Origin of the sequence: Stenotrophomonas sp. Marseille-Q4652 (genome assembly GCF_916618915.1) — a bacterium.
Classification (GTDB): Bacteria; Pseudomonadota; Gammaproteobacteria; order Xanthomonadales; family Xanthomonadaceae; genus Stenotrophomonas.
Map to the genome: position 1 here is coordinate 2,152,034 of NZ_CAKAKE010000001.1, position 57,671 is coordinate 2,209,704.

The window sequence follows — 57,671 nt, forward strand, 5'->3', positions numbered from 1 at the left end:
AACGATCGCCACCAGCGCGGTGGTCACCACCGCGCGAATTCGGCTGCCGGCACCGTTCATTGCAGCGATCAATGGACTGTCACCTGCATCAAGCCTCTCTCTGATGGCTTGCATGAGCACCAATCCATTCAGGGTCGCAACACCCGATACCGCGATGAATCCGACGGCGGCAGATACCGAGAACGGCATACCACGCACCAGCAACGCGAGAATTCCGCCAACCAGGGCCAGTGGGACGCAGGTGAACACCAGGCCCGCCTCCTTTGCGCTGCCCAATGCCATGAACAGCAGGCTGCCGATCAATAGGAAGACAATCGGAACAACTGTCATGAGTCGCTTTTCAGCCCGCTGCAAGTTCTCGAACTGACCTCCCCACGTCATGTGGGCGCCCGGCGGAAGCTGTACGTCCTTCACCGCCGCCTGGGCCTCTCCAACAAACCCGCCCAAGTCACGACCGCGAACATTTGCCTGCACCACCACACGACGGCTTCCATTGTTTCGACTGATCTGGTTCGGCCCCTCGCTGATCTCAATGCGTGCGACAGAGGAGAGCGGCACGATGCCCCCAGTTGGAGTTGCAATCGGCAGTGACGCGAGCTGATCGGGGTCATTGCGTGCATCGTCGCCGAGGCGCACAACAACATCGAACCGGCGGTCGCCCTCGAAGATCTTGCCTGCCGCAGCGCCGCCAATACCGGTTGAAAGCGCGTCGCTCACGTCCGCTGCCGTGAGGCCATACTGCGCAGCTGCAAGATGATCGATTGCCACATTGAGCGTGGGCAGGCCGGAAATCTGTTCAACACGGACATCCGCTGAGCCCTGGACATTCCTCAGCTTCAGCGCGACCTGATCGGCAACAGCTTGCAGTTGCTCGAAGTTGTCGCCGTAGATCATGACGGCCAGGTCCGTACGCACGCCTGAGATCAGCTCATTGAAGCGCAGCTCGATGGGCTGGCTGAATTCAAAGCTGTTGCCTATCTGCGAGGCGGCGATCTTCTCAAACCTTGCAATCAGATCCTCCTTGCTCAGGGAAGAGTCTGGCCACTCCTTTCTCGGTTTAAGTACGATCACACTGTCGGAGATGTTGGTCGGCATGGGGTCGATAGCTGCTTCTGCAGTACCGGTCCGCGAGAAGACCGTCACAACCTCTGGTTCAGCAGCAATGGCCTTCTCCAGCGCCAATTGCATAGCCAACGATTGCTCAAGCGACGTAGATGGCACACGCAACGCTTGCATAGCGAGATTTCCCTCATCAAGCGTTGGCATGAACTCTCGACCCAGCATCGTAAAGCCGACCACGCCCATCGCGAGCATCAAAATGGCGCCAGCGAACACTGCCTTGGGCCTACGAATCGCCGCTTGGATCGCCGGTTCAATACGGCCGCGCAGGACGCGGATGATGGCAGTCTCATGTTCTTCGTCCTGGTCGCCCTCGTGTCCTTCCTTCTTCGCGTGGAGCTTGGGCTCCCTGACCAACAGGGCAGCCATCGCCGGTACAAAGGTGAACGAGAAGATAAACGCGCCAACGAGGGCGAGCATGAAGGTGGCGGCCATCGGTTGGAACGTCTTGCCCTCCACACCTTCCAGCGTAAGGATCGGTGCGAACACCAACAGGATGATCACCTGGCCGAAGGCTGCAGGGCGCGCCATTTTCCTCGCCGAGTCGGCGGCCACACGCAGTCGCTCCATGGCATTGAGGGGTCGGCCGAGTTCCGCACGCCGCTTGCCAAGCATCAGCAGGGTGGACTCGATCACAATTACCGCGCCATCCACAAGGATGCCGAAGTCCAGCGCACCCAAACTCATGAGGTTGCCGCTGATGCCGAACTTGTTCATGCCGATAACAGCGAAGAGGAACGACAGCGGAATGACCAATGCGGTGATGGCTGCCGCCCGCAGGTTGCCCAGCAGCAGGAACAGCACAACGACGACCAGCAGGGCGCCTTCGGTCAAGTTCTTGGCGACAGTCTTGACGGTGGAGTTAACCAGCACACTACGGTCCAGCACTGGCTCTGCGAAGATATCGGCGGGCAGAGATTCGTTGACCTGTGCCAGGCGCTCAGCTGCAGCTTGAGCGACGGTGCGGCTGTTGCCGCCGGCGATCATCAGTGCCGTGCCCAGTACCGCCTCATGACCATTTCGGCTAGCTGCACCAAGCCGTGGGGCGCGCCCCATACCGACCTCGGCAACATCGGCCACCCGGATGACCACACCGTCCTTGGTGGCCACCGGCGACTGAGCCAAGTCGTCGGTCGTCAGGGCAAGGCCGTCTGCCCTAACGACCAGGCCTTCGCCCGCACGCTGGACGAAACCCGCGCCAGCCTGGACGTTGGAGCGTTCCAGTGCTTGGACCAGATCGGCCAGACCCAGGTTGTATGCCGCCAGTCGAGCGCTGTCGGGGTAGATGCCGTATTCCTTGACGTACCCACCCACCGTATCAACACCGGCCAGGCCGGGGCTGGAGCGCATCTGTGGTGCGATGATCCAGTCCTGGACAGTACGCAGGTACGTTGCGCGCTCCTGGGCGGTTCCAAGACGATCGCCCTCTGGTGTCAGGTAGACCTCACCCTCTTGCCAGCCAGCCTGGCCGGGCTTGGCCAGCTTCTTGGGGTCGAATGGCTTGAAGTCCACCGTCCACATGAGAACCTCGCCCAGCCCGGTTGTAACCGGGGAGAGCATGGGGGACACGCCCTCGGGCAGATCTCCGGCAGCCTCCCGCATCCGCTCTGCCACCTGCTGGCGGGCAAAATAGATGTCGGTCTGATCAGTGAAGATCGCCGTGACCTGAGAGAAGCCATTGCGCGACAGGGAACGAGTTGTATTCAGACCCGGGATGCCGGCCAAGGCCGTCTCCAGAGGATAGGTAACCTGGCGTTCAATCTGCTCCGGTGTGAGGGCAGGTGCAATTGTATTGATCTGAACCTGGCGGTTGGTGATATCTGGTACAGCATCGACTGGCAGCTTGCTCAGTTGGAACAAGCCAAAGCAGGCGATCAATGCAGCCAGAAACACCACGAGCCAGCGGAACTTGACCGCTGCTTCAATGATGATCTTGAACATGGTGTATGAGTTCCCTTAGTGGCCGTGCTCGGCTTCGCCCTTGGCCAGTTCGGCCTTGAGCAGGAAGGCATTGGCTCCTACGAGGCGCTCACTACCTGTCAGACCGTTAAGGATTTCGATTCGATTACCTGCACGACGGCCAGCGAGTACCGGCGTTGCCTTAAAGCCTCCCTCGACAGCAACGAACACAACACTTCTGCCATCAACGCTTTGGACCGCATCCGCCGGGACGCTCATGCCTTCAGCTGCGCCATCGGCGATGATTACCGCCGAAACGGGCGAGCCGGCCGGTGGCAACTTCTCCGAAATTGGTTTGGCGCGAATGGTCGCGGTGCCTCCCTGCTGCATCACATTCGCAGCGGCGGCAATCACCTCAGCTTCGAAGCTTCCGCCCGGGCCAGTCACTTCCAGCTTCATTCCGGGCACCGCGAGAGTGGCCAGTGCTGGCGGTGCAGTGAATACGAGTTCATTCATGTCCGGATTGGAAACCTCCGCAACAAGCGTTCCAGCTGAGACGACACCACCGGGCGTCACTTGGACGTTGCCAACCACGCCAGCGACAGGACTGGAGATTGTCACCCGGCCGGAACTGTCCGGAGATCCACTGGCCGCTACCTGTGCACGTGCAGCACTAGCGGCGGCATCAGCGGCCAAAGAGCGCGCGCGCGAGGCCTCCAGCTCCTGGCGAGCCACTACGCCCTGCTCGACAAGAGACTTGTCGCGGCCGTAGGCCAGGCGAATGGCTTCGGCCTCCGCCGCAGCGGCAGTGGCGGCGGCTTTGAAGGTCGCAGCTTCTCCACTGACAATGATCACCAGGGGCTGGTTGCTCTTGACGGCTGTACCCGGCGCAACAAGCACGCGCTCAACGCGGCCGGTGACCGTTGAGGCGATGGCAGCACGCCCCCCGATGGCCGGCTCGACGCGACCTGCAAGGCGGGTCGATGCGCCACCGCCGCGGCCGACAGCCACCACGCCGATGCCAGATGCCTTGATCTGGTCAGGCGTCAGCTTGACTACACCTTCCTCGGACTCCTCTTCGCCATGTTCGCCATCACCATCACCTTCACTGTGCGCCTCGGCGGAGCCCGGCTTTGCGTCAGCTGCGTGATCGTCGTGACCATCATCCTTTCCAGCCGGCTTTTCTGCCTCCGTACCGGTGGATTTGGCATCCTCCTGCGCCCCGCCACTGCATGAGGTCAGCGCGCCGGTCATCATCAAGGTAGCCAGCAGCGTCGCTCCGATGAGCGTCTTGTTTCCGTACTTGTTCATTTTGCCTCCACAAACGGTGCGCGCCCTTCAAGGCGGGCGAGGTCGATTTCTGCTGCCACCCGGCTAAGACGGGCATCCACAGCACTGCCACGCGCAGCGATCAGGGTTGATCGCGTGCTGCGCAGCTCCAATTGCGATATACGACCTGCCTCAAATCCGATGCGGGCCAGCCGATAGGCTTCATCTGCGGCCTGTACGCTTTCATCCGCTGCTCGTACGCGGCTGTTGGATGCCTTGAGACTCGCTACCGCTCCCAAACGGGCCGCCTCACTGTCACGCCTCTGAGCCTCCAGAACCGCTTCGGCAGCACGTTGTTCCGCATAGGCCGCCTGGATCGCACCGCGGTTACGGTCGAATAGGGGAATCGAAAGGCTGATGCCCACGTTGTAGGCCTGGTCGCCTGCTTGGCGGAAGCGCGTCTGAGCCACGGATGCACTCAGTTGTGGCAAGGCACGCTTGCGCTCGACATCGATAAGGCGGCCGGAGGCTTCCGCTTCAGCTTGGGCAATGCGAACGGCAAGCGGGGCGACCTCAATAGCGACTGGGTGAGAGGGCACTCGGTCAAGCAGGCTTTCGCCGATGTCGGTCAGCGGGCTGTCCACTAAGGACACCCCGGCTAGGCGAGCAAGCGCCGCATCCCGGTAGGCCTCGGCCTCATCTAGGCTGGCCTTTGCATTGGCGACCTCGCTCCGTGCCTGCACACCGCGCAGGTTGGGCTCACGTCCCCCGCTGACCATCGCAGCTACCGCCTTGGCGTCCTGTTCAATCAAGGCCAATGCCTCGCTGGCCAACTCATATCGGCGCAGCGCAGCCTCTGCTTCGGCGTATGTCGCAGCCAGGCGACCCGCTGCGTCACTGCGCATCAGATCACCCCGCAAGCCTGCAGCCCCAGCCTCCGCACGCGCGGCGCGCACTCGGGCCCCTCGTTGACCCCAAATCTCCAGCGGCTGGGAGAGGGTGACAATGCTGTCAGCGTTTGAGAAACCTTTGTAGGGACCAGTGCCGTAGGCGTTCTCCGCTTCGATGGAGACCGTCGGATTGGGCAGTGCCCGAGCCTGTTGTACCCGCGCCTCGGCTGCCTCAGCCAGCGCGACGCCTTGGACCGTCGCAGGCATCTGGTTCAAACGAGAAAGCAACGATTCGTAAGATGGTGCAGTTTGAGCAGCTACATGCCCGGTTGGCACCAACGCCAGCAGAACAGCGACAGCCAACCCGGTCGCTGAAAGCGACCGACCCGTCAAAATCGACATAAAAACTCCCGTAAATTATCTGAGCGAACTACCCGCAAATGCGGGGCAGAGCCAGATCAGATACGGGGGGGGCGCATGGGTCCGTCGAGTCGGAGGGCGTAGACGTCCCCGTGCTCGGTACTGTGCAGCGAAATCCGGCCATCGGCGAACAGATCGTCGTGACCGGCAGCTGGGAGGCTTGCCGTTGAATGGTGGCAATGCCCATGGCCACAGGCATCGGCACTGGACGAATCCTTGCTCTTGCTCGACTCGGAGTCTGAATCACTTTGCAAGGCGTGCACATCGCCCACGCTGACCGTCGCTTCTTGCGCGCACGCCAATGCCTCGGCCACAGGCACGACCACGAACACCGCCAAAAGCAGCAGCATCAGGTATATACGAATAGCAGGCAGAGAGCGACGCATTGGGAAAGGCTAGCAACCTCTTTTGGACGGATACAATTACATAAAAACACTACGGTGGCTGTGCTTGAACGCACCCGAGCCCCGTTCAGGTCGGGACCCGGGGAATCAACCCACAAGGATAACGGCCCATGTGAGGGCGACATTGCAAAGAGCCACGAACACCGCAGCCGACCCCATGTCCTTCGCACGACCAGCCAGCTCATGGATTTCTGGGCCATACCGTTCGATCACTGCCTCGATAGCGGAGTTCAGCAGCTCGAATGCCAAAACGAACAGTACGCTCCCCATGAGAAGCACTCGCTCTACCCCTGAGTTGCCGAAAAAGATAGCTGTAGGTAATGCCACCGCGGCCATAACAACTTCCAACCGAAACGACGATTCATGCAGCCAAGCTGATCTCAGTCCCTGGAGAGACCAGCGAAGCGCCTCAAAGACGCGCGCAATGCTCCGCGGACGATGACCGTACATATCTGCCACTTCGATGATTCCTTCTTTTGGGCCCAAGAGACGCTCACGGGTCTTCCAACAGCGATACTCGCCGTGGTCGGCTATAGGCTGTGACCGGCGTTGCTGGTACAGCCTGAGAACAGATTTAGGCTCTCGTCTAGCACCGTCGTCCTAACCTGCATCAGGCCAAGCACAGAATGGAAGAGGTTGTCGTGGCTGGCCGGCTGCTTTGATCGGTCCCGGACACATTGAAGGTCCAGGTTGTTGCTGCTCTTCATACCATCAGACATCCACATCACCATCGGCACCTTGATCTGAGTATCAGGGGCGATAGCGTAGGGGAGCCCGTGAAGATAGACGTTCGCCTCCCCTAATGACTCGCCGTGGTCGGAGACATAGATCAGCCCGGTATCGTGACTCTTGTCCTGTTCAAGCATGCGAATTGTCTTTGCAAGGAAGTCATCTGTCGCAAGGACCGCGTTGTCATACGCATTGACGATTTCACCGCGTGTGCACTTGCCCAAGTCTGCGTTTCGGCAGTCGGGAGTAAATTTCGTCAGATCTTCCGGGTATCGCTTGAAGTAGCTGGGTCCGTGGTTCCCCAACTGATGTAGAACGACGACGACATCACCAGGGTTGTCCTCGATCGAGTCATGCAGACCTTGCAGCATAATCTCGTCACGGCATGCTTGGTCGTCGCACAGAACATCCTTGGCGGGCACGCGATAGGATTCAAATGCCAGATCAGAGCAGACGCCCTTGCATCCAGTCTGGTTGTCACGCCATAGGGTCCTGACCCCGGCACGCTCCAGAACATGCAGAAGCGACTCCGAACCTTTGATCTTGTCTCGGTCGTAGTCTCGCCGCCCGTACGCAGAGAACATACAGGGCACCGACACTTCGGTGTTTGACCCGCAGGCGGTCACGTCTGAGAAATTGACGACGTCCAACGCTGCCAACTGAGGCGTTGTCTGTCTGCCATATCCATTCAAACCCCAGTTCTGCGCACGAACCGTCTCACCTACAACGATGACCAAGAAGTGGGGCTTCGCGCCTGGCGGATGAGGCGTCATCATGGCATCGGGGCCAACCACTTGGATCGGACCGCGCTCCGCACGGGTGTCCTCTCGCACAACCTTCGCAATGGAAGCGATGTAGTTTCCAGGGTTTGCAAGGTATCTGACTTGCTTGTGAGGGTTCTACCCCGGGGTTCACCCCCGTTTTCACGGACACTTACAAGAAGGCCGATTCAGGCCATGAGGAGTGTTCATGTCAAAGCGTCGTAAGTTCAGTGCCGAGTTCAAGCGTGGTGCAGTGGAGCAAGCCAGTCGGCCAGGTGTCAGCTGCGCCCAGGTAGCCCGTGAGCTGGGCATCCGTGACAGCCTGCTGACTCGCTGGAAGCGGGAGGCACAGGCGGTGGGAAAAGCCGCCTTTGTTGGCACCGGTAGCCCGCGTGACGAGGAAGTTGCCCGGCTCAAGCGCGAGTTGGCCCGGATCACCAAGGAGCGGGATTTTTTGCGAGAAGCGGCGACGTTCTTTGCCAAGGCATCATCCTGAGGTATCAGGTGATCGAACGTTGCCGCGATGAGTTTCCGATTCGCCTGATGTGCCGCTGCCTGCGGGTATCGACCAGTAGCTACTACGACTGGAGCAAGCGACTGCCCAGTGCTCGACAGCACGACAACGAGCGCTTGCTGAGCCGTATCCATGCGCTGCACCAGAACAGCCGGGGCACGCTGGGGGCCGGCCGCATGCAGGAGGATCTGGTCGAGGAAGGGTTGTTAGCCAGTCGAAATCGGGTTGCCCGATTGATGGCGGCAGCGGGCCTGCAGGGCTGGCCACGCCCGAAACGGCGTGGCCAGCGCGCTCAACCGGCACTGACGCCGCCGGGCGTGCGTAACCTGTTGGAGCGTGATTTCAGCGCCTTGGAGCCGGAAACCAAGTGGGTGACCGACATCACCGAGATCAAGACCCAGCAGGCCAAGCTGTATCTGTGCGTCGTGCTGGACCTGTTTGATCAGCGCATTGTGGGTTGGTCCATGCACCACCGGCAGGACCGGCAGATGGTGATCAGGGCCGTGCAGATGGCGGTTTGGCAGCGTCAGGAGCAGCATCCGCTGATCCTGCATTCCGATCGCGGCAGCCAATTTCGTAGCGGTGATTACCAGGATTACCTGGCCGCCAATGGCCTGCTCTGCTCGATGAGTGCGGTGGGGCATTGTGGCGAGCGCGTAGCCTGCCCTCGGGGCACAATGCCGCCTGCGAGGGGTTCTTTGGTCTGCTCAAACGCGAGCGGATCTATCGCACAACGTATCCAACACTCGATGCCGCCCGGTCCGATGTGTTCGAATACATCGAGCGCCGCCACAACCCCAGGATGCGACGGCGACGGGTCAAACAGGACCAGAAGTTTTCAGCCCTTTCCAAACAGTCCGTGATTTCGGGGTAGAACCCCATTGAAGCCCCGGAGCTCTAGCCTGACATCATGACCCGTCTCGAAAGAACGACGTCACCCGCCATCAGTAGCGGGGCGGTTTAGAGTCTAGGGGGCGACGTTACCTACACGCAGGCTGTCCAGATAGTCAGCTCACGCCTGCACCTCCGCCTTACGCAGCTCGCCAGGACGAGTAAAGACCAGCGGAGCCAGTCGCAAGGCGCGCAGCGTGGTGAACTGGCCGTATAGCGTTCGATGGCATGCAAACGCCACTTTCAGCAAGGCATATCTGCACCAATTGCAAGCGTGCACACGTCCAGAGTGATCCAGTAGCAGCCAGCCTCCAATGGCATGCCAGATGGCATACCAGCCGGGCCATGAATGAATGAAATCTCTTGTAATTCAATGGATTACTTCAAGTATCTGGCGAACTAGCAGTTATGCGCGCTTAGCGAGAAACGGGGAAACCTTGGGCTGTTCTTCGCGCAGGCGATCCAGATAGTCCGACCAAGCCTGCATCATCTTTCGACGCTCGGGCAGATGGGTGGCACGGTTGTAGGCCCGACCGAGGGGATCCTTTACGGCATGCGCCAGCTGATGCTCGATGTAATCAGGGCGATAGCCAAGCACCTCATCCAGTATGGTTCGTGCCATCGCACGAAATCCATGCCCAACCATGGTGTCCGAATCAAAGCCCAGGTTGCGCAAGGCCGCATTGAGCGTGTTCTCACTCATTGGCTTATGGGCAGTACGGACACTAGGGAAGACGAACTCACTGCGCTTGGTGTAGGGGTAGAGGCCCTGCAAGACATCCACCGCCTGCCTGGAAAGCGGGACGATGTGCGAAGTCTTTGTCTTACTGGTCACATACCGCCACTCGGCAGCCGCAAGATCGATGTCAGCCCATTTGGCCTGCCGCAGCTCTCCTGGGCGCACGAACAGCATTGGAGCCAGCTTGAGGGCAGCCTGCGTCACAAAGGCCCCCTGGTAGCCCCAGAGAGCGCGCAAGAGCTCACCGATTGCAGCAGGCTCGGTCACACTGGCGAAGTGCTTGGTCTTTGGTTGCTCCAACGCACCTGTGAGGTCCTGTGCGGGATTTCGATCAGCTCGCCCCGTGGCAATGGCATAGCGGAAGATCCTGCCGGCATGCGCCCTTGCCCTGTGTGCCGTCTCAACGACCCCTCGCTGTTCAAGCTTCCTAAGCGCCGCCAAAAGGATGGGCGCACTAACGTCACCGATAGGCAAGTCAGCCAGACCTGCCAGGTCCTTCTCGATCAACCTTCGCTCCCGCAAGACAGATCCAGGAGACAGCCCTTCCTTCGTCCGCTTGGCCAATAGCTCAAGGCCAATGGCACTGAAAGTGTTGGCAGACCGCTCCCCCTGCACTGCTCTCTCGATCCTGGCCATCTGTGCGGGGTTTGCACCGCTGCGCAACTGAGTACGTAGACGATCCCGCTCGGCTCGGGCAGCCTGCAGGGGCATCGAAGGGTACTCACCTAGAGTGACGATGCTTGCCTTGCCCAGGTGGCGGTAGCGGTAACGCCAGACCTTAGCGCCTGATGGACGAACTTCGATGCACAAGCCATTGGCGTCAGCCACCCTGAAGGGACTTTCCCTGGGCTTGAGTGCGCGCAACTTGGTGTCAGTCAGCATGTGAGTCAAGATCCTGTGAGTCACCCAGGGCCACACAGCCCGATGACACACACACTGACTCACTTTTTTAGTGGATGCAACCGGATGACGACAGACACAGGCGGACATCCTACCGTCGTGAAAGCCAAGATATACGTGGATAAATAGACTCTTTCGGACACTCGCGGATGTCTATGTGGTGGGCCCACCAGGATTCGAACCTGGAACCAAGGGATTATGAGTCCCCTGCTCTAACCGTTGAGCTATAGGCCCGCAGCAGCTGGCTAGTGTAGTGGAGTCGTCGCGGGATCGGCCAACGCCGGCGAGGGATCTGCTTGGCGGGAGGGTGCCGATGCCTGGAAACGACGATCCCCGCCTGGGCGGGGATCGTGTTGAAGCGGTGATGCGCTGGATCAATCGATGTCGAGGAAGCTGCGCAGCTGCTCCGAACGGCTCGGATGACGCAGCTTGCGAAGCGCCTTGGCCTCGATCTGGCGGATGCGCTCGCGGGTGACATCGAACTGCTTGCCCACTTCCTCGAGGGTGTGGTCGGTATTCATGTCGATGCCGAAGCGCATGCGCAGTACCTTGGCTTCCCTCGGGGTGAGGCCGGCCAGGACGTCGCGCACCGTTTCCATCAGGTTGATGTTGGTGGTGTTGTCGATCGGGGACTCCACATTGGTGTCCTCGATGAAGTCGCCCAGATGCGAATCCTCGTCGTCGCCGATCGGGGTTTCCATCGAGATCGGCTCCTTGGCGATCTTCATCACCTTGCGGATCTTGTCCTCGGGCATGTCCATTTCCTTGGCCAGCTCCTCCGGCGTGGCCTCGCGGCCGTACTGCTGGAGCATCTGGCGGGAAATGCGGTTGAGCTTGTTGATCGTCTCGATCATGTGCACCGGGATGCGGATGGTCCGCGCCTGGTCGGCGATCGAGCGGGTGATCGCCTGGCGGATCCACCAGGTGGCATAGGTCGAGAATTTGTAGCCGCGGCGGTACTCGAACTTGTCGACCGCCTTCATCAGGCCAATGTTGCCCTCCTGGATCAGGTCCAGGAACTGCAGGCCGCGGTTGGTGTACTTCTTGGCGATGGAGATCACCAGACGCAGGTTGGCCTCGACCATCTCCTTCTTGGCCTTGCGTGCCTTGGCTTCGCCATAGGCCATCGCGCGGCTGAGTTCCTTGAGGTCCTCGAGACTGAGCATCGTCGTCTTCTCGACGTCGATGGTGGCCTGCTGCTCGCTGATGATCTGGTCCTTGACCTCGCGCAGCGCGGAAGACCACTTCTGCTTGCGCTTCAGTGCGTCCTCGACCCACTCCAGGTTGGTCTGGTTGCCTTCCCAGGAACGGATGAAGTCCTTGCGCGGCATGCGCGCGGTCACGGTCGCCAGGTGCAGCACGCGGCGCTCGTGGTTCTTGATCGAGGTCATGACGTCGCGCAGCTGCTTGACCAGCAGGTCGGTCAGCGGCAGCGGCAGCTTCAGGGTCACCAGCGTGGCCGACAGCTCCTCGCGGAGCTTGGCCATGGCCTTGGCGTCGCCCTTGGCATGGGCCTTCTTGAACTTGGCGAAGTCGCTGGCCAGCTGCTCCATGCGGCGGGCCACTTCCTCCGGGTCCGGACCGGTCGGGCCGGCGTCGTCTTCGGTGGCGACATCGTCATCGGCGTCGTCGTCATCCACGGCCTCGGCGTCGGCATCGGCCTCGACGGGGGCTTCCGCCACCACCGGCTCCGGCTCCTCGACCAGGTCGTTGAAGCCGACCACGATCTCGGCCAGGCGCTTCTTGCCTTCCTTGTGCAGTTCGTAGTCGGCCAGCAGGGTCTCGATCGCGAGCGGGAACTGGCCCAGGGCGGCCTGGACCTGGCCCAGGCCTTCCTCGATGCGCTTGGCGATGGCGATTTCGCCTTCGCGGGTCAACAGCTCGACCGTGCCCATCTCGCGCATGTACATGCGCACCGGGTCAGTGGTGCGACCACCCTCGGTGTCCAGTGCAGTCAGTGCGGCAGCGGCTTCCTCGGCGGCGGTGTCATCGACCTCGCGGTTGCCGGTGTTGCCGTCGTTGAGCAGAAGAGTCTCTGCGTCGGGGGCCACCTCATGGACATCGATGCCCATGCCCGTGATCAGGCCGATGATGTCCTCGATCTGCTCCGGGTCGACCATGTCGTCGGGCAGGTGATCGTTGACTTCGGCGTAGGTCAGGTAGCCCTGTTCCAGGCCCTTGCTGATAAGTTGCTTGATATCGGATTGCTGGGCAGGACGTTCGTTGGCCATGTAATGCTCGCGCCACCGGCAGGAATAGAACCTAGCATTATACCAGCCACGGGCCGGCTTCCGCCGGATGGTGGTTCCGGCGGGCTAGGGTCGGAGGATGAAGGTCACGGGGCCGTCATTCACCAGACTCACGACCATATGGGCACCGAATCGTCCGGTTTCCACCCTTCCGGCGTGTTTTTCCCGGCAGATCGCCACCAGTTGATTGAACCCGCGTTCAGCCTCCCCGGGCGGCGCGGCCGTGGTGAAGCTCGGGCGCATGCCCGAGGCGGTATCGGCGGCCAGGGTGAACTGGCTGACCAATAGCAGCCCGCCGCCGGTATCGCGCAGGGAGCGGTTCATCCTGCCGGCCTCGTCGGAGAACACCCGGTAGCCCAGCAGCCGCTCGGCCATGCGCTGGATCCGCGTCTCGGTGTCCCCCGGCTCCACGCCGACCAGGGCCAGCAGCCCGGGGCCAATGCTGCCGACCACCTCCCCCTCGACCACGACCGAAGCCCGGGTGACGCGCTGGATCAGGGAAAGCATCGGAAACTCCTTGGAAACGGGCGCGGAACATAGCATCCGTCCCCGGCCGGCAATCGGGGAACGACCGGCAGCGGCTAGACTGTTGCGATGAATCCGGCCTCCACTGCCCGCCTCTACCACCGCCTCGCGTCGCTGTTCACCCGCCTGCCCTGGCCGGTGCTGCGGACGCTGGCCGATGCGCTGGCCTGGGTGTGGATCGCATTCAACGCGCGCGAGAGCCGGGTCATCCGGCGCAACCTCGAGCTGGCCCTGCCCGAGCTGGACGAGCCGCAGCGCCGCCAGTTGCACCGGCTGACCATGCGTACCACTGCCCGCCAGGCGCTGGAAACCCTGCGCCTGTGGTCGCGCCCGGCCGCCGAGAACCTGCGCAGCCACTTGCGCGAGCGCCACGGCGAGGCGCTGTATGACGCTGCCCTGGCCTCGGGCCGGGGGCTGATCGTGGTCGCCCCGCACTACGGCAACTGGGAGCTGCTCAACCAGTGGCTGGCCTCGCGCGGTCCGATCGCCATCGTCTACGCCCCGCCGGACTCGCCGGTCGGCGATGCCTTCCTCCAGCGCGTGCGCGGGGTGGACAACATCCGCCAGGTCCGTGCCGAGGGCCCGGCGGTGCGCCAGTTGTTCAGGACGCTCAAGGAAGGCGGCGCGGTCGGCATCCTGCCCGACCAGCAGCCCAAGGGCGGCGACGGCGTGTTCGTGCCGTTCTTCGGCGTGCAGGCGCTGACCATGACCCTGGTCAACCGGCTGGCCGAGCGCACCGGCGCGACGGTGCTCTACGCCTGGTGCGAGCGCACCGGCCCGGACCTGCAGTTCGCCCTGCACGTGGAGCCGGCGCCGCCGCAGATCGCCGATCCCGACCCGGTGGTGGCCGTGACCGCGATGAACGCCGACATCGAGCGCATCGCCTGCCGTTCGCTGGGCCAGTACCAGTGGACCTACAAGCGCTACACCCTGCGCCCGCCGGGCAGCGGCGAACCCAATCCCTATGCGACCGCGCGGCATCCGCACTGAGCCACGCAGTCCCGCAGCACCGGCCACCGGCTTGAATCGGCCGGCCGCACCCCCACTTGGTGACCCGATGACGTCCTCCACCGCCTCCCTGCCCCCGCACGCGCCGCCCTTCGGTCACCCCGGTGCCATCCGCTGCGAGCGTGCGGTGGCCGAACTGCGTGCCGGGCGCCCGGTGCTGGTCGACGACGGCCAGGGCCGGCGAATCGCCACCATCGCGCTGGACAGCAGCAGCCCGCAGGGCTTCGCCGCGTTCGCCGAGGCGGCCGGACAGTCGCACTACCTGTACCTGACCCCGACCCGCAGCCAGATCCTCGGCGTGGTCGCACGCACCGGTGCACGCATTCCGCTGGCCGGCCGCGGCTTTGCCGAACTGGCCGAACTGGGATACCGGCGCGAGCCGACCGCCCTGCCCGCCGGCTGGCAGCCGGGTGACGAGCTCGACGCCGCGGCGGTGGAACTGGCGCGCCTGGGCCTGCTGCTGCCGGCGATGATCGCCGCGCCACTGGCAGCCAACGACACCGCCTTCGATGGCTGCGTGCCGGTAAGCCTGCAGGACCTGCAGCAGGGCGCGGGCCAGGCCGCCCGCGACTACGAACTGGTGACCCGCTCGCCGGTGCCGCTGCGGGGCCTGGGCATGACCGAGTTCGCGGTGTTCCGCGGCGGCATCGCCCAGCGCGACCAGACCGCGATCATCGTCGGCGAACCCGACTTCTCCGGCGTGGTGCCGGTGCGCGTTCACTCCTCCTGCCTGACCGGCGACCTGTTCGGCTCGCTCAAGTGCGACTGCGGTGACCAGCTGCGGCTGGGCCTGCTCAAGCTCAAGGAGCTGGGCGGCGGCATCCTGCTGTACCTGGACCAGGAAGGCCGTGGCACTGGCATCGCCGCCAAGATGCGCGCCTACGGCTACCAGCATGACGGCCTGGACACCATCGACGCCGATGCCCAGCTCGGCTTCGGTGCGGACGAGCGCCGCTACGGCAGTGCCGTGGCAATGCTGCGCGGTCTTGGCGTGCAGCGCGTGCAGTTGCTGACCAACAACCCGACCAAGGCCCAGCGCCTGCGCAGCGCCGGCATCGAGGTCACCGAGTGCGTGCCGGTGACGGGCGAGATCACCCCCGAGAACGAGGGCTACCTGCGCACCAAGGCCGAACGTGCCGGCCACCACCTCGACGTCGATGCGCTGATCCTAGCTTCGCAGTAAGCCAGGCCTCCGGCCCGGGGGCGGGCGATGTTAGGCTCGCGCGCATCCGCCGGAGACACCTGCTTGCACCCGCCCAGCACCGACACCGAAGCTCCTTCGACCCCGTTTCCCTTCGCCGATGAGCCCGCCTGGCAGCAGTTGCCGGGCCGTGGTGCGTGGCTGGCCGCCACCGGCGGCGCACTGACCATGGGCATCGTGCTGGGCATGGCCGGCTTTGCCTTCTCGCTGCTGCTCGACCGCACGCAACTGCTGCCGGCAGTGCTGGCCGCCGGCGGCACCGGCGCGGTGTTCGGCGCCTGGTTCGGCTTCCGCCGCCACCGCCGCACCTTCTGGCACCTGGACGAACACGGCCTGGGCCTGCGCCGCGGCCACTGGTGGCACAGCGAAACCCGGGTGCCGCTGTCGCGCGTGCAGCACCTGGACCTGCGCCGCGGTCCGCTGGAACGTGTCGCCGGGCTCGGCACGCTGGTGGTCCACACCGCCGGCAGCCGGCACAGCGCGGTGTCCATCGCCGGGCTGGACCAGCACGATGCCGAGCACCTGCGCGACCGGCTCTCGCGCCAGCTCGACGAAGACGACGCGCTGTGAGCACCCGCGCGATTCCCGCAGCCGTCGACCACCGGCTGCACCCGTGGTCGTGGCTTTTCGTGCTGCTGCAGCAACTGCGGCAGTTCCTGTTGCCGCTGGTGGCGTTGCTGGTGTTCGGCAACCGTGGCGACCGCGATGAGCTCGTCGGCCACCTGGTCACGCTGGGCGTGGTCGTGGCGCTGGTGGGCACCGCGGTGCTGCAGTACCTGACCTACCGCTACCGAATCGGCAACGACGGGCTGAGCATCCGCAGCGGGATCCTGGCCCGCAACCGGCGCGAGATCCCGTTCGCCCGCATCCACAACGTCACCGTGCACCAGAACGTGCTGCACCGGCTGTTCGGCGTGGCCGAGCTGCGCCTGGAATCGGCCGGCGGCGACAAGCCCGAGGCACAGATGCGCGTGCTGCGGCTGGACCAGGCGCTGGCGCTGGAGCAGCTGATCCGCCATCGCGGCCACGCCCCGCAGGCGATGCCAGACGCGATACCGCAGCCCGCGCCCGCACCGGACGTGCTGCTCGCACTGCCGGCCGGCGAGCTGGTGCGCCTGGGCCTGGTTTCCAACCGCGCGCTGGTGGTGCTGGCAGCCGCGTTCGGTGCCGGCTACCAGATGTTCCCGCGGCAGGTGGTGGAAGGATTCATCGAGCAGCAGGGCCGGCAGGTGTTCGGCTATGCCAGCAGCCTGCAGCTGGGCAGCTGGACCACCGCGGCCACCGTCTCCGTCGGGCTGGTGTTCGCACTGGCGGTGATGCGCCTGCTGTCCATTGGGCTTGCGCTGCTGCAGTACCACGACTTCCGCCTGAGCGAAGGCGATGGGCGGCTCACCGTCGAGCGCGGCCTGCTGACCCGCGTGCGCGCCAGCGCGGCACCGCGCCGCATCCAGGCCTGGACTCTGCGGGAAGGCCTGCTGCACCGCCTGTTCGGACGCCGCAGCCTGCGCATCGACATCGCTTCGGGCTCGCCCCAGGACGAGCACGGCCGCGCACTCAAGGAGCTGGTGCCGATCGGCCGGCCGGAAACCTGCGATGCCCTGATCAACCACGTGCTGCCGGCGGTGCAGTGGCCGCCGATGCAGTGGCAGCCGGTGGTCACCTCCAGCTGGTGGCGGCTGTGCCTGCCGGCGCTGCTGCTGGTGCTGCTGGCCAGCGGCCTGGCAAGCCTGCGCTTCGGCGCGTGGGGGCTGCTGCCGCTGCTGTGGCTGCCGTGGTCGGCCTTCAAGGCGCACCGCCAGGTGCTGCGCATGGGCTGGTCCGTCGACGGGCACTGCGTCGCGCTGCGCGGCGGGTGGTGGAACCGCTGGTGGCGGATGGCCGAGCTGGACAAGCTGCAGGCGCTGCAACTGCGGCGTTCGCCGCTGGACCGCTGGCTGGGGACGGCGACACTGACCCTGGATACCGCAGGCGCCGGAGCCGGCCCGGCGCTACAGCTGCAGTTCCTGCCCGAGGCCGAAGCGCGTGCGGTAGTGGCCCGGCTCTCCCGGGCACTGGCCCGGCGAAAGCTGCGCTGGTAACGCGGCTCAGGTCCGCGCCGGTCCCCAGTAGCCGATGCGCTTGCGCAGCTTGATCTTGCGCCACCAGTTGCGCGGCTTGGGCTTGCGGTTGCGCCCGCCCCTGGCGACGAAATCATCGATCGCCTGGAGGATGCGCTCGGCCGACTGGCCATCGCGGTAGGGGTGCAGCTGGTCGGCGAACTCACGCACGGCGGCCATCAGTTCCGGCGGCCGGGACAGCGCGCGGCGGATCGCGGGCTCGAAGTCCTTCGGATCATCAATGTCGATCAGCTGCGGGCCGGGACGGCGGTTCTTGAACGTCACCACCGGCTTGTAGGTGAGCAGGAACTCGTTGAGCGCCGACGAGGTATCCGAGCACATCATGTCCACCTGCGGGAACAGGTCCAGGATGTTGTCGTTCTCGGCGAAGGTCAGGTACTCGTTCTGCAGTGCCTTGTATTTGGCCACCAGCTCCGGGTCCATCTTCGGATGGAAGGTGACGATCCAGCGCCACTCGCCTGTGCGCGACAGCCGCTTGATCTCGTCATGCAGGATCGGGGCGGCGCTCCACGACGGCGAGAACGTGGAGTGGTACAGGATCACCGGCGGGTCGCGCACCGGCTCGGGCTCGTCGCGCAGCTGGCTCATGAACGGGTCGATCTTCGGGAAGCCGGTCTCGACCACCGAGAAATGCCCCTGCTCCCCGGCCAGCTTGCCGAACGCGGCGGTGTCGCGCGGGCCGGTGGTGCAGTACAGGTCGAAGAAGCCACGGATGTAGATGTGGCGCGGCTTGCCCGCATCGAAGCCGTGGAAGGTCTCGACCTTCACGCCGGGGAAGAAGTGCGGCACCGCGTTGGATGAGGTGATCACCGCATACGGGTTCCAGGCGCGCACCTGCTCGACGGTCAGCAGCTTCTCGTCGGGCGCCAGGTCCTCGGCACCGGGGCCGTCGAAGAACCATGCCGTCTCGTCACCCCGGGCGCGGATCGCCGCCTGGATCGGACGCAGGATCGCCAGCGCGTAGCGTTCCGAACCGTACAGCAGGTAGTGGCGTGGCACGTGGTGGCTCCTGGTATCGCGTGGGGCGGCAATTATCGCATCGCCAGTGTGGCAGGTGGCTGCTAGGCTGGCCGCCGGTTCCCGCCGTTTCCCGTGCATGTCCAGCCCGACCCCGACCGTTCCTGCCGACCGTCCCCGCCTGTCGGCCTGCATCATTGCCTTCAACGAGGCCGACCGCATCGGCGACTGCCTGGCCTCGCTGTCGTTCTGCGACGAGATCGTGGTGGTGGATTCGTTCTCCACCGATGGCACCGTGGAAGTTGCCCAGGCCGCCGGCGCACGCGTGCTGCAGCGCGCGTTCACCGGTTTCCGCAGCCAGAAGGCGTACTGCGTGGAGCAGGCCAGTCATGACTGGGTGCTGTGCCTGGATGCCGACGAGCGGGTCAATGCGACCCTGCGTGCGGCCATCGAACAGGAGCGCGATGCCGGTTTCCCGAGCGGTGTCGGCTACCGCTTCGCGCGATGCTCGGAATACTTCGGCCGCTTCCTGCGCCACGGCACTGCCTACCCGGACCGGGTGCTGCGATTGTTCGACCGCCGCCACGGCGGCTGGCGCGGCGAGCGCGAGATCCACGAGGCGGTCAGCGTCGACGGCACGGTGGCGCTGCTGCGCGGCGACCTGCTGCACCACCCCTACCGCAGCTTCCTGCAGTTGCTGGACAAGAAGCAGAAGTATGCGCGGATGATGGCCGAACACGAGTTCGCGCGCGGCAAGCGCGCCACCCTCGGCAAGCTGGTGCTGGCACCGGCGTGGCGCTTCGTGCGCAGCTACGTGGTCAGGCGTGGCTTCCTTGATGGCTGGCCGGGCCTGATCGAGGCCTTCGTCAGTGCCAACTACGTCCGGCAGAAGACCATCATGCTGTGGCTGCTGCACAACGGCCAGCCACTGGTCGACCCGCCGCGGAATCAGCCGCGCGGCTGAGCCGCCACCGTCCGCGCCCGCAGCACGGCAAGGCCCATCAGCACGCCGACGATGCTGACGTAGAAGCTGGCGGTGATCTGGTGGGCGAACATCGACTGGGTCAGGCCGCACAGCGCGTAACCGACCACGACCATGATCCCGGCCGCCGCCGGCCCGCGGAATTTCCCATGGCCGCTGCGGCGGTGCAGACGTGCGAACAGCAGCAGCGGCACGCCATAGATCGCCAGCAGCAACAGCACGCCGGGCACGCCGCGGGTGGCGGCCCACTCGGCGAGGTCGTTGTGGGCGTGGCTGAGATGGCAGCGCGGCGCGGACTGCTGCTCGAGCGCGCATTCGGGCAGTCGCTTCATCGCCTCGTCGAAGCGGTCGATGCCCACGCCGGTCAGCGGATGCTCGCGGAAGGTATCCCAGGCCACCCACAGGCGCTCGACGCGGGCACCAGCCGAGGAATTGGTATCGCCACGCTCCAGCCGCTCCACGTCCTGGCGCAGCTCGTCCAGCCGCAGCCGCTCGCTCAGGCCCGGCACCATCAGCACCAAGGTGGCAGCCACGGCCAGCAGTCCGGCCAGGGTCAGCAGCCGGGTGCGGCCATCGCGCCAGCGCGAACCCAGGCCGATCGCCACCAGCAGGGCCAGCAGGCCCAGCCACACGCCACGGCTGCCGGTCAGCACGATCACCGCGCAACCGGCGACCAGCCCGGTGGCCACCCAGCGCCACTGCCCGTGCGGGCGGCAGAACACCAGCAGCACCATCAGCATCAGCACGATGTCGGCCAGCACGATGGCATTGGTCCAGGCTTCGGCACGCCACGCGCCGCCGGCCACCTGCACCACCGCCACCGGCAGCGCGCCGAACAGGCCGAGCAGCGCTCCCACCCACAGCGCCGAAGCGCGCGGCCGCAGCGCGCAGGTCCACAGCATCGCCCACGGGATGACCACGAAGCGGCTGTGGTTGTCGAACTCACGCAGGTCCTGGCCGAACCACCCCATCGAGACGATGGCGCTCAGCATCACCACGGCGGCCAGGCCGGCCACGGTGCCCAGCGCGGGCTGCCCCACGGCCCGGGCCTGCCACAGCCGGTCAATGCCCAGCACGCTGGTGGCCAGCAGCAGCAGGCCGAACGGCAGCAGGTTCCACGGGGTATTGACCACCAGCGCCGGCAGGCAGGCCAGCGCCAGCGCCGCCAGCCACTGCAGTGTCCGGGTACGGGCGGTCATGGGAAAGGCGGCATCGGCCGCCGGCTGTGACTTGCTGTGCATCGTGCGAATACTGGGCCCCGTGCTATGAACGGCTCCTTCCGGAACCACTGCTTCCTGCTCCGCCCCACCCTGGCCCGGCCAGTGTGGGCGCGCTCCATCCCTGCCAGCTGCGCTCATTCAGACTCGCCGTCCTGCTGTTCGCGCTGCTGCTGGTCCAGCGCTGCGGCTCCTGCCACGCAGGGTCCGTTGACCGCGCCGGCCGGCACCAGCCACCAGCGGCGGCGGTTGGCGATCCCCGCCAGCTCGGCCCGCGCGCGATCCACGCAGTCGAGCATCGCCGGCTCCTGCACCAGCAACCAGCGCTGCGCCGGTGCCTGTGCCTGCCAGGCCACGCCGCGGCGCAGCTGCTCGTCCCATGGCACCTTGAAGCCGAAGTCCTGCGCCGGGCGATCGGCCATCAGCAGGTTCTGCTCCTTCCAGGCCACCAGTCCCAGCTCGGCCCCGGCGTCCAGGCGCTGGCCGACGCTGCGCATCAGCCCGGCGGCCGAGCCGGAATCGTTGAGCAACGGATAGCCGAACAGGCCATAGGCCACCCAGAACCCGGCCAGGGTCGAGGCCAGCGCCGCGTGCACCCGTCGCCAGCCGAACAACAGCAGGCTGCCCGCACCCCAGGTGCCGATCGCCAGCATCACCCAGGCCAGGGTGTCGACGGTGGCGGCATCCAGGCCCCGGTTGGCCATCAGCCGCGCCTCGAACGGAGGCGAACCCGCCAGCACCGCCACGCCGGCTGCCAGCAGCACGGCCACCAGCACCCCGGCAAACCCCAGCAGGGCGGCCTTGAAGCCGCGCCGCCGCAACAGGCCCGGCAGCAGCGGTGCCAGCGCCAGGCAGAACATCGGCAGCGCCGGCAGGATGTAGACATCACGCTTGCCGGCCGGAATCGAGAAGAACACCACCACCATCGCCCACCACGCCAGCGGCAGCAGGTAGCGGGCGTCACGCCGGCGCAGGCGGCGGCGCCAGGCCGGAATCGCCCACGGCACCGCCAGGAAGGCCGGCAGCCACATGGTCAGCATCGTGAGCAGGTGGTACCAGGGCGGCTGGTGATGGTCCCAGGAACGCGTGTAGCGCTTGGCGGTCTGGCGGAACAGGATGTCGTCCAGATAGGCGCGGTATTCGGCCGTCCCCTGCGAAAGTGCCGACCATGCCACCGGCACCAGCCACAGGCCCACGGCCGCCAGCAGCGCGAGCGGGCCAAGCCAGAAGCGCCAGTCACGCAGCAGCCGGAAATCCATCCGCGGCCAGCGCAGCGCCATCGCCAGCACCGCCGGCAGCAGCATCAGCAGCGCGAGCACGCCCACGCCCTTGGTGATCACGCCCAGCCCGGCGGCAAACCAGCCCAGCACCCACCAACGCCACGCCGGCCCGCACAGCAGGTGCCGCAGCAGGCCGTAATTGGCCAGGGTGATGAAGAACACCACCAGCGGATCGATCTGCGCCTTCTTGGCCTGGAAGGTGAACTGCAGCGCGAACAGCAGCGCCCAAGCCGCGTACAGGCCCACGCGGCGCGTCCACAGCCTGCGCCCAAGGTCGTAGACGCAGGCCAGGGTGCCCAGCGCCGCCAGCAGCGAGGGCAGCAGGAAGGCGATGCGCCAGTTGCCGGTCACGCCGTGGAGCGTGGCCTGCCACCACATCAGCATCGGCGGCTTGTCCGAGTACAGCTCCGATCCGCGGTGCGGGAACAGCCAGTTGCCGCTTTCCACCATCTGCCGGGCGGCCAGCGCAAAGCGCGGCTCGTCCGAGGGCCAGGGGTCGCGCAGGCCGAGGCCGGCCCCGAGCACCAGCAACGCCATCAGCACGAACAGCCAGAACTCTCGGGACGCACGGGTTGCGAACATGGGGTGCCAGGAGGTGGGAGGATTACTGCTTTACCAGTCGCGCGTAGAAGAAGCCATCCCCGCCCTGCTCGCCCGGCAGGCGCTGGCGCGCCCCGCCCTGGTCGTGGCCGAAGGCGGCCGAGAGCGGTTCCAGGGAGGCATCCGGCGTACGCGCCAGGAAGGCCTGCACCTGGTGGTGGTTCTCCCTGCGCAGCAGCGAGCAAGTGGCGTAGACCAGCACCCCGCCCGGGCGCAGCACGCGCCAGGCGGCATCGAGCAGCCGTGCCTGCAGGGCGACCAGCGCGTCGATGTCCTCCGGGCGGCGGTGCAGCAGCACGTCGGGCTGGCGACGGACCACGCCGGTGGCCGAGCATGGCGCGTCCAGCAGCACCGCATCGAACGGCTGCCCATCCCACCACCTGTCAACGTCGGCGGCATCCACCGCGCGCACCTCGGCCTGCGCCCCGACGCCGGTACGGGCAAACGTGTCGCGGATGCGCTGCAGGCGCCGGGCGTCGACGTCCAGCGCCAGCAGACGAAACTGCGGATCGCGCTCGAGCAGGTGCGCGGACTTGCCGCCGGGCGCGGCGCAGGCATCAAGCACCCGCGCGCCCGGATCGGGGGCCAGCGCATCGGCCACCTGCTGGGCGGAGAGGTCCTGCACCGACACCGCACCGTCGGCGAAACCGGGCAACGCACTGACCGCCACGGCCACCGGCAGGCGGATCGAGTCGGCCGCCAGCGGCGAAGCTTCGGCCGCGATACCGGCTTCGTGCAGGCGCTGCAGGTAGTCGTGGCGCGAATGCTGGCTGCGGTTGACCCGCAGCCACAGTGGGGCCGGCTGCAGGCTGGCCTCGAAGATCGCCTCGGCGTGGTCGGGCCAGTCGTGGCGGACCCGGTCGCGCAGCCATGACGGCCACGCCTTGGCCGCCGGCATCACCGGCAGGCCTTCACGCTGGGCGCGGCGCATCAGGGCGTTGACCATGCCGGCCTGGCGTTCGCGACCCAGTGCACGCGCCGCCTCGACGGTGGCCGAGACCGAGGCATGGGCCGGCAGTTGCAGCACGTCCAGCTGGGCGAAGCCGGCCATCAGCAGGCCACGCAGGTCATCGTCACCGCGGCCCAGCGGCTTCTGCAGCCACTGCTGCAGGGCCGCCTCGTAGGCGACGCGGCGGCGCAGCGCGGCAAAGCAGATCGCCTCGAGCAGCGCGCGGTCGCGGCTGTCGGCCAGCTTGGGCAGGGCCGCGCCGAGTTCGGCCTTCAGCGAGCGGCCCTGGCGGACCACCGCAGCCAGCACGCGCGCGGCAAGCATGCGCGTGGCCACGCCGGGCGCCTGCGGAAGACGGGACGGAGCGGTGCCGGTTGCCATCGATCAAACTCCCGCCAGGAGGTCGCGACGGGCGTTGAGGTAGTCAGCCGCGGTGATCGACTTTCCGCCCTCGCGCTGGACCACGCGCAGGCGCAGCGCGCCCTGGCCACAGGCAATGTCGATGCCGTCCTTGCTGGCGGCCAGCACCGTGCCCGGGGCCTTGCCCTGGTTGTCGGCCAGTGGCACCGCGCCGTGGATGCGCAGCCGCTCGCCGGCCAGGCTGGCCTCGGCGATCGGCCAGGGATTGAAGGCGCGCACGCGCCGCGCCAGCGCCGTCGCGTCCTCGTTCCAGTCCAGACGGGCCTGCGCCTTGTCCAGCTTGTGGGCGTAGGTCACGCCAGCCTCGGGCTGCGGCTGCGCCACCGGCTTCAGGCCGGCGCGCAGCAGGCCCAGGCCGTCGGCCAGCACCTGCGCGCCGAGTTCGGCCAGGCGGTCGTGCAGCTGGCCGCCGGTATCGCTGTCGCTGATCGGGGTCTTCTGCGACAGCAGCACCGGCCCGGTATCCAGGCCGGCTTCCATCTGCATCAGGCACACGCCAGTCTCGGCGTCACCGGCCTCGATCGCACGCTGGATCGGCGCGGCGCCGCGCCAGCGCGGCAGCAGCGAGGCATGCACGTTCCAGCAGCCGTGGGTCGGGATCTCCAGCACCGCGCGCGGCAGGATCAGGCCATAGGCCACCACCACCATCAGGTCCGGCTGCAGCGCGCGCAGCTGTTCCTGCGCGGCGGGGTCCTTCAGGGTTTCCGGCTGGAACACGGGGATGCCGCGCTCGATCGCCTCGAGCTTCACCGGCGAGGCCATCAGGCCGCGGCCACGGCCGGCAGGGCGGTCAGGCTGGGTGTAGACGGCCACCACTTCCTGGTGGCGCGCCGCCGCCCGCAGGCAGGGCACGGCGAAATCCGGGGTGCCGGCAAACACGATTCTCATGTCAATTCCATTGGCAGAAAGGAAAACGGCGCCGGAAGCCGGCGCCGCGTGCTGGCGGGCCGGCGATTTACCGGTCGACGCCGCGGGCGACCCGTGCCGGGCACGGGCTCACGCTCAGGCGACGTGCTTGCGCGCCTTGGCCAGCTTCTTGCGCACCATCTCCCGCTTCAGCGGGGACAGGTAATCAATGAACAGCTTGCCATCCAGGTGGTCCATCTCGTGCTGCACGCACACGGCCAGCAGGCCGTCGGTGGTCAGCTCCTGCGGCTGCGCATGGCGGTCGAGGTAGCGCACGGTGATGCGGTCGGCGCGGGTGACGTCGGCAAAGATGCCCGGCACCGACAGGCAGCCTTCCTGGTAGACCTTGCCGCCGTCCTTGTCGACGATCTCCGGGTTGATGAACACCATCGGCGCGCTCTTGTCCTCGCTGACGTCGATGACCATGAAGCGCTTGTGCACGTCCACCTGCGAGGCGGCCAGGCCGATGCCCGGGGCGTCGTACATGGTTTCGAACATGTCATCGACCAGCGTCTGGAACGCCGGGTCGGTCACTTCCCCGGCCGACAGCGGCGCGGCCTTGGTGCGCAGGCGGGGGTCGGGGAACTCAAGGATGGGGAGCAGGGCCATGGCGATACCGATGGGGGGCGCCGGACAATTCGGCAGGACGTCCCAATTCTAGCGCCAACGCTTGCGCTGCGCCCCCGTATCTGCACTATAGTGCGCCAACCTGTTGGGGAATCAGGCAGATCGCTACCATGCTCAAACAACTCCGCACGGCTGCTGCCGTCGCGATGCTCTCCGTTGCGTCCTATGGCGTGGCGGTGGAAATGAATGCTTCGCACCCCGATACCTACGTGGTGCAGAAGGGCGACACGCTGTGGGACATCTCCGCGCGCTTCCTGAAGAAGCCGTGGCTGTGGCCGGAGATCTGGCAGGCGAACCCGCAGATCCAGAACCCGCACCTGATCTACCCCGGCGACGTGCTGAGCCTGGCCTACCTGGACCGCGTCGTGGCCCGTCCGGGCCCGCGCCAGGACGCCCCGATCAACGCCATCCCGCTGGCTGACGTCGAACCGTTCCTGAAGAACCTGAGCGTGGTCGACAGCTTCGAGGAACTGCCCTACGTGGTGGGCCTGGAAGACAACCGCCTGCGCGCCAGCGCCGGCCAGTCGGCCTACATTGCCGGCCTTGACGCTGCCCAGCCGGGCCAGCGCTATGCCGTGGTGCGCCCGACCGTGCGCTTCGCCCAGCCCAAGCCGACCGAGGACCTGGACGCCTACGGCCGCGCGACCCCGGGCAGCGGCAACCTGTGGAGCAACTACATCCCGCAGGGCGACCGCAACGAGTTCCTCGGCTACGAACTGGCCCAGGTGAACGTGGGCACGATCACCCGCGCCGCCGGTGCCGGCAGCGACGTGGCCACCCTGCTGCTGCAGGACAGCGACCGTGAAGTCCGCGCCGGCGACCGCCTGGTCCCGGTGCAGGCCAACCCGTATGACCTGCAGTTCATTCCGCATGCCCCGTCCAGCCAGGCGCTGGAAGCCGGTGCACGCGTGCTGGCGGTGGCCGATTCGTTCACCTCGGCCGGTCCGCGAAACGTGGTCGCCATCTCCGCCGGCGCCCGCGACGGCGTGGACAACGGCACGGTGTTCTCGATCTGGCGCCAGGGCAGCCACGTCACCGACAAGAAGGGCCACCCGCAGTCCTCGCGCATGGACGATGCCATGGTCGCCGGTGCCGGCCGCTTCAGCCTGCCGGACGAGTACGCGGCCCACGCGATGGTGTTCCGCACCTTCGACAGGGTCAGCTACGCGCTGGTGATGGAAGCGGTGAAGCCGGCCCGCGTGGGTTACCAGGCCAAGCACCCCGACGCGCAGTAAGCGGCAAACCCTGACATACCCAGACGACGGCGCCCGAGGGCGCCGTCGTCGTTTCCGGCCGATGCTGGCGGGATGACCGCCGCCGCCCGCCACTCCATCCAGCAAGCCCTGCTCGCCCTGGTCCTGGCCGCCGGCCCGACCGCGCCGCGACGCCACCTGCTCGAACGCTTTCCCGACCCGGCCCAGGCACTGGCGGCAGGGCCGGAAGCCTGGATCGCCGCCGGCTGCACCCAGGCCCAGCGCCAGGCGCTGGCCCATCCGGACCAGGCCACCGTCGAACGCACCATGGAATGGCTGGCCGCGCCCGGCCACCACCTGCTCGGCTGGCACGACCCGGACTATCCACCGTTGCTGCGGCAGGCGCCCTCGCCGCCCCTGGCGCTGTTTGTCGATGGCGGGCCGGCCCTGGCCTGGCACCCGGCGGTGGCCGTGGTCGGCAGCCGTTCGCCCAGCCCCGGGGGCCGCGACCACGCCCGGGACTTTGCCGCGCAGCTGGCCGCCTCCGGGCTGTCGGTGGCCAGCGGGCTGGCCTCCGGCGTGGATGCGGCCGCCCATCAGGCTGCCCTGGCCCGGGCGGATGGAATCACCGTAGCCGTCATCGGCACCGGAGCGGACATCGCCTACCCACGCCACCATGCCGGGCTGCAGGCGCGCATCGCCGAACGCGGCGCGGTGCTCAGCGAATACCCACCCGGGACCGGGCCGCGCAGCGGGCACTTCCCGGCCCGCAACCGGATCCTGGCCGGACTGGCGCTGGGCACCGTGGTGATCGAGGCGGCCGAGCGGTCCGGGGCACTGATCACCGCCCGGCTGGCGGTCGAGGCGGGGCGCGAGGTGTTCGCCCTGCCCGGCTCGATCCACAACCCGATGGCCCGCGGCTGCCACCGCCTGATCCGTGACGGGGTCCAGCTGGTGGAGTCGCCGGAAGAGATCGTGCAGACCCTCGCGCCCGTGGCCGCCCAACTGGCCTCGGCCTTGCGGATCCGCCTTCGCGCCCCCATCCATTGCCCGGAGCCGGCCCACGCGCCGGCCTACGCCCCACCGGACACCGACTACCAGCGATTGTGGAATGCGCTGGGTTACGACCCAACCGGTATGGATTCATTGATCGAGCGGACTGGATTGACGGCTGCAACGCTGTCCTCCATGCTGCTGGTCATGGAACTGGAAGGACGGGTACTGGCCACCCATGGCCGCTACGTCCGCAAGACCAGTTCCTTCACCTCCCACAGCGTCTAGCGACGCAGGCCGAGGGCAATGAAAGAGAGCATTCTGGATGTCCTGCTGTACCTGTTCGAACACTATTTCAGCGAGGACGCCGACCTCGTCCGGGATCGCGATTCCCTGCAGAACGGCCTGATCCAGGCCGGCTTCAGCCCCACCGAGATCAGCAAGGCCTTCGACTGGCTCGATGCCCTGGCCGAGCAGCGCCCGGCACTGGCCCAGGCCCGCGTCGATGGCCCCGTGCGCATCTACCACGGTCCGGAGCTGGACAAGCTGGACGTGGACTGCCGTGGCTTCCTGCTGTTCCTGGAGCAGCACGGGGTGCTGGATGCCTGCCAGCGCGAACTCGTACTGGACCGGGCCATGGCCCTGGACCAGGACGAGCTGGACCTGGACGACCTCAAGTGGGTGGTGCTGATGGTGCTGTTCAACCAGCCCGGCGCCGAGGCGGCCTACGCCTGGATGGAAACCCAGATGTTCATCGACGAGCCCGAGCCACTGCACTGAACCCGGGCAGCACCGACGCAAGGAGCGACGGGCGTGATTGAGTGGTTCTACGCCGAGGGCGACCGCCAGCACCGCGGCCCCCTGGAAGACGCGCAACTGCGCGAGCTGTATCGATCCGGTCGCATCGGTGCCGACACCCTGGTGTGGCGCGACGGGCTGGCCAGCTGGCAGCCACTGGCCAGCCAGGCTGCCGAACTTGGACTTGAAGAACTGGCCCACGCCTCCGCCGCGGCCAGCCCTGCCGTGCCCCCGTCCCTGCAACCCACTGCCACGACCGCGCCCGCCGGGGCGCCGCCTGCCCGTGGCCTGTCAGGATGCGGCCTGGCCGCAGTGGTGGCGGCCGTCGTCGGCGTGGTCCTGCTGGCCCTGCTGGGCACCATGGCGGCCATCGCTGTGCCGGCGTACAAGCAGTACGTATTGCGCTCCCAGGTCGCCGAAGCGCTCGTCGAACTGGCTCCGCTCAAGGGGCGGATTGTCGAATTCGTGGACGAGAACGGCCGTTGCCCGGTCAAGGACGACGCGGGCTTCGGCCCGGCCGGGCGTCTGGCTGGCCGCCGCATCGGCAGCGTCCGCGTCGGCCGCTTCGACAACGGACACTGCGGCCTGGAGGCGCGACTGGACCTGCCGGGCAAGGCACTGCACGATGCCGCGCTCTGGCTCGACTACGACGCAGCCAGGCGCCGCTGGGAATGCAGCTCGGATGCCGATGACCGGTACCTTCCGGCCAGCTGCCGCGGCTGACGCACGCCAACATCCAACAGGGGGAAACAGATGAGTGAGTGGTATTACGCCGACGCCCGGCGCCAGCAGCATGGCCCGGTGTCCAGCGAGGAGCTGCGCGCGCACTTCGGTGCCGGCACCGTGGACCTGTCCACGCTGGTGTGGCGCGAAGGCATGGCGCAGTGGCAGCCGCTGTCCAGCATGGCTGCCGAACTGGACCTGCAGGAGCCGGCGCCCGCGCCGGAACCGCCTGAACCAACCTTCGGCATCGACCTGCGTGGCGACCTGAGCGCGATCGAGAACGGCACCGCCACCTATACCCCCTACACCGCCCCCAGTGCCGACCTGCAGGCCAACAGCGCCATCGTGCTGGGCGGGGAGATCGTCCTGGCCGGTTTCTGGAAGCGGGTGGCGGCCTACTTCATCGACAGCGTGATCGTCGGCATCGGCGGCGCCGTCATCGGCATGATCGCCGGTGCAGTGATGGGCGTGGGCCTGCTATCACTGGGCGGCAATGCCAGCGGCCCGGGCTTCCTGCTGGTGCAGGTGGTGAACTACATGCTGTCCCTGGTCATCGGCGCGGCCTATTACGCCGGCTTCCATGCCTCCAGCGGCCGCGCCACGCCGGGCAAGATGGCCGTCGGCATCAAGGTCGTACGCCCCAACGGCGAAGGCATCACCCTGGCGCGCGGCATCGGCCGTTACTTCGCAGCGATCCTGAGCGGCCTGCTGCTGTGCATCGGCTACCTGATGGCGGCCTTCACCGAGCGCAAGCAGGGCCTGCACGACCTGCTCTGTGACACCCTAGTGGTGGACAAGTGGGCCTTCACCGAGCATCCGGAGTGGCAGCAGCGCAACCTGGGCACGGTGACCATCGTGATCCTGGCCCTGCTCGGCGTGGTCGCAGCGCTGCTGGTGCTGGGATTGCTGGCCATGATCGGAATGATGATGGCCACCCTCAGGTGACCCACGCCGGGCCGTTGCTTGACAGTGGCGGCCCCGGCGTGATTCCACTAGAAAAGGAAGAAAGCTGAACGCCCGGGCCCCGCCCCGGGCGTCGGCATGTCCAGATCCCTCGCCTCCGCTTCACTAACGTGGGCTTTTGAGCCACCCTAGCGCCCCCCGGGCGCCCCCTGCCCCAGAAAGAACCAACATGCCCAAGCACCTGCTCATCGTCGAATCGCCGGCCAAGGCCAAGACGATCAACAAATACCTCGGCAAGGACTTCACCGTCCTGGCCTCGTATGGGCATGTGCGCGACCTGGTTCCCAAGGAGGGCGCGGTCGATCCGGACAATGGCTTTGCCATGCGCTACGACCTGATCGAGAAGAACGAGAAGCACGTCGAGGCCATCGCCAAGGCGGCCAGGTCGGCCGACGACATCTATCTGGCAACCGACCCGGACCGCGAGGGCGAGGCGATCAGCTGGCACATCGCCGAGATCCTCAAGGAGCGCGGCCTGGTCAAGGACAAGCCGATGCAGCGCGTGGTCTTCACCGAGATCACCCCGCGCGCCATCAAGGAAGCGATGAACCAGCCGCGGCCGATCGCCGCCGACCTGGTCGATGCGCAGCAGGCGCGCCGCGCGCTGGATTACCTGGTCGGCTTCAACCTGTCGCCGGTGCTGTGGCGCAAGGTCCAGCGCGGTCTATCGGCCGGCCGCGTGCAGAGCCCGGCGCTGCGCATGATCGTCGAGCGCGAGGAAGAGATCGAAGCCTTCATCGCCCGCGAATACTGGTCCATCGGCGCCGAGTGCATGCACCCGCGGCAGCCGTTCACCGCCAAGCTGATCAAGCTGGACGGGCAGAAGTTCGAGCAGTTCACCATCACCGACGGCGAGTCGGCCGAGGCCGCGCGCCTGCGCATCCAGCAGGCCGCCGCCGGCGCCCTGCACGTCACCGACGTGGCCAGCAAGGAGCGCAAGCGCCGCCCCGCCCCGCCGTTCACCACCTCCACGCTGCAGCAGGAAGCCTCGCGCAAGCTCGGCTTCACCACCCGCAAGACCATGCAGGTGGCGCAGAAGCTGTACGAGGGCGTGAACATCGGCGATGAGGGCACGGTCGGCCTGATCTCCTACATGCGTACCGACTCGGTGAACCTGTCGCAGGATGCGCTGGCCGAGATCCGCGACGTGATCGCGCGTGACTACGGCACCGCCTCGCTGCCGGACAAGCCCAACGTCTACACCACCAAGAGCAAGAACGCGCAGGAAGCGCACGAGGCGGTGCGCCCGACCTCGGCCCTGCGCACCCCGGCCCAGGTCGGCAAGTACCTGACCGACGACGAGCGCAAGCTCTACGAGCTGATCTGGAAGCGCGCGGTGGCCTGCCAGATGATCCCGGCCACCCTCAATACCGTCAGCGTCGACCTGTCCGCCGGCAGCGAGCACGTGTTCCGCGCCAGCGGCACCACCGTGGTCGTGCCCGGCTTCCTGGCCGTGTACGAGGAAGGCAAGGACAACAAGAGCGCCGAGGACGAGGACGAGGGCCGCAAGCTGCCGCCGATGCAGCCCGGCGACAGCGTGCCGCTGGACCGCATCCTGGCCGAGCAGCACTTCACCCAGCCGCCGCCGCGCTTCACCGAAGCGGCCCTGGTCAAGGCGCTGGAGGAATACGGCATCGGCCGTCCCTCGACCTACGCCTCGATCATCCAGACCCTGCTGTTCCGCAAGTACGCCGAGATGGAAGGCCGCAGTTTCAAGCCCACCGACGTGGGCCGCGCGGTGTCCAAGTTCCTGTCCGGCCACTTCACCCGTTACGTGGACTACGACTTCACCGCGCGCATGGAGGACGAGCTCGACGCCGTCTCCCGGGGCGAGGAGGAGTGGGTCCCGCTGATGGAGAAGTTCTGGGGCCCGTTCAAGGAACTGGTCGAGGACAAGAAGGAATCGCTGGACCGCACCGACGCGGGCAGTTCACGCGTGCTCGGCATCGATCCCAAGAGCGGCAAGGAGGTCAGCGCGCGCATCGGCCGCTTCGGCCCGATGGTGCAGATCGGCACCGTCGATGACGAGGAAAAACCCAGGTTCGCCTCGCTGCAGCCGGGCCAGAGCATCTATTCCATCTCGCTGGAAGACGGCCTGAAGCTGTTCGACATGCCGCGCGTACTGGGCGAGGACAATGGCCAGGAAGTCAGCGTCGGCATCGGCCGCTTCGGTCCCTTCGCCAAGCGCGGCAGCACCTATGCCTCGCTGAAGAAGGAAGACGACCCGTACAAGATCGACCTGGCCCGCGCGGTGTTCCTGATCGAGGAGAAGGAAGAGATCGCGCGCAACCGGATCATCAAGGAGTTCGAGGGCTCGGACATCCAGGTGCTCAACGGCCGCTTCGGTCCCTACATCAGCGACGGCAAGCTCAACGGCAAGATCCCCAAGGATCGCGAGCCGGCCTCGCTGACGCTGGAGGAGGTGCAGCAGTTGCTGGCTGAAACCGGCAAGCCGGTGCGCAAGGGCTTCGGCGCCAAGAAGGCGACCAAGAAGACCGCCGCCAGTAAGGAAGCCGAGGCCAAGCCGGCAGCAAAAAAGGCCGCCAAGAAGGCCCCGGCCAAGAAAGCGGTGAAGAAGGCGGCCAAGAAGACCACCAAGAAGACCGCGGCCAGGAAAGCCAGCGCCGGCTGACCCCTGCCGGGCGTGCGGGAGGATAATGGCCCGGCCTCTCCTTCCGTGGTTCCCGGCATGAAAGAACTCGACCTCGCCAGCGCCATCGCCTGCCTGCACCAGGGCGGCGTGATGGCCTATCCCACCGAAGCCGTCTGGGGCCTGGGCTGCGATCCGCGCAACCATGCCGCGGTGAGCCGGCTGCTTGCGCTCAAGCAGCGGCCGGTGGAAAAGGGCCTGATCATGGTTGCCGCCGACATCGGCCAGCTGCAGCGCTGGGTGCGCCTGGACGCCCTGCCCGACGATCGCCGTGCCGAGGTGCTGGACAGCTGGCCCGGTCCCAATACCTGGATCATTCCCGCCGGCGAGCTGACCCCGGAGTGGATCCGCGGCGAACATGCCGGCGTGGCCGTGCGGGTCAGCGCCCACCCGCTGGTGGCCGCACTGTGCCGGGCCTGGCAGGGTCCGCTGGTTTCCACCAGCGCCAACCGCGCCGGCGAGCCGCCGGCACGCAGCCGCGACCAGCTCGACCCGGTCCTGCTGCAGGGCCTGGACGGCGTGCTCGATGGCGCTACCGGCGAGCTGGGCCAACCCACGCGCATCCGCGATGCACTCAGCGGGGACACCCTGCGCCTCTGAGCGGGCGGCCGCCACGGCCGCATCACGGCGGCCCTCCCAGCATCAGCGTTGCGGTGTAATGGGCAAACCTGCGATGCGAGGAGGGCGGACATGGTGATCGACGACAGCCGCAACACTGCGGCAGGGGTGTCCCCGTGAGCCGTCTGCTTGCTACCCATGGCGCGGTGCTGCTGCTGGCCGCGGCGTCGGCTTCAGCCATTGCCGCCGATCCCCCACCGGGCAACGTGCGCATCTACCGCTGCGTGGACAGCTCCGGCGCGGTCTCGCTGCAGGACGAGCCCTGCCCGGGGTCGCGCCAGCAGGTGCTGGACATGCAGCGGCCCCAGGATCCGCCACCCCGCAGCACCCCGGCCGCCGCATCGGCCCAGGCCGACAAACCGGCACGCGAGGTGCGTGAGATCCGGGTGGTCACCGTGCCGCCGCCGCGACCGATGTACGAATGCCTCACCCCCGACGGCGAGCGCTATACCAGCGACAGCGCCGAGGGCAATCCGCGCCAGGTGCCGGTATGGGGCTATGCCGTGGCGCCCGCTCCCGGCCCTCGGCCGGGTGCTGGCCCGGGCCCGGGCCCGGGCCCGGGGTCGGGGTCGGGTCGGGCCGGGGCCGGGGCCGCGCCCGGGACCGCGGCCACCGGCGGGCGGGATCCGGCCCGGGCATGGCGTGGTCGTGCCGATCGGGACGACCGTCGTGCGCGACAGCTGCCATGCACTGCCCCAGGCCGAGGTCTGCGCGCGGCTGCGTGACCGCCGCTGGGAGCTGATCCGCCGCTACAACAGTGCGCTGCAGAGCGAGCGCGAGGAACTGGTGCGCGAGCAGCGCGGCATCGAGGCGCGGCTGGACCAGGACTGCGGCGGCACATGAGCCGGCTGCCCCCGACCCTGCTGCTGATTGCCACCATGTCGGCGGCGCACGCCGGCGAGGTGGTGATCTACCGCTGCGTCGATGCCGGCGGCGCGCTGGCGATCCAGAACATGCCCTGCCCGGCACCCGGCAGAGCCGCCGGGTGATGCAGGCGCCGCAGCCTGCCGTCGTGCCGATGCCCCCAGCGCCGTTGCAGGCACAGGCGGCCCCGCTCCCGTCGCATGTGCCCGGACCAGTCAGACCCACGCCCACGCCGGAACCCGGACCACCGCCGGTGCCTGCGCCACCGCCGCCGCTGTTCCAGTGCAGCAGCCGCGACGGCGGGCAATACCTGCAGGAAGATCCCGAGCCGGTGCCACGCTGCGTGCCACTGCGTACCGTAGGCCTGGATGGCAACCGCGGACCGGTGCCGGTGAGGCCTGCGAGGTGGTGCGGGACCGATGCCAGCCGGTTGCCGCCGAGGCGCTGTGCGACAGCTGGAAGCAGCGCCTGGCCGAAGCCGGGATGCGCTGGCGGCTGGCCGGCAGCCGCGCCGGGGATGCCGATGGCGCCGAGTTCCAGCGCCTGCTGGCCGTCGTCCAGGCCAGCGACTGCCCGGGCTGATCGCCGCGCGTGATCAGAATCCGTAGCGCAGGAAACCGCCGTCCACGGCAATGCATTCGCCGGTGATGTAGCTGGAGGCCGGCAGGCACAGGAAACCGACGGCCGCGGCCACTTCCTCCGGTTCGCCGATGCGGCGCATCGGCGTGCGCGCAATCACTTCCTCGTAGTAGTCCGGATCGGACAGCGGGCCGGAGGTACGGCGGGTGCGGATGTACCAGGGCGCCACCGAGTTCACGCGAACGCCGTCCTCGGCCCATTCGCAGGCCAGGTTGCGGGTCATCTGCTGCATCGCCGCCTTGGTCATGCCGTAGACCACGCCGCTGCGCACGTGGGTGATGCCCGAGACCGAGCCGACATTGACGATGGCCGAGGACGCGTGCCGGGCCAGCAGCGGATGGGCATAGCGCGACAGCTCGAAGGCCGAGAACAGGTTGGTCTCGAAGATGCCGCGCCACTCATCCTCGGAGTAGTCGTTGGCCGGCTTGGTGATGTTGCCGCCGGCGTTGTTGACCAGCAGGTGCAGGCCGTCGGCGTGGTCCTCGACCCAGTCCAGGATCGCCTGACGGTCCTCATCATCGGAGACGTCGGCGGCCAGGCCGTGGATCTGCCGGTCGGGGAAGGCATCGGCCAGCTCGTCGCGCACGGTTTCCAGCATTCCCGCATCGCGTGCCACCAGCATCAGGTCGGCGCCGAAGCCGGCCAGCTCGCGGGCAATGGCCAGTCCGATGCCGGCGCTTGCCCCGGTGACCAACGCGGTCTGTCCATCCAATCGCCAACGCTGGCTCACCTGCTTCTCCTTCGTATCGTTCGCAATGCCACGCCCGGGAGAGGCCCGGGAGCGAGGGAGTAGGATACCGTCACCGTCCCGGGAGACCGCGCCGATGAAGCTCCGTTATGCGCTGCTGCTGCCCCTGCTGACCGCCTGCCGGCCCGAACCGCCCTCGACCGAACGCCCGCCCGAGCCCCAGGCGACCGCGCTGCGCGAGGCCATGCAGCAGCCGCTGGAGCGGGCGCAGGCCGCCGACGCCGCCGTGCAGCAGGCCGCGCGTGCCCGCGACGCGGCACTGGAAGTGGCCACCGACACGCTGGCCGAAACCACAAAACAGTGACGCCGCCCCGAAGGCGGCGTCATGCTGGCAGCAACTGGCGATCAGCCCTGCCCGCGGCAGGCGTGGATCAGAACCCGCAGAAACAGTAGGCCAGCGACCGCACGGGTGCGCCATTGCGGTCCTTGACCGCCTGCTCGACGAAACGCAACTGGGTGTCCATCTCCGGCAGGGTGCGCGCCAGCATCATGCGCGCCACGGCCGAGTCGGCCAGCGCCCAGCTGCCGATGCGGCTGCCGGCAAAGCCAGCCATGAACTGCGCGAACGGGCTGGCCGCCTTCTCGATGTAACGCACGCGGTACTTGCCCGGCTCGCCCAGGCTGGCGCGCTCGGCGGCATCGGCCACCGCGTCCTGCAGGCCACCGAACTCGTCGACCAGGCCGCGATCGCGGGCCTGCGCACCGCTCCACACGCGGCCACGGGCTACTTCGTCCACCGATTCGACGCTGCGGTCGCGCGCCTTGGCGACCTTGCCGGTGAAGTCGGCATAGCCCTTGTCGATCACCGACTGGATGACCTGGCCCACAGCCGGGTCCAGCGGACGGGTCATGTCGAACGCACCGGCGAAGCGGGTGGTACCCACGCCATCGGTATGCACGCCGATCTTGTCCAGGGCGCGGCTGAAGTTGGGAACCATGGCGAAGATGCCGATCGAGCCGGTGACGGTGGATTCGTCGGCGTAGATGCGGTCGGCGTCCATGCTGATCCAGTAGCCACCGGACGCGGCCAGGTCACCCATGGACACCACCACCGGCTTGCCGGCCTGCTTCAGCGCGACCACCTCGCGGCGGATCTGCTCGGAGGCGAACACCTCGCCACCGGGCGAATCCACGCGCAGCACCACGGCCTTGACGTCGTCATCCTCGCGGGCGTGGCGCAGCAGCGCCGAGGTCGAGACCCCACCGATGCGGCCGGCCGGCAGGTCGCCGCCGGCGATCTCGCCCTCGGCCACCACCACTGCCACCTGCGGACGCTTGTCCAGCGGCGACTTGCGGCTGTCGACCTGGGTCAGGTAGGCATCAAGGTTGATGTTGCGGAAGCCTTCATCGGCATCGCTGTCGGCCACGCCACGCTCGGCCAGCAGCTTCTCCACTTCCTCGCGGGTCTTGAGGCCATCGACCAGCTTCTGCTGCAGGGCAAAGCGGGCCAGGTCGCCCCCGGCGGCGGCGATGCCTTCGGGCATGGTTTCGATGCCCGCAGCCAGTTCGGCCGGGTCCAGCTTGCGTGCGGCGGCGATGTCGGCCAGGTAGCGCTGCCAGACATCATTCATCCAGTACAGGTCCGCTTCCTTGGCATCGGGCGAGGCAGCATCCAGCACGTAGGGTTCGGCGGCGGATTTGTATTCGCCGACCTTGAACAGGTTCACGTCGACGCCCAGCTTTTCCTGCAGACCGGTGCGGAAGTACTGGCGGTAGCGGCCCAGGCCCTCCAGCAGCACGCTGCCCATCGGGTCGAGGTAGACCTCGTCGGCCTGCGCGGCCAGCAGGTACTGCCACTGGCTCATGCTCTCGCTGAAGGCCACGACCTGCTTGCCGGACCCACGCAGGGTCTGCAACGCGGCGGCGACCTCGCGCATCGAGGCAAAACCCGACGGCTGCAGTTTGTCCAGCTGCAGCAGCACGCGCTCGATCTTCTTGTCCTTCTGCGCCGCCTCCAGCGCGCGCAGCAGGTCGCGCAGCTGGATCTCGTCGGCGCCGGTGTCGCCCATCGCCTTGCCCACCGCGCGGCTCACCGGGTCGGCACTGTACTGCTCCACCAGCCGGCCTTCGGGCGCGATCACCAGGGTGGTGCGGTCCTGCAGCGGCTTGACCCCGCTGCCACGGGTGGCGGCCACGACTATCACCAGCAGCACGAAGAACAGCAGGCCGAAGAACAGCAGGTTGAGGATCAGCCGCCGGGTGAAGTTCATCACGTCCCACAGGCCGACGAAGAACGCGGCGATCGGGTTGCGACGTTGCGGGTAATTCATTGGGGTCTCCAAGGGACGAACAGCGGCGTTGGTACGGGAAGGAGGATAGCCGGTGGCCTGTGCACGGACATCGGCCTGAAGTCAGGGGTGGCGGTGGCTCGGCACCCGGCGGCTGCTGACCGACAGGCGCCAGCCCATCATCACCGCCGCGCTGGCCAGGCCCAGGATCAGGCCGATCCACATGCCCTGCGGGCCCATGCCCAGCCCCAGGCCAAGCCCGGCGCCCAGCGGCATGCCGATGCCCCAGTAGGCGAGCATGGCGATGAACATCGGCACGCGGGTGTCCTTGAGCCCGCGCAGCGCGCCGGCACTGAGCACCTGGATGCCGTCGGGCAGTTGGAACGCGGCCGCGTACAGCAGCAGGATCGCCGCCAGCGAGGCCACACCCAGGTCATCGGTGTACAGCCGCACCACGGCGTTGTGGCCGAGCAGCAGCACGGTGATCGACAGCAGCTGGGTGACCAGCACGATCGCCACGCCCGCCCAGACCGCACGGCGCACGCCCATTCCGTCCTGGCGGCCGACCGCATGGCCGACCCGCACCGTGGTCGCCTCGCCCACGCCCATCGGGATCATGAAACACAGCTGCGCCACGTTGATCGCGATCTGGTGCGCGGCCGCCTCGGTGGCACCGATGCGACCGATCAGCAGCGCGGTGACGATGAACAGCCCGCCTTCCATCAGCACGGTGATGCCGATCGGCAGGCCGGTACGCAGCAGGTCGCCGATGGCGCGGCCGTCCGGGCCATCGAAACGGGCGAACAACTGCAGGTTGGCAAAGCGCCTGGTACGCGCCAGGTACAGCGCGAAGGCGCCGGCCTGCAGCCACATCGTCACCGCCGAGGCGATGCCCAGGCCGGTGGCCCCCATTTCGGGGAAGCCGGCGCGGCCATTGGTCAGGGCCCAGCCCAGCGGCGCCAGCACCAGCAGCCCGCCAAAACCCAGCACCATCGTCGGCAGCGTCCAGTGCATGCCCTCGCTGAGGTAGCGCATGCAGAAGTACAGGGTCAGCGCCGGCACGCCCCAGCGGATCGCATGCAGGAAGCCGGTGGCCCCGGGGATGATGTCAGGCGCGATGCCGAAGGCCGGCAGCAGCGCCGGCACCACGCTGAGGAACACGAACATGCCGGCCGACAGCAGCAGCGACAGCCACAGGGCCTGCCGGAACAGCGGGCCGATGCGCTCGTGTCGGCCGCCGCCGTTGAGCTGCGACACCGAGGCGGTGAGCGAGATCAGGGTGCCGATCGGCACCAGCATCGGCAGCCACAGCAGCGCCGTACCGATGCTGACCGCGGCAAAGGTATCGGTGCTGTGGTGGCCGGCAATGACGTTGTCGACGAAGGAGATCAGGCCGGTGGAAACATGCCCCAGGACCAGGGGCAGGGCCAGCAGCCCGGTCTTCCGCACTTCCCCGAGGAAGCGTGGACGGGCAGGAGCAAGCAGGGACATGGGATGACCTGGCGACTGCGGCGCGCCGAACAGCGCGGGTACCGGGTCGCGGCAGCCGGCTATCTTACCCGGCCTGGCCCGCCGACCGGCATCGCCGGCGCTGCAATGGCGTGTTGCGGTTCAAGCTTGCACGCCGTATCGCAGGATCAGCGCACGACCTGCGCCTGCAGCCAGGCATCGCGGTTGGCGGCGGTGGTGGCCAGCAGGCCGGCCCGCACGCGCTCGCGGTCCTGCGGTGGGGTGCGCTGGGAGAGCAGCACCAGCTGCTGCAGCTGCTTTTCATCGAGCTGACGGAGCAGGGCCAGCATCGGCCCGCGCTGGCCGTCGGGCAGGTAGCCCAGCAGCGGCTGCAGCTTGGGCCAGGCCGCACCCAGCCGCGGGCCCAGCCGCCAGCCATCGCGGTACAGGCGGTCCTGGTTGCGGAACTGCACCTGCAGCGCCGAACGCCGATCGCCCGGCAGCGCCGCGTACGCGGCCGCGGCGTGGCGGACCCGCTGCCGCTCGGATTCGTCCAGTGCCCGCCAGGCGGCGTATTGCATCCGCAGTTCGCGCTGCTGCGCCGGGGTCAGCGTGGACCAGTCCGGGACCGCGCGCGGCGCGGGGGCAACCGCGGCCGGGGTTTGGCTGGCCCCGGACACGGTTGCCGGCAGCGGCGGCGCGGCGTGGGCCACCGGTACCAGCAGCAGGGCCGCCAGCAGGGCCAGCAGGGCCAGCAGGGCCAGCAGGGCCAGCAGCAACTTATTCGTCGGCATCGACGGTCTCCAGGCCGGCGGCGGCCGGTTCCGGCCGGCTCGGTTGGGTGTTGGATTCGTCCACCGGCAACGGCCCACCGGCCGCGAACCAGGCGTGGAAGTCGGCCTCGGGCACCAGCGCCAGGTCCGGATCGCGCAGCATTGCCGCATCGGCCGGATGCAGCTCGACCGAGGCGGCAGCCGGCATACTGCTGTCAGCCAGTTCCTCCACCAGCACCGGCCCGACCTCGGAGACCGCGCCCTCGCGTGCCGGAGGCGGGGGATCCCCCAGGTCCGGCCCCTGGCCTGCGCCGCGCCACCACAGCACGGCGGCGATGAGCGCCAGCAGGACCGGCACCGCGACCCACAACGCACGGCGGCCCATGACCGGGCGCCGCGCGGAACGGCGGGGCGCGGCGGGCTTGGCCGGAGGTGGGGCTTTGGCAGGTTCGGCCGATGGCGGGGCAAACACGGACTCGCGCACCGTCGCCAGGCGGGCCAGCAGCGCCGGCGGAAGGTCACGCACCTGTCGTTGCACTTCCTCGGCCAGCATCCGCCAGGCCCCGGCATCGGGTTTGCCGGCGGCATCGACCGGGCAGGCACGGGTCAGCGCCATGCGGTAGGCATCCAGGTCGGCACCCACTACCGCCGCGGCCTGCTCCTCGTCCAGCCCGGCGCCGATGCGCAGCAACAGCGCCAGGCGGTCAACCGGGCCAAGCAGGCCCAGGTGGGTCAGTTCCTGGCTCCACTGGCCGCCAGCCTGACCGGCCGGGACCGCCGCCAGGCGGCTCCAGAACCGCTGCGGCCACTCGGCCATGGGGACGTCGGCAGCGCGGGCGGCGAAGGCACGCATGGCGGCGGCGACAGCCTGCAGCCCGGCTTCCCCGGAACTGCCATGCTGGAGCGCGGCCACCACGGCGGCGCGGCGCTCGACTCCGCGCAGGAAGGCAGAAAGGGCACTGGCCGCAGCCGGCGGGAGGGGGGCGGGAACAGCGCTCATTGGAACTCCATCATCCGCGGAATGATAACGATCCCGCTCCGGCGACAGACCGCGCATGGCGCGCGTTCCCCGGATTTGCTGAACGGGGGACGCAGGGCCATACCCCTTACTTGTGCACAGCGTCAATACGTCGGAGCGGATTTTCCTCAAATCACACGCCATCACGTTCCTTCAACAATGTTTCACAGACAAGTTGTTGAATTTGAAGTAATTTTCCATGTGGCTATTTTTTGACCAAGTCAAGGCAAAGGCTTGTGTTGACGCCCTTGCGGCGTGGAGCAGACCCGTGATGCACAGACTTATCCACAATTTTTGTGGATAAGCGAAAATCTTCAACTGTGACGGCTGTTTACATTCCATTTATGGCTGCGGCAGGAGATACGCGCTGCAAGTGAAGGCGGCCTCGCCGGTACACTGGCGCGATGCCCGACCCCCGCCCGACCCTGCGCGTCGCCCTGCCGGTTCCGCTGCCGCAGTTGTTTGACTACCTGCCCCCCGAGGGCCCCCGTGCACAGGAATCGGACATCGGTCGCCGGGTCCGGGTGCCGTTCGGGCCGCGCGAGCTGGTCGGGGTGGTGGCCGGAATCGGCCAGGCGGAAGCGGACGCCCCGCTGCGCCCGGCACTGGATTGGGCCGACCCGACGCCGCTGCTGGTCGGCGAGCTGTCCGCCTCGCTGCGCTGGCTGGCCCGCTACACCCATGCGCCGCTGGGCGAGGTCGTGGCCACCGCCCTGCCGGCCCCGCTGCGCCGCGGCGAGCCGCTGGCCGACACCCAGCGCTGGGGCTGGCAACTGACCGGACAGGGCCTGGCCCAGCTGCCGCGGCTGCGCAGCGGCACCCGCCCGCAGCGGCTGGCGAGCCTGCTCGCCGACGGCGCGTTGGACGAGGACCGGCTGGACACTGTCATGGAGGACTGGCGCAGTGCTGCGCGGGCACTGGAAAAGAACGGCCGCGCCGAACGGGTTCCACTGGCTGCTGCCACGCCACCACCGGCCCCGCCCTCGCCGCTGCAGCCCAACGACCAGCAGCAGGCCGCGATCGACGCCATTGCCGCCGCCAGCGGCTTCCAGCCATTCCTGCTCGATGGCGTCACCGGCAGCGGCAAGACCGAGGTCTACCTGCAGGCCATCGCCGCCTGCGTGGCCCGGGGCCGGCAGGCACTGGTGCTGGTGCCCGAGATCGGCCTGACCCCGCAAACCCTGGCCCGCTTCCGCAACCGTCTCGGCGTGCCGGTGCATGCACTGCATTCGGGACTGGGCGATGGCGAACGCGCCCGGGTCTGGGCGGCGGCCTGGCGTGGCGAGGCCCAGGTCATCGTCGGCACCCGCTCCGCGGTGTTCACGCCCTTGCCGCGGGCCGGGCTGATCGTGGTCGACGAGGAACACGATGGCAGCTACAAGCAGCAGGACGGCATCCGCTACCACGCCCGCGACTTCGCCCTGGTGCGCGGCAAGGCGCTGGACGTGCCGGTGATCCTCGGCAGCGCCACGCCCTCATTGGAGACCCTGCACAACGCCCGTGCCGGCCGTTACCGGCACCTGCGGCTGAAACAGCGCGCGGGCGAGGCCCGGCCGCCGGCGGTGCGGGTGATCGACGTGCGCAAGCGCCCGCTGCGCGACGGGCTCTCGCCCGAGGTGCTGGCCGGCATCACCCAGCACCTGCAGGCCGGCAGCCAGGTGCTGGTGTTCAAGAACCGCCGCGGCTATGCGCCGGCACTGCTGTGCCACGACTGCGGCTGGACCGCGCCGTGCAAGCGCTGCGATGCCTCGATGACCGTGCACGGCGCCGGCCGCCGCCTGCAGTGCCACCACTGCGGCGCGCGCCAGCCGGTGCCGCTGGCCTGCCCGGACTGCGCCAGCCTGGCGCTGCAGCCGCAGGGCATCGGTACCGAGCGGCTTGAAGAACGCCTGCTGGCCGAATTCCCCGACGTCCCGGTCCTGCGCATCGATCGCAGCACCACGGCCCGGCGCGATGCGCTGGAACAGACCCTGGCTACGCTCGGTGACCAGTCCGGCATCCTGGTAGGCACCCAGATCCTGGCCAAGGGCCACGACCTGCCGCGGCTGACCCTGGTGGTGGTGGTCGGCATCGATGAAGGCCTGTTCTCGGCCGACTTCCGCGCCAGCGAAAAGCTGGCCCAGCAGCTGATCCAGGTCGCCGGGCGCGCCGGCCGCGCCGAGCGCCCGGGTGAGGTCTGGCTGCAGACCCACCATCCGGGCAACGCGCTGCTGGCCACGCTGATCAATGGCGGCTACCACGCCTTTGCCGATGCCGAACTGGCCCAGCGCGAAGCCGCCGGCTTCCCGCCCTTCAGCCACCTGGCGCTGTTGCGCGCCGAGGCCAAGCAGGTGGAAGTGGCCAATGCCTTCCTCGCCGCGGTACGCGCGCACTTGCCGGCGGACCCGGCGATCGAGGCCCATGGACCGATGCCGGCACCGATGCCGCGTCGCGCCGGCTTCCAGCGCACCCAGTTGCTGCTGTCGGCCGCCCAGCGTCCGCCGCTGCACCAGGTACTGGACCCGCTGGTACCGGCCATCCACGCCCTGCCCGAGGCGCGCCGCGTGCGCTGGTCACTGGACGTGGACCCGGTCGACCTCTACTGAGCCGCGGGCATCGCCGGCCTCATGCCGGTCGCGATGCCCGAGGTTTGATCAACCGGCCGGCCTGGCCTTGCGCGCACGCGCCCGCGTGGCCGGCTTCTTCTTCGGCAGCGCGCGCATGCTGGTGGCCTTGCCTTCCTTCTTCAGCTCGAACAGCTCGGTCGCCGCGATCAGGTCACTGAGCTTGCGGTAGCCGTAATTGCGCGAGTCGAACGAAGCCCGGTTGGCGATCTGGTTGCCGACCGCGCTCAGCGAGGCCCAGCCCTGCTCGTCGGCCGCCGCATCCATCGCCCCGCGCAGCAGATTGAGCAGGCGCGCATCGCTGCGCAGCTCGTTGCCGGTGCGCGGCTGGATCGGTCGCTGCGGGGGTTCGCTCGCGGGCGGCACGGCCTGCTCGTTGCCATGGCCGTTGCCCGATCCCTGGCGAGCGGACTCTGTGTTTTCGGATTCCGCCACCGCGTGTTCGTCGTCGCTCCCGTCCTGGCCCAGCGCCTCGAGGTAGGTGAATTTCGAGCACGCGTTGACGAACGGCAGCGGCGTCTTCTGCTCGCCAAAGCCATACACCTTGACCCCGTCGGTCAGCAGCCGCATCACCAGCGGGGTGAAGTCGGCATCGCTGGAGACGATCGCAAAACCGTCGAGGTTGCGCGCGTACAGCAGGTCCATCGCGTCGATCACCATCGCCATGTCCGAGGCGTTCTTGCCCTTGGAATAGGCGAACTGCTGGATCGGACGTATCGCGTACTCGTGCAGCACCGCTTCCCAGCTCTTCAGGTGGGGGCTCTTCCAGTTGCCGTAGGCGCGGCGCACGTTGGCCACGCCATGCCGCGCCACTTCGGCGAGGATCTCGTCGACCTTGGCGGCCGGTGCGTTGTCGGCATCGATCAGCAGGGCGATGCGCTTGTCGGATTCGCTCACGTTGGCCTCCGGGCCCGGGTCTGCACGCAGTATCGGACGCAGCCAGCGACGACGCCACGCTGGCGTGGAGGGAGCGTGACAGCCCCCCGCAGGCGCGCCGTTAGCATCGGCGGGCAACGTCCCTTTACGGAGCAGGCATGTCCCGAACTTCCGTTCCCCGGCTGGTGATCGTTGGTGGCGGCTTCGCCGGGTTGTGGGCCACCCGTGCGCTGGCTCGCGCGCCGCTGCGCATCACCCTGGTCGACCGTCGCAACCATCACCTGTTCCAGCCACTGCTGTACCAAGTCGCCACGGCCGGCCTGTCGGCACCGGACATTGCCGCGCCGCTGCGTCACATCCTCGGCCGGCAGCGCAACGTCGAGGTGCGCCTTGGCGAGGTCGTCGCCATCGACCGCGGGCAACGCCAGGTGCAGCTGGCCGATGGCACGCGTCTGGACTACGACCTGCTGCTGGTGGCCAGTGGTGCGACCCACGCCTACTTCGGCAACGACCAGTGGGCCGCGCACGCGCCGGGCCTGAAGACACTGGACGATGCGCTGGCGCTGCGCCGCAAGCTGCTGCTGGCCTTCGAGCGCGCCGAGGCAGAACCCGATCCAGTCCGCAGGGCGGCGTGGTTGAGTTTCGCCGTGGTCGGCGGGGGCCCGACCGGGGTCGAGTTGGCCGGCACCCTGGCCGAGATCGCACGCCATACCCTGCGCAACGAGTTCCGCCACATCGACCCGGCCTCGGCCACAGTGCGGCTGGTGGAGGCCGGCCCACGCGTGCTGTCCACCTTCCCCGAGATGCTCTCGGCCAAGGCGCGCCGGCAACTGGAAAAGCTGGGCGTGGAAGTGGTCACCGGTACCGCAGTGACGGATATCGGCGAGGAGGGCTTCCGGCTCGGCGAACGCTTCATCCCGGCGCGTACCGTGGTGTGGGCGGCCGGCGTGGCTGCATCACCCCTGGCACGCTCGCTGGATGTCCTACTGGACCGCGCCGGGCGCGTGCCGGTGCTGCCCGACCTCACCGTCGAGGGCCATCCGGAAATCTTCGTCGCCGGTGACCTGGCCACGTTGCGCCAGGAAAACGGCCAGCCGGTGCCAGGCGTTGCGCCGGCCGCCAAGCAGATGGGGCGCTACGTGGCCAACGTGACCCTGGCACGCTTGCAGTCGCAGCCGGCACCGCCCCCGTTCCGCTACCGCGACTTCGGCAACCTGGCCACCATCGGCCGCATGGCCGCGGTCGTGCACCTGGGCAGGCTCAAGCTCTCCGGCACGCTGGCGTGGTGGTTCTGGCTGGCGGCGCACGTGTTCTTCCTGATCGGTTTCCGCAACCGTCTGGTCGTGCTGCTCAACTGGGCGTGGGCGTACTGGAGCTACCAACGCGCGGCCCGCATCATTTTTGGCGATGCCGGCACCGCGACACGCGATCCGGAGCCGCCGGCGGAAGGATGAAAGCACGCGCAAAAAGACACGGCCCGGAAATTCCGGGCCGTTCGTCATTGCACCTGCAGCGTTCAAACTCAGGCGGTGAACAGCGCCTTCATCTTCTTCAGCGCATTGGCCTCGACCTGGCGGATGCGCTCGGCCGACACGCCGTACTCGTCGGCCAGCTCCTGCAGCGTGACCTTGCTGTCCGGGTCCAGCCAGCGGCGGCTGATGATGTCGCGCGAACGCTGGTCCAGTTCGGCCAGGCCCTCGCGCAGCAGTTGCAGCTGGTTGTCCTCGTTGTCCAGGCGCTCATAGGCCTGCGACGGATCCTCGTCGTGGGCGACCAGGTAGGCGGCCGGCGACGGCGGCGCGTGGTCATCGTCCTCGTCCGAAGGCGCATCGAAACCAATGTCACGACCGGACAGGCGCGATTCCATCTCCATCACTTCGCGCTCGGACACGTTGAGGTCCTTGGCGACCGCGCTGACCTCGGCGGCATTCATCCAGCCCAGGCGGGTCTTGGACTTGCGCAGGTTGAAGAACAGCTTGCGCTGCGCCTTGGTCGTAGCGACCTTGACGATGCGCCAGTTCTTAAGGATGAACTCGTGCATTTCGGCACGGATCCAGTGCACGGCAAAGGACACCAGGCGTACGCCCATGTCCGGGTCGAAGCGCTTGACCGCCTTCATCAGGCCGATGTTGCCTTCCTGGATCAGGTCACCCAGGGCCAGGCCATAGCCGTTGTAGCCGCGGGCCACGTGCACCACGAAGCGCAGGTGCGAATGCACCAGCTCGCGGGCGGCGTCCAGGTCCTGGTGGTCGCGGTAGCGGCGGGCCAGCGCCTGTTCGTCATCGACCGACAGCACCGGGATCTGGTGCACGGCACCGATGTAGGCGTCCAGCGAGCCAAGCGCGCTGGGGATCGGAAGATTGTTTGCCACAAGGGCAGTAGAGGTGTTCTGGCTCATAGGGCCTCATCTTAGCAGTCGCCCAATTGGACTGCTGGGTCCTGGAAAAGTTCCAATGTTCCATCGATGGCGTCAATCCCCCGAAAGACTGCCATCTGGATTACCCATGCTAACCCGCCCCACATCGCCATCCGGTGACGATGAACGGAGGCGTTCAGCCGGCGGGGGCCAGCCGGGCCTCCAGCTCCGCCCGGGACGGCAGCGACCAGTCGATCGGCGCCTGGCCGTGGCGGCGCAGGTAGTCGTTGGTGGCCGAGAAGTGCCGGCAGCCAAGGAAGCCGCGGTGGGCCGACAGCGGCGAGGGATGCGGGGCCTTCAGCACCCGGTGGCGGCGGGTGTCGATCACCTTGCCCTTGGCCTGGGCGTAGCTGCCCCAGAGCAGGAACACCAGGCCCTCGCGCTCGCGGTTGAGGGTCTCCACCACGTGGTCGGTGAAGCCTTCCCAGCCCTTGCCCTGGTGGGACCCGGCCTTGCCCTCCTCCACGGTCAGCACGGCGTTGAGCAGCAGTACCCCTTGCTCGGCCCAGGGCAGCAGGCAGCCGTGGTCGGGCCGGGCCAGGCCCAGGTCGGCCTCCTGCTCCTTGTAGATGTTCAGCAGCGAGGGCGGCACCGGCACGCCGGGCAGCACCGAAAAGCACAGGCCGTGGGCCTGGCCATACCCGTGGTACGGATCCTGGCCGAGGATCACCACTTTTACCCGGTCAAACGGAGTGGCATCGAAGGCGGCGAAGATCTGCCGGCCCGGCGGGAACACGTGCGCGCCGGCCGCCTTGCGCTGGCGCAGGAACTCGCCCAGGGCCTGCATCTCCGGACGCAGCAGCCAGTCGCCAACCTGCGCCTTCCAGCCCGGTTCGAGCTGGATGCGCGACTGCGCCTGGCTCACAGTACGACCGGCTGGACGTTCAGGCGCGACAGGCGCAACTGGAACAGCACCTTGGTCACCAGCAGCCGCTCTTCGATCGGCTTCTGCACCAGGTCGTTGGCGCCGGCCTGCAGCAGCTCGGACTGGTTGTGCGGATTGCTGTCGCCGGTCATCACCAGCACCGGCAGGCGGCGCTTGCCGTAGCCGAAATCGATGCGGATGCGCTGCACCACGTCGCGGCCGTTGAGCTCGCCCTTGAGGGTGACGTCGGTCAGCACCAGGTCGATGTGCTCGGCTGTACGGCCCAGCGACTCGGCGGTCAGCAGCGCGAAGGCATCCTCGGCGGTCAGCACGTGGACCACGCGCAGGCCCTGGCGCTCGAGCATGCGCTTGGTCGCCTCGGCCACCACGCGGCTGTCCTCGACGTAGAGGATGGTCGCACCGGGAACCGGCTCGGGCTGCACGTAGCCGCGGATGAAGGTCGCCAGCGCCTCGTGGCCCAGCGACTTGTCGAAGTAGTCGGTGACGAACTCGGTGAAGCGGCGTTCCTCCAGGTGCTGCTGGGCGTCGCCGGAGACCACGATCACCGGCACGTAGGCTTGGCCGGCCGCTTCGCGCACGCTGCGCGCCAGCGCCAGGCCATCGCCGTCGGGCAGCGCCAGCGAGGTGGTGACCAGGTTCACCGGGCCTGCGGCCAGCGCCTCGCGGGCTTCCTCGATGCTGGAGCAGCCGACGACGTCCACGCCGGGCAGGTCCCGGCGCAGCACGTCGGCAATCAGCTTGCGGACGAGCTTGGAACCGTCCACCACCATCACCCGCGGGGCGTCGCTGATCAGATGCTTGAGTACTTGCTTGGACATACCGTCCTCAGGTTTCGGTCGGGCGAGTCTGCCGCAGGAAATGCCCGGCGACCAGCCATGCCCCCAGCCAGCCCAGCAGGATCGTCCCCAGCAGGACGAACATCGAGTGCAGCAGATCCAGCCCGTGCAGCACGAAGGCACTGCCATAGCTCTGCGACAGCGTGGCCAGTGGCGGGCGCAGCGCCAGTCCGGCCAGACCGACCAGCAGCAGGGCCACCGCGCCGGCACCCAGCCCGTACCAGGCGCCCAGGTACAGGAACGGCCGACGGATGAAGCCATCCGATGCACCCAGCAGCTGCAGCACGCCGATTTCGTCGCGCCGGGACTGGATGTCCAGGCGCACGGTGTTGCCCACCACCAGGATCGCGCCCAGCCCCAGCAGCAGGGACAGCACCTGCACCAGGCGCGCACCGAACCCCAGCCATGCATCCAGCCGTTGCCGCCACAGCGCATCGTGCTGGACCAGGTCCGCCTGCGGCAGCGACTGCAGCGACTGCGCCAGCGGCGCGTCGTTGGCAGCGGCCGGGGTCACGATCAGTAGGGTCGGCAGCGGGTTGTCGCCCAGCGCCTCGATCGCCTCGCCCAGCCCGGCGTTCCCGCGCAGTTCGGCCAATCCTTCCTCGGGCGTGCGCAGCGTCACCGCGGCCACGTCGGCACGGCCGCGCAGGGTGTCCGCAACCTGGGCGGCATCGGCGGCGTCGATCTCGGGCTTCAGGAACAGGTTGATGTCACGCGACTGCTGCACGCTGCCGGTGAAGTGGCGCAGGTTGTCCAGCGCGATCGACAGCCCCAGCGGCAGGGCCAGTGCCAGCGCCATGACCATGATGGTCAGCAGCGTGGCCCACGGCTTGCCCAGCACGCGGCCGAGGCTGAAGACGATGCTGTGGGCGTGGTGGCCCAGCCACACGCCCAGCCGCGACGGCGCGGCGGCTTCGGTGTTGATGGGTTTGTTCATTCGGCCAGGTCCTGCGGCGAGATGTCATCGACCAGCCGGCCGTGATCGAGGATCAGCACGCGCTTGCGCATGCGCTTGAGCAGCGGCAGGTCGTGGCTGACCACCAGCACGCTGGTGCCTCGCCCGGGCAGCTCGGCGAACAGGGCCATGATCTCGGCGGCCAGGGTCGGGTCAAGGTTGCCGGTCGGCTCGTCGGCGACGAGCAGTTTCGGCTCGGCGACGATCGCACGGGCGATGCCCACGCGCTGCTGTTCGCCTGCAGAAAGTTGCGAAGGCAGCGCCTTCTCGCGATGGCCCAGGCCCATGCGGTCGAGCACCGAGCGCACGCGCTTGCCGATGTCGGCGCGACGCATGCCGCGCAGGATCAACGGCAGGGACACGTTCTCGGCGATCGTCCGGTCCAGCAGCAGGCGATGGTCCTGGTACACCGCACCGACGTCGCGACGATGCAGGGCGACGCGGCTGCCACGCACCTTGAGCAGGTTGCGCTCGGCAAACAGCACCGCACCACGGGTTGGCCGCTCACTGAGGTGGATCAGCTTGAGCAGCGTGCTCTTGCCCGCCCCGGAGTGGCCGGTGACGAACAGCATCTCGCCGGCCGCCACCTCGAAGCTGACGTCCACCAGCGCCTGGTGGCCGCCGGGATACTGTTTGCTGACGTTGTCGAAACGAAGAACGCTCATGCCGGCGATTATGCCGGAGCGTCGCGCCAATGCATCGCGCCCTGCCGGCGCGATGCATCCAGGCAAGGATCAGCTGCCCGAGAGCATGCGGCGGATCTTGCGGCCCAGTCGGGTCAGGAACGAATCGGCGTCACTGGCCTGGGCACGCACCGGCTTGGCGATTACCTGTACCGGCGCGGAGGGGGCCTGCACGGCCATTGCGGCCTCGGCACCTTCCACCAGCTTGCCATGGCGACGACGACGACGCTTGCGCGGCTTGCGGACTTCGTCGCCAGCCTGCAGCGAGGCATCGGTGGCACCAGCCGGACGCTCTTCCTTCGGGGCCTCGACCACCACGGCCGCGGCACCTTCCACTTTCTCGCCTTCCACACGTGGCTTGCGCGGACCACGACGGCGTTGGGCACCTTCCCCACCGGCACGCGGACCACGCTCGCCATCCCGGCGGGCACCGGGCCCACCGCGACGACCACCACCACGGCGCTCCTCCTCGGCAGCCCTGGCCTCGCGTGCCTCGCGGAAGATCGCGCCCACGCTCTCGCCTTCCTCCTCGCCCTCGACCTTCGGTCGTTCCGGGCGCGGGATCGGGGTGAGCAGCTCGGCGGTCACCGGCTCGACCGGGATCTTCTGCTCGATGTAGGCCTCGATGTCCGGCAGGCCCATCGCATAGCGCTCGCAGGCGAAGCTGATCGCATCGCCTTCCTCGCCCAGGCGGGCGGTACGGCCGATGCGGTGCACGTAGTCTTCCGCGTCGAACGGCAGGTCGTAGTTGTAGACATACTTGATGCCGTCGATGTGCAGGCCACGCGCGGCCACGTCGGTGGCCACCAGGATTTCCAGCTGGCCGGCCTGGAAGCGCTTGAGCAGGCTCTCGCGCTTCTTCTGCGGTACGTCACCGGACAGCACGCCAACGCGGTAGCCGGCCTTTTCCAGCGCACGGGCCACGCGTTCGACGAACGCCTTGGTGTTGACGAACACCATGGTGCGCGCGCCTTCGCTGCGCGACAGCAGGCCCAGCAGCAGCGGCAACTTTTCCTCGTCGGCCGGGAAGTACATGCGCTGGCGCACGCGGGCGGCGGTGATGTGCTCGGTTTCCACCACCAGCTTCTGCGGTTCGTTCATGTGCTCGTAGGCCAGCTCCAGCACGCGGTGGCTGAGCGTGGCCGAGAACAGCAGGGTCTGCCGGGTGGTGCGCTCGGGCATGCGGCGCAGCAGGAAGCGGATGTCCTTGATGAAGCCCAGGTCGAACATGCGGTCGGCTTCGTCCAGCACGCAGATCTCGCAGGCGTGCAACGAGACGACCTTGTGCTGCTTGACGTAGTCGATCAGGCGGCCGGGGGTGGCGATGATCACGTCCACGCCCTGCTGCAGCAGTTCGCGCTGCTTGTCGTAGTCCACGCCGCCGTAGACCAGCGCAAAGCGCAGGCCCAGGTGCGAGCCGAACTTGACTGCATCCTTGTGGATCTGGATGGCCAGTTCGCGGGTCGGGGCCAGGATCAGGGCACGCGGGTCTTCGGGCTGGCGGTCGGCCAGCGCCGGGCGGCTCATCAGGCGATTGACCACCGCCACGAGGAAGGCCAGGGTCTTGCCGGTACCGGTCTGCGCCTGGCCGGCGACGTCGCCTCCTGACAGGGCCACCGGCAGGGTCAATGCCTGGATCGGGGTACAGCGGGTGAATCCCGCCTCCTCAAGGCCTGCCAGCAATGCCGGCTGCAGGTCGAACGAGGAGAACGTCACATCGGTCAGCGGTTTGTCGCTCATTATTCCGTCTTCATTGGGCTGGCCCGCCAGAGGTTGCAGGCAGCTTGCATCGTCTCCGGCACCGTCGCACACTGCGGCCCCTGCGCCGGGTCGCGCGACTCCCGGGCAACCGCCCGCATTCGTCCGCGCAATGCCCCAGTTTACCGCAATGCGACGACCAACCCGGCATGGGCCGTCGCATTGCTCCAGGAGACTCCAAGTGAGCGATAAGGTTCTACACGTCGGCGACGCCGATTTCGACAGCGCCGTCCTGCAATCCAGTGAGCCGGTCCTGGTGGATTTCTGGGCCGAATGGTGCGGCCCGTGCAAGATGATCTCCCCGGTCCTCGACGAGCTGGCTGAAAGCTACGCCGGCAAGCTCAAGGTGGCCAAGGTCAACGTCGACGACAGCCGCGCCACCGCGGTGAAGTACCACGTGCGTTCGATCCCGATGCTGTTGCTGTTCAAGGACGGCCAGGTCCAGGCCACCCAGATCGGCGCGGTCGGCAAGGGCCAGCTGACGCAGATGATCGACAAGACCCTCGGCGGCTGATCCGCCACCGACCGGCGGCCGCGGCTGCCGGTCCGGGCCGACCTTTCCGGCGGCCCAACGCAGCGGGGATGCGGCTTGCACCCCGCTGGCAGCCGGTGATAGTGTCGGCGTATCCGGCCGCATTCGCGCGCCGCGTCCTCTAGACGATTCTCCTCTAGACCCCTTCCCAACCAGTTCGCCGCCCAGCAGGGCGCTCGCACCCTTAGCGAGGAATCAAGCACTTGTCCGAGAATATCCCTTCCGAAACCGGGAGCGCCGATGCCCCTGTGGAAAAGCGCGTGCGCAAGCCCCGCACCAGCAAGGTGACCGAATCCGTGGAATCCGGCGACACTGGCTCCTCCGCCGCCCCGGCACAATCCGATCTTCCGTTGCCCGCCGCTTCCGCCCCGGTGGCTGAAAAGCCGGCGCAGGCAACCGCTCCGTCCCAGCCCCAGGAAAGCAGCAGCGCGCCTGCCCCGCAGGGCGGCGACAACGCCGAAGCGCGCGAACAGCGCCAGGGCCAGCAGGGCGGACAGAACCAGAATCAAAACCAGGGCCAAGGCCAAGGTCAGGGCAACCGCCGCGATCGCTTCCGCAATCGTCGCGAACGCAACCGCGAACGCTTCCGCGATGACAACGGCATGCAGGGCGACAATGGCGGCGAGCAGCAGTTCGTCCCGCGTCCGCACCCCAGCGTCCCGGAAGGTTTCCCGGCTTATTCGCTGAGCGACCTGAAGCGGATGCCGGCGCACAAGCTGCTGGAGATTGCCGAGCAACTGCAGATTTCCGAAGGCGTGGCGCGTGCGCGCAAGCAGGACGTGATCTTTGCCCTGCTCAAGGTGCTGACCCGTCATGGCGAGGGCGTGGCCGCCGACGGCGTGCTGGAAATCCTGCCCGACGGCTTCGGCTTCCTGCGTGCGGCCGAGGCCAGCTACCTGGCCGGTCCAGACGACACCTACATCTCGCCCAGCCAGATCCGCCGCTTCAACCTGCGCACCGGCGACCACCTGTCCGGCCGCATCCGTTTCCCCAAGGATGGCGAGCGCTACTTCGCGCTGTCGATCGTGGACACCATCAACGGTGAGCCGATCGAGGCGTCGAAGAACAAGGTGCTGTTCGAGAACCTGACGCCGCTGTTCCCGCGCAAGCGCTTCCGCCTCGAGCGCGGCGATGGCTCGACCGAGGACATCACCGGCCGCATCCTCGACCTGATGGCCCCGCAGGGCAAGGGCCAGCGCGCCCTGATCGTCAGCCCGCCCAAGGCCGGCAAGACGATGCTGATGCAGCAGGTCGCCACCGCCATCACCACCAACCACCCGGAAGTGCACCTGATCGTGCTGCTGGTAGACGAACGTCCGGAAGAAGTGACCGAAATGCAGCGCACCGTGCGCGGCGAGGTCGTCTCCTCGACTTTCGACGAACCCGCCGCCCGCCACGTGCAGGTCGCCGAAATGGTGATCGAGCGCGCCAAGCGCCTGGTCGAACACAAGAAGGACGTGGTGATCCTGCTCGACTCGATCACCCGCCTGGCCCGCGCCTACAACAACGTGGTGCCGTCCTCGGGCAAGGTCCTGACCGGCGGTGTCGACGCCAACGCCCTGCACCGTCCGAAGCGCTTCTTCGGTGCCGCGCGTAACGTGGAGGAAGGCGGCTCGCTGACCATCATCGCCACCGCGCTGGTCGAAACCGGCTCGAAGATGGACGAGGTGATCTACGAGGAGTTCAAGGGCACCGGCAACAGCGAAGTGCACCTGAACCGTCGCATCACCGAAAAGCGCGTCTATCCGGCCATCGACATCAACCGCTCCGGCACCCGCCGCGAGGACCTGCTGATCGAGCCGGAACTGCTGCAGAAGATCTGGATCCTGCGCAAGCTGCTGCACCCCATGGACGAAATCGCAGCCATGGAGTTCCTGCTGGACAAGATGAAGAACACCAAGTCCAACGACGAGTTCTTCGGATCGATGAAGCGGTAATCCATCGGAGATAGCTGGAAAACAGGGCCTTCGGACAACCGGAGGCCCTGTTCGTATCGGGATAGTGATGAGCCGGGATTGGCGGTCTGACCACCGGGTTTGACCACCAACCTTGACCACCAGACAGCTCAAGAACCCCTTGACCGCGAGGACAGGGAATTGAGCAAGAGACATTACCTACAGCAGCTAGGCCAGTCTTGGTACATCCGTATCAAGGTACCTGCCGCGCTACGCGGCAGAGTCGGGAACACACACATCCGACGCGCCCTGCATACCCGCGACCGTGACGAAGCGAACCGCCGGAAGTGGCCGGCCCTCGCCCAAGTACGCGCTTATCTCGATTCGCTTGAGAGCGGGATGCCCGCCTCTCCCTCCCTTCATATGCCGAGCGGGATTCGTGGAGTGCCCGCCCCAGTTCCACAGACGGCGGCACACTTCAGCCTGAGGCCGACTACGGGCCTAGATGCTCTGTCCGAGGACTGGGCCCGACGTCCCCCCGCTTTCAGTAGCGGGGCTCTTAGAGTCCGGGTTTCATCGTAGCGGCTTTGGCCGCCAACTGTTCGGCATAAGCGGCCGGCGTCAGACCGCCCAAGGTCTTCTTCGGTCGTTCCTCGTTGTACTCCCGGCGCCAGGTTTCGATCTCGGTGCGGGCGTGCAGCAGCGTCGGGAACCAGTGCTCGTTGAGGCATTCGTCCCGTAGGCGGCCGTTAAAGCTCTCGATGTAGGCGTTCTGGTTCGGCTTGCCTGGCTGGATCAGGCGCAACTGCACACCGCGCTCGTGGGCCCACGTCACCATAGTCTTGCCGCAGAACTCCTTGCCGTTGTCGGTGCGGATCACCTGCGGCAGGCCGCGGGTCAGCGCCAGCCGATCCAGCACCCGGGCCACGCCGTGGCCGGAGATGGCCCGCTCCACCTCGATCGCCACCGCCTCGTGCGTGGCATCGTCGACGATGGTCAACGCCTTGAGCACACGCCCCTCGGCGGTGCGGTCGAACACGAAGTCCATCGACCAGACCTGGTTGGCGGCTTCCGGCCGCAGCAACGGTTGGCGCTCGCCCAGCAGCACCTTCTTCCGCTTGCGCCGGCGCACTTGCAACCTGGCCTCCTGATACAGCCGTTCCACCCGCTTGTAGTTCACCGGCCACTGCTCCTGCCGCAGCTTCAGATAGATCATCCCGACGCCATAGCGCTTGTGTCGCTGCGCCAGCGCCAGGATCCGCTCGCGCAGCTCGACGTTGCCATCCGGACGCGGGACGTAGCGCAGCGCGCTGGCGCTCATCCGTACCATGGCCAGCGCCCGTCGCTCACTCAGTCCCCGATCCACCAGATGCCGCACCAGCGTCCTGCGCACCGGTGCGGTCACCACTTTTTTCGCAGGGCGTCCTTGATGACGTCGTTCTCGAACAGCTGCTCGGCCAGCAGCTTCTTCAACCGCGTGTTCTCGGACTCCAGCTCCTTGAGCCGCTTGGCCTCTGGCACGCTCATGCCGCCAAACTTGCTGCGCCACAGGTAGTAGGAGGCCTCGCTAAAGCCGTGCCTGCGGCACAGCTCCTTGACCGGTAGGCCAGCTTCGGCTTCACGCAGGAAGCCGATGATCTGCTCTTCGGAAAAGCGCTTCTTCACGTCCAATCTCCGTCTCGTTGGGGATTGGACTCCAAATCGACCTGCTACTCAAAGATGGGGGGACGTCGGGACTCCAAATCGAACTGCTACTCAAAGATGGGGGGACGTCGGGAGCGCAGCATTCGCGCCATGCGTTCTGTAGCGACCGACTCGCCCTAGAGCAGGCAAATTCCCACGCCAGCGCCATCCGGGCTTCCCCCAACAGTCCCCACGAGCCCTCTCGATTAGCGGCGCGCGGACACCCCTGCGCGCAAAGAAAAACCCCCGCTTCTGGCGGGGGTTTTGGGATAAATCCTGACGAGGACCTACTCTCGCATGGTTTGGACCACACTACCATCGGCGCAGCTGCGTTTCACTTCCGAGTTCGGGATGGGATCGGGTGGTGCCACAGCGCTGTGATCGTCAGGAAGACGGTGGGCGGCGCGATGCGCCAGCCTGCAGCAGTACCCGTGTGGCGGGTAAAGAAAACCCCGCTGAGTTATCAGCGGGGTTTTCGGGATAAAACCCTGGCGATGACCTACTCTCGCATGGTTTGGACCACACTACCATCGGCGCGGCTGCGTTTCACTTCCGAGTTCGGGATGGGATCGGGTGGTTCCACAGCGCTAATTTCACCAGGGAGACGGTTGGAGCGTCGCCATCAAGGGATCTGATGAGGCGCCTGTCTCGCATAGTTCTTGTGACGTAGCGTGCACTTGGATATCCACCGACGTTGTCGTATGGCCAAGGCAACTTGAGGTTATATGGTCGAGCCGCACGGATCATTAGTATCAGTTAGCTCAACGCATTACTGCGCTTACACACCTGACCTATCAACCACGTAGTCTACATGGTTCCTTCAGGGGGCTTGTGCCCCGGGAGATCTCATCTTGAGGCGCGCTTCCCGCTTAGATGCTTTCAGCGGTTATCGCTTCCGAACATAGCTACCCGGCAATGCCACTGGCGTGACAACCGGAACACCAGAGGTTCGTCCACTCCGGTCCTCTCGTACTAGGAGCAGCCCCTCTCAAATCTCCAACGCCCATGGCAGATAGGGACCGAACTGTCTCACGACGTTCTGAACCCAGCTCGCGTACCACTTTAAATGGCGAACAGCCATACCCTTGGGACCGACTACAGCCCCAGGATGTGATGAGCCGACATCGAGGTGCCAAACACCGCCGTCGATATGAACTCTTGGGCGGTATCAGCCTGTTATCCCCGGAGTACCTTTTATCCGTTGAGCGATGGCCCTTCCATACAGAACCACCGGATCACTAAGTCCTACTTTCGTACCTGCTTGATCCGTCGATCTCGCAGTCAAGCACGCTTATGCCTTTGCACACAGTGCGCGATG

47 protein-coding genes, 1 tRNA gene, 3 rRNA genes and 2 pseudogenes (2 of these 53 running past the window's edge) are annotated in these 57,671 nt (G+C 67.2%); 21 read left to right on the forward strand and 32 right to left on the reverse strand.

What is annotated here, in order from left to right; all coding sequences use genetic code 11:
* From LG380_RS10235 to LG380_RS10260, 6 genes are all read right to left on the reverse strand, one after another.
* On the reverse strand, positions 1-3,060 hold the 5' portion of the coding sequence (locus LG380_RS10235; protein ID WP_070471847.1) for a CusA/CzcA family heavy metal efflux RND transporter. Its footprint begins 177 nt before the window's first position; the window shows 3,060 of its 3,237 coding nt (coding positions 1-3,060); its start codon is at positions 3,058-3,060; its stop codon lies beyond the left edge, outside the window.
* Positions 3,061-3,075: 15 nt separating this feature from the next.
* Complete coding sequence (locus LG380_RS10240) at positions 3,076-4,329, reverse strand: efflux RND transporter periplasmic adaptor subunit (protein ID WP_014159610.1); 1,254 nt, start codon at positions 4,327-4,329, stop codon at positions 3,076-3,078.
* Positions 4,326-5,579, reverse strand: coding sequence for a TolC family protein (locus tag LG380_RS10245; protein ID WP_225764964.1), 1,254 nt, complete (start codon positions 5,577-5,579; stop codon positions 4,326-4,328). Before LG380_RS10245 ends, LG380_RS10240 begins: the two co-directional genes overlap by 4 nt.
* 56 nt (positions 5,580-5,635) lie before the next feature.
* Positions 5,636-5,983 (reverse strand): hypothetical protein, encoded by a 348-nt coding sequence (locus tag LG380_RS10250; RefSeq protein ID WP_225764965.1) that lies wholly within the window; start codon positions 5,981-5,983, stop codon positions 5,636-5,638.
* 105 nt (positions 5,984-6,088) lie between these two features.
* Complete coding sequence (locus tag LG380_RS10255; protein WP_027080084.1) at positions 6,089-6,460, reverse strand: diacylglycerol kinase; 372 nt, start codon at positions 6,458-6,460, stop codon at positions 6,089-6,091.
* 71 nt (positions 6,461-6,531) lie between these two features.
* Positions 6,532-7,503: a sulfatase-like hydrolase/transferase gene (locus LG380_RS10260; protein ID WP_225764966.1), complete on the reverse strand. Its 972-nt coding sequence runs from the start codon at positions 7,501-7,503 to the stop codon at positions 6,532-6,534.
* Positions 7,504-7,699: 196 nt separating this feature from the next.
* Here LG380_RS10260 and LG380_RS10265 point away from each other — a divergent pair.
* Positions 7,700-8,879 (forward strand): annotated as a pseudogene (locus LG380_RS10265) (IS3 family transposase).
* Positions 8,880-9,302: 423 nt separating this feature from the next.
* Here the strand turns inward: LG380_RS10265 and LG380_RS10270 are convergent.
* The 4 genes from LG380_RS10270 to dtd all read right to left on the reverse strand — a co-directional run bounded on the left by LG380_RS10270 (position 9,303) and on the right by dtd (position 13,291).
* Positions 9,303-10,517: an integrase arm-type DNA-binding domain-containing protein gene (locus LG380_RS10270; RefSeq protein ID WP_225764967.1), complete on the reverse strand. Its 1,215-nt coding sequence runs from the start codon at positions 10,515-10,517 to the stop codon at positions 9,303-9,305.
* 176 nt (positions 10,518-10,693) lie between these two features.
* Positions 10,694-10,769 (reverse strand) — tRNA-Ile (locus LG380_RS10275).
* 140 nt (positions 10,770-10,909) lie between these two features.
* On the reverse strand, positions 10,910-12,766 hold the full coding sequence (rpoD, locus tag LG380_RS10280) for an RNA polymerase sigma factor RpoD (protein WP_225764968.1): 1,857 nt from the start codon (positions 12,764-12,766) through the stop codon (positions 10,910-10,912).
* Between the two features lie 84 nt (positions 12,767-12,850).
* Entirely contained in the window at positions 12,851-13,291 is a 441-nt protein-coding gene (gene dtd / locus LG380_RS10285) for a D-aminoacyl-tRNA deacylase (protein WP_225764969.1), read from the reverse strand.
* 87 nt (positions 13,292-13,378) lie between these two features.
* On the opposite strand from dtd, the gene LG380_RS10290 reads away from it, so the two are divergent.
* From LG380_RS10290 to LG380_RS10305, 4 genes are all read left to right on the forward strand, one after another.
* Entirely contained in the window at positions 13,379-14,299 is a 921-nt protein-coding gene (locus LG380_RS10290) for a lauroyl acyltransferase (protein ID WP_225764971.1), read from the forward strand.
* A gap of 67 nt (positions 14,300-14,366) precedes the next feature.
* A complete protein-coding gene (gene ribA / locus LG380_RS10295; RefSeq protein WP_225764972.1) occupies positions 14,367-15,500 on the forward strand; it encodes a GTP cyclohydrolase II RibA in 1,134 nt (377 codons plus the stop codon).
* A gap of 63 nt (positions 15,501-15,563) precedes the next feature.
* Positions 15,564-16,088 (forward strand): PH domain-containing protein, encoded by a 525-nt coding sequence (locus tag LG380_RS10300; protein WP_225764973.1) that lies wholly within the window; start codon positions 15,564-15,566, stop codon positions 16,086-16,088.
* Entirely contained in the window at positions 16,085-17,596 is a 1,512-nt protein-coding gene (locus tag LG380_RS10305) for a PH domain-containing protein (protein WP_225764974.1), read from the forward strand. Before LG380_RS10300 ends, LG380_RS10305 begins: the two co-directional genes overlap by 4 nt.
* Before the next feature lie 6 nt (positions 17,597-17,602).
* Here the strand turns inward: LG380_RS10305 and LG380_RS10310 are convergent, their stop codons facing one another.
* A complete protein-coding gene (locus tag LG380_RS10310) occupies positions 17,603-18,634 on the reverse strand; it encodes a CDP-glycerol glycerophosphotransferase family protein (protein WP_225764975.1) in 1,032 nt (343 codons plus the stop codon).
* 97 nt (positions 18,635-18,731) lie between these two features.
* On the opposite strand from LG380_RS10310, the gene LG380_RS10315 reads away from it, so the two are divergent.
* Positions 18,732-19,556, forward strand: coding sequence for a glycosyltransferase family 2 protein (locus LG380_RS10315; protein WP_225764976.1), 825 nt, complete (start codon positions 18,732-18,734; stop codon positions 19,554-19,556).
* On the opposite strand, the gene LG380_RS10320 is transcribed toward LG380_RS10315, so the two are convergent.
* The 5 genes from LG380_RS10320 to def all read right to left on the reverse strand — a co-directional run bounded on the left by LG380_RS10320 (position 19,541) and on the right by def (position 25,555).
* The gene (locus LG380_RS10320; RefSeq protein ID WP_225764977.1) at positions 19,541-20,773 is read right to left on the reverse strand and encodes an O-antigen ligase; all 1,233 of its coding nucleotides are present in this window, start codon (positions 20,771-20,773) and stop codon (positions 19,541-19,543) included. The genes LG380_RS10315 and LG380_RS10320 overlap by 16 nt on opposite strands.
* Before the next feature lie 155 nt (positions 20,774-20,928).
* On the reverse strand, positions 20,929-22,653 hold the full coding sequence (locus LG380_RS10325) for a glycosyltransferase family 39 protein (protein ID WP_225764978.1): 1,725 nt from the start codon (positions 22,651-22,653) through the stop codon (positions 20,929-20,931).
* Positions 22,654-22,675: 22 nt separating this feature from the next.
* Complete coding sequence (gene rsmB, locus LG380_RS10330; RefSeq protein WP_225764979.1) at positions 22,676-24,001, reverse strand: 16S rRNA (cytosine(967)-C(5))-methyltransferase RsmB; 1,326 nt, start codon at positions 23,999-24,001, stop codon at positions 22,676-22,678.
* A gap of 3 nt (positions 24,002-24,004) precedes the next feature.
* Positions 24,005-24,928 (reverse strand): methionyl-tRNA formyltransferase, encoded by a 924-nt coding sequence (gene fmt, locus LG380_RS10335; RefSeq protein ID WP_225764980.1) that lies wholly within the window; start codon positions 24,926-24,928, stop codon positions 24,005-24,007.
* A 114-nt stretch (positions 24,929-25,042) separates the two neighbouring features.
* Positions 25,043-25,555, reverse strand: coding sequence for a peptide deformylase (gene def, locus LG380_RS10340; protein ID WP_225764981.1), 513 nt, complete (start codon positions 25,553-25,555; stop codon positions 25,043-25,045).
* A 128-nt stretch (positions 25,556-25,683) separates the two neighbouring features.
* Here def and LG380_RS10345 point away from each other — a divergent pair, with 128 nt between their 5' ends.
* The 10 genes and pseudogenes from LG380_RS10345 to LG380_RS10390 all read left to right on the forward strand — a co-directional run bounded on the left by LG380_RS10345 (position 25,684) and on the right by LG380_RS10390 (position 34,957).
* Positions 25,684-26,808, forward strand: a complete 1,125-nt coding sequence (locus LG380_RS10345; RefSeq protein WP_225764984.1) for a LysM peptidoglycan-binding domain-containing protein — start codon at positions 25,684-25,686, stop codon at positions 26,806-26,808.
* A 72-nt stretch (positions 26,809-26,880) separates the two neighbouring features.
* Positions 26,881-28,047 (forward strand): DNA-processing protein DprA, encoded by a 1,167-nt coding sequence (gene dprA / locus LG380_RS10350; RefSeq protein ID WP_225764985.1) that lies wholly within the window; start codon positions 26,881-26,883, stop codon positions 28,045-28,047.
* Positions 28,048-28,065: 18 nt separating this feature from the next.
* A complete protein-coding gene (locus LG380_RS10355) occupies positions 28,066-28,539 on the forward strand; it encodes a DUF494 family protein (RefSeq protein WP_225764986.1) in 474 nt (157 codons plus the stop codon).
* A gap of 33 nt (positions 28,540-28,572) precedes the next feature.
* Positions 28,573-29,280 carry a GYF domain-containing protein gene (locus LG380_RS10360; protein WP_225764987.1) on the forward strand — a complete coding sequence of 236 codons (708 nt, stop codon included), beginning with the start codon at positions 28,573-28,575 and terminating at the stop codon, positions 29,278-29,280.
* Between the two features lie 30 nt (positions 29,281-29,310).
* Positions 29,311-30,225: an RDD family protein gene (locus LG380_RS10365; RefSeq protein ID WP_225764988.1), complete on the forward strand. Its 915-nt coding sequence runs from the start codon at positions 29,311-29,313 to the stop codon at positions 30,223-30,225.
* 187 nt (positions 30,226-30,412) lie between these two features.
* Positions 30,413-32,875, forward strand: coding sequence for a DNA topoisomerase I (locus LG380_RS10370; RefSeq protein ID WP_225764989.1), 2,463 nt, complete (start codon positions 30,413-30,415; stop codon positions 32,873-32,875).
* 57 nt (positions 32,876-32,932) lie between these two features.
* Positions 32,933-33,493: a Sua5/YciO/YrdC/YwlC family protein gene (locus LG380_RS10375; protein WP_225764990.1), complete on the forward strand. Its 561-nt coding sequence runs from the start codon at positions 32,933-32,935 to the stop codon at positions 33,491-33,493.
* A 164-nt stretch (positions 33,494-33,657) separates the two neighbouring features.
* A pseudogene (locus LG380_RS10380) lies at positions 33,658-34,354 on the forward strand (DUF4124 domain-containing protein).
* Positions 34,351-34,500 (forward strand): hypothetical protein, encoded by a 150-nt coding sequence (locus LG380_RS10385; protein ID WP_225764991.1) that lies wholly within the window; start codon positions 34,351-34,353, stop codon positions 34,498-34,500. Before LG380_RS10380 ends, LG380_RS10385 begins: the two are co-directional and overlap by 4 nt.
* 283 nt (positions 34,501-34,783) lie before the next feature.
* Positions 34,784-34,957: a hypothetical protein gene (locus LG380_RS10390; RefSeq protein ID WP_225764992.1), complete on the forward strand. Its 174-nt coding sequence runs from the start codon at positions 34,784-34,786 to the stop codon at positions 34,955-34,957.
* 13 nt (positions 34,958-34,970) lie between these two features.
* On the opposite strand, the gene LG380_RS10395 is transcribed toward LG380_RS10390, so the two are convergent.
* A complete protein-coding gene (locus LG380_RS10395) occupies positions 34,971-35,744 on the reverse strand; it encodes an SDR family oxidoreductase (protein ID WP_225764993.1) in 774 nt (257 codons plus the stop codon).
* A 94-nt stretch (positions 35,745-35,838) separates the two neighbouring features.
* Between LG380_RS10395 and LG380_RS10400 the strand changes: the two genes are divergently transcribed.
* A complete protein-coding gene (locus LG380_RS10400; RefSeq protein ID WP_225764995.1) occupies positions 35,839-36,066 on the forward strand; it encodes a hypothetical protein in 228 nt (75 codons plus the stop codon).
* Positions 36,067-36,133: 67 nt separating this feature from the next.
* On the opposite strand, the gene sppA is transcribed toward LG380_RS10400, so the two are convergent.
* From sppA to LG380_RS10420, 4 genes are all read right to left on the reverse strand, one after another.
* Positions 36,134-38,032 (reverse strand): signal peptide peptidase SppA, encoded by a 1,899-nt coding sequence (gene sppA / locus LG380_RS10405; RefSeq protein WP_225764997.1) that lies wholly within the window; start codon positions 38,030-38,032, stop codon positions 36,134-36,136.
* An 81-nt stretch (positions 38,033-38,113) separates the two neighbouring features.
* Positions 38,114-39,481 (reverse strand): MATE family efflux transporter, encoded by a 1,368-nt coding sequence (locus tag LG380_RS10410; RefSeq protein WP_225764998.1) that lies wholly within the window; start codon positions 39,479-39,481, stop codon positions 38,114-38,116.
* A gap of 146 nt (positions 39,482-39,627) precedes the next feature.
* Positions 39,628-40,233 carry a DUF3106 domain-containing protein gene (locus tag LG380_RS10415; protein WP_225764999.1) on the reverse strand — a complete coding sequence of 202 codons (606 nt, stop codon included), beginning with the start codon at positions 40,231-40,233 and terminating at the stop codon, positions 39,628-39,630.
* Positions 40,220-41,212 carry a hypothetical protein gene (locus LG380_RS10420; protein WP_225765000.1) on the reverse strand — a complete coding sequence of 331 codons (993 nt, stop codon included), beginning with the start codon at positions 41,210-41,212 and terminating at the stop codon, positions 40,220-40,222. The genes LG380_RS10415 and LG380_RS10420 overlap by 14 nt, the downstream gene beginning before the upstream one ends.
* Before the next feature lie 422 nt (positions 41,213-41,634).
* Here LG380_RS10420 and LG380_RS10425 point away from each other — a divergent pair, with 422 nt between their 5' ends.
* Entirely contained in the window at positions 41,635-43,815 is a 2,181-nt protein-coding gene (locus LG380_RS10425; RefSeq protein ID WP_225765001.1) for a primosomal protein N', read from the forward strand.
* A gap of 48 nt (positions 43,816-43,863) precedes the next feature.
* Here LG380_RS10425 and LG380_RS10430 read toward each other — a convergent pair whose 3' ends face one another.
* Positions 43,864-44,730, reverse strand: coding sequence for an NYN domain-containing protein (locus LG380_RS10430; protein WP_225765002.1), 867 nt, complete (start codon positions 44,728-44,730; stop codon positions 43,864-43,866).
* A gap of 137 nt (positions 44,731-44,867) precedes the next feature.
* Between LG380_RS10430 and LG380_RS10435 the strand changes: the two genes are divergently transcribed.
* Positions 44,868-46,163 (forward strand): NAD(P)/FAD-dependent oxidoreductase, encoded by a 1,296-nt coding sequence (locus LG380_RS10435; protein WP_225765003.1) that lies wholly within the window; start codon positions 44,868-44,870, stop codon positions 46,161-46,163.
* 68 nt (positions 46,164-46,231) lie between these two features.
* Here LG380_RS10435 and rpoH read toward each other — a convergent pair whose 3' ends face one another.
* From rpoH to rhlB, 6 genes are all read right to left on the reverse strand, one after another.
* On the reverse strand, positions 46,232-47,107 hold the full coding sequence (rpoH, locus tag LG380_RS10440) for an RNA polymerase sigma factor RpoH (RefSeq protein ID WP_225765004.1): 876 nt from the start codon (positions 47,105-47,107) through the stop codon (positions 46,232-46,234).
* Positions 47,108-47,261: 154 nt separating this feature from the next.
* Positions 47,262-47,990, reverse strand: a complete 729-nt coding sequence (ung, locus tag LG380_RS10445) for a uracil-DNA glycosylase (RefSeq protein WP_225765006.1) — start codon at positions 47,988-47,990, stop codon at positions 47,262-47,264.
* Positions 47,987-48,829, reverse strand: a complete 843-nt coding sequence (locus LG380_RS10450) for a response regulator (protein WP_225765008.1) — start codon at positions 48,827-48,829, stop codon at positions 47,987-47,989. The genes ung and LG380_RS10450 overlap by 4 nt, the downstream gene beginning before the upstream one ends.
* A 7-nt stretch (positions 48,830-48,836) precedes the next feature.
* Positions 48,837-49,784, reverse strand: a complete 948-nt coding sequence (gene ftsX, locus LG380_RS10455; RefSeq protein ID WP_225765009.1) for a permease-like cell division protein FtsX — start codon at positions 49,782-49,784, stop codon at positions 48,837-48,839.
* The gene (gene ftsE / locus LG380_RS10460) at positions 49,781-50,467 is read right to left on the reverse strand and encodes a cell division ATP-binding protein FtsE (RefSeq protein WP_225765010.1); all 687 of its coding nucleotides are present in this window, start codon (positions 50,465-50,467) and stop codon (positions 49,781-49,783) included. Before ftsE ends, ftsX begins: the two co-directional genes overlap by 4 nt.
* A 69-nt stretch (positions 50,468-50,536) precedes the next feature.
* Positions 50,537-52,225 (reverse strand): ATP-dependent RNA helicase RhlB, encoded by a 1,689-nt coding sequence (gene rhlB / locus LG380_RS10465; RefSeq protein WP_225765011.1) that lies wholly within the window; start codon positions 52,223-52,225, stop codon positions 50,537-50,539.
* Between the two features lie 199 nt (positions 52,226-52,424).
* Between rhlB and trxA the strand changes: the two genes are divergently transcribed.
* Both trxA and rho read left to right on the forward strand, forming a co-directional pair.
* Positions 52,425-52,757, forward strand: coding sequence for a thioredoxin TrxA (trxA, locus tag LG380_RS10470; RefSeq protein WP_225765012.1), 333 nt, complete (start codon positions 52,425-52,427; stop codon positions 52,755-52,757).
* Between the two features lie 221 nt (positions 52,758-52,978).
* Positions 52,979-54,712, forward strand: a complete 1,734-nt coding sequence (rho, locus tag LG380_RS10475; RefSeq protein ID WP_225765013.1) for a transcription termination factor Rho — start codon at positions 52,979-52,981, stop codon at positions 54,710-54,712.
* Positions 54,713-55,229: 517 nt separating this feature from the next.
* Here the strand turns inward: rho and LG380_RS10480 are convergent.
* The 4 genes from LG380_RS10480 to LG380_RS10495 all read right to left on the reverse strand — a co-directional run.
* A protein-coding gene (locus LG380_RS10480; protein WP_225765014.1) for an IS3 family transposase occupies positions 55,230-56,335 on the reverse strand; the annotation gives its coding sequence in 2 pieces (ribosomal slippage) (positions 55,230-56,077 and positions 56,077-56,335; 1,107 coding nt in all).
* Positions 56,336-56,627: 292 nt separating this feature from the next.
* Positions 56,628-56,742, reverse strand: a 5S ribosomal RNA gene (gene rrf / locus LG380_RS10485).
* A gap of 97 nt (positions 56,743-56,839) precedes the next feature.
* Positions 56,840-56,954: ribosomal RNA gene (rrf, locus tag LG380_RS10490) — 5S ribosomal RNA — on the reverse strand.
* 124 nt (positions 56,955-57,078) lie between these two features.
* Positions 57,079-57,671, reverse strand: a 23S ribosomal RNA gene (locus LG380_RS10495); it runs 2,285 nt beyond the window's last position.

Bases quoted from the DNA above. Each gene is read 5' to 3' on its own strand.
- LG380_RS10240 (WP_014159610.1), bottom strand. From the start codon at position 4,329: ATGAACAAGTACGGAAACAAGACGCTCATCGGAGCGACGCTGCTGGCT.
- LG380_RS10245 (WP_225764964.1), bottom strand. From the start codon at position 5,579: ATGTCGATTTTGACGGGTCGGTCGCTTTCAGCGACCGGGTTGGCTGTC.
- LG380_RS10250 (WP_225764965.1), bottom strand. From the start codon at position 5,983: ATGCGTCGCTCTCTGCCTGCTATTCGTATATACCTGATGCTGCTGCTT.
- LG380_RS10260 (WP_225764966.1), bottom strand. From the start codon at position 7,503: ATGACGCCTCATCCGCCAGGCGCGAAGCCCCACTTCTTGGTCATCGTT.
- LG380_RS10270 (WP_225764967.1), bottom strand. From the start codon at position 10,517: ATGCTGACTGACACCAAGTTGCGCGCACTCAAGCCCAGGGAAAGTCCC.
- rpoD (WP_225764968.1), bottom strand. From the start codon at position 12,766: ATGGCCAACGAACGTCCTGCCCAGCAATCCGATATCAAGCAACTTATC.
- dtd (WP_225764969.1), bottom strand. From the start codon at position 13,291: ATGCTTTCCCTGATCCAGCGCGTCACCCGGGCTTCGGTCGTGGTCGAG.
- LG380_RS10290 (WP_225764971.1), top strand. From the start codon at position 13,379: ATGAATCCGGCCTCCACTGCCCGCCTCTACCACCGCCTCGCGTCGCTG.
- ribA (WP_225764972.1), top strand. From the start codon at position 14,367: ATGACGTCCTCCACCGCCTCCCTGCCCCCGCACGCGCCGCCCTTCGGT.
- LG380_RS10315 (WP_225764976.1), top strand. From the start codon at position 18,732: ATGTCCAGCCCGACCCCGACCGTTCCTGCCGACCGTCCCCGCCTGTCG.
- LG380_RS10320 (WP_225764977.1), bottom strand. From the start codon at position 20,773: ATGACCGCCCGTACCCGGACACTGCAGTGGCTGGCGGCGCTGGCGCTG.
- LG380_RS10325 (WP_225764978.1), bottom strand. From the start codon at position 22,653: ATGTTCGCAACCCGTGCGTCCCGAGAGTTCTGGCTGTTCGTGCTGATG.
- rsmB (WP_225764979.1), bottom strand. From the start codon at position 24,001: ATGGCAACCGGCACCGCTCCGTCCCGTCTTCCGCAGGCGCCCGGCGTG.
- fmt (WP_225764980.1), bottom strand. From the start codon at position 24,928: ATGAGAATCGTGTTTGCCGGCACCCCGGATTTCGCCGTGCCCTGCCTG.
- def (WP_225764981.1), bottom strand. From the start codon at position 25,555: ATGGCCCTGCTCCCCATCCTTGAGTTCCCCGACCCCCGCCTGCGCACC.
- LG380_RS10345 (WP_225764984.1), top strand. From the start codon at position 25,684: ATGCTCAAACAACTCCGCACGGCTGCTGCCGTCGCGATGCTCTCCGTT.
- dprA (WP_225764985.1), top strand. From the start codon at position 26,881: ATGACCGCCGCCGCCCGCCACTCCATCCAGCAAGCCCTGCTCGCCCTG.
- LG380_RS10355 (WP_225764986.1), top strand. From the start codon at position 28,066: ATGAAAGAGAGCATTCTGGATGTCCTGCTGTACCTGTTCGAACACTAT.
- LG380_RS10365 (WP_225764988.1), top strand. From the start codon at position 29,311: ATGAGTGAGTGGTATTACGCCGACGCCCGGCGCCAGCAGCATGGCCCG.
- LG380_RS10370 (WP_225764989.1), top strand. From the start codon at position 30,413: ATGCCCAAGCACCTGCTCATCGTCGAATCGCCGGCCAAGGCCAAGACG.
- LG380_RS10375 (WP_225764990.1), top strand. From the start codon at position 32,933: ATGAAAGAACTCGACCTCGCCAGCGCCATCGCCTGCCTGCACCAGGGC.
- LG380_RS10385 (WP_225764991.1), top strand. From the start codon at position 34,351: ATGAGCCGGCTGCCCCCGACCCTGCTGCTGATTGCCACCATGTCGGCG.
- LG380_RS10400 (WP_225764995.1), top strand. From the start codon at position 35,839: ATGAAGCTCCGTTATGCGCTGCTGCTGCCCCTGCTGACCGCCTGCCGG.
- sppA (WP_225764997.1), bottom strand. From the start codon at position 38,032: ATGAATTACCCGCAACGTCGCAACCCGATCGCCGCGTTCTTCGTCGGC.
- LG380_RS10410 (WP_225764998.1), bottom strand. From the start codon at position 39,481: ATGTCCCTGCTTGCTCCTGCCCGTCCACGCTTCCTCGGGGAAGTGCGG.
- LG380_RS10415 (WP_225764999.1), bottom strand. From the start codon at position 40,233: ATGCCGACGAATAAGTTGCTGCTGGCCCTGCTGGCCCTGCTGGCCCTG.
- LG380_RS10420 (WP_225765000.1), bottom strand. From the start codon at position 41,212: ATGAGCGCTGTTCCCGCCCCCCTCCCGCCGGCTGCGGCCAGTGCCCTT.
- LG380_RS10425 (WP_225765001.1), top strand. From the start codon at position 41,635: ATGCCCGACCCCCGCCCGACCCTGCGCGTCGCCCTGCCGGTTCCGCTG.
- LG380_RS10435 (WP_225765003.1), top strand. From the start codon at position 44,868: ATGTCCCGAACTTCCGTTCCCCGGCTGGTGATCGTTGGTGGCGGCTTC.
- rpoH (WP_225765004.1), bottom strand. From the start codon at position 47,107: ATGAGCCAGAACACCTCTACTGCCCTTGTGGCAAACAATCTTCCGATC.
- LG380_RS10450 (WP_225765008.1), bottom strand. From the start codon at position 48,829: ATGTCCAAGCAAGTACTCAAGCATCTGATCAGCGACGCCCCGCGGGTG.
- ftsX (WP_225765009.1), bottom strand. From the start codon at position 49,784: ATGAACAAACCCATCAACACCGAAGCCGCCGCGCCGTCGCGGCTGGGC.
- ftsE (WP_225765010.1), bottom strand. From the start codon at position 50,467: ATGAGCGTTCTTCGTTTCGACAACGTCAGCAAACAGTATCCCGGCGGC.
- rhlB (WP_225765011.1), bottom strand. From the start codon at position 52,225: ATGAGCGACAAACCGCTGACCGATGTGACGTTCTCCTCGTTCGACCTG.